The sequence below is a fragment of the Arthrobacter sp. Bi26 genome, assembly GCF_918697925.1.
Taxonomy (GTDB): Bacteria; Actinomycetota; Actinomycetes; order Actinomycetales; family Micrococcaceae; genus Arthrobacter.
In genome coordinates this window covers 1-56,907 of sequence record NZ_CAKKMF010000016.1, presented here as the reverse complement: position 1 = coordinate 56,907, position 56,907 = coordinate 1, and the positions used below count along the sequence as shown (strand labels likewise).

Below are 56,907 nucleotides of genomic sequence, written 5' to 3'. Positions count from 1 at the left end.
CACATGAGGCGGCCGCCGCTGAGCTGGCGGGATCCCGGGATGTGCCCGGCGGCGTGCTCGGTGCGGTTGCGGACATCAAGCACCAGGGCCGCATCGAAATCAGCGAGGTCCGCGGGCTGGATCAGCTTCGGAGTGGTCGTGGGCAGACCGTCGAGGCTGGTGACGTAGCCGGCGATGTTGTCGATGCCGACGCGGATCAGGTGGTCCCTCACCTCCTGCGCGGCGTCCTGGTCCGGGGCCAGGAGTACCAAGGGGTTCTTGTCGGTTTCGGGGTTCACCACCCAGGCGCCATAGCTGGCCACAGACTTGCCGGCGGGAACGTTCAGGGAGCCGCTGACGGTGCCTTCGTGGACTTCGGTGTTGGAGCGGGTGTCGATGAAGGTCACCCTGTCCCCGGCGAGGCCCTTGGCGACGGCGGCGGTGTCCAGTTCCGGCAGGGGAGCGCGTTCGCCCATGACGGGCGGGCCTTCGCGGTTTACGCGCTTCATCCGGCCGAAGTAGGCGTGGGCGTCAGGCTGACCGTCGAGGAGCTCGTCGACGAAGCCCTGCTCGTCATTGGCGGCCAGATAAGGTCCCCACCACGCGTAAAGGCGCTCATAACCGACGGTGGAGGAGGGGATGGCGCCGAGGGCCTTGCCGCAGGCGCTGCCCGCACCATGGGCAGGGTGGACCTGGACGTAGTCCGGCAGGGTCAGGAACTTGTCCCGCAGGCTGGCGAAGAGCTGCCTGGCGCCTTCGAAGCGGGTGTCCACGCCGCCGGCTGCCTCGTCGAGCAGGTCCGGACGTCCAAGGTCACCCGAGAAGACGAAGTCGCCGGAGAGCAGGTAGCCGGGCTGGTCGCTGAACGCACCGTCGGTGACCAGGAAGGACAGATGTTCGGGGGTGTGGCCCGGAGTGTGGAGGGCCTGGATGGTGATGTTGCCCAGCGTGATCTTGTCGCCGTCGTAGAGCCGTCCGCCGTCGAATTCGTACTGCCAGTCCGGGCCGCCTTCACCTGAGACGTAGATCTTGGCGCCGGTGGCGGCGGCCAGTTCGCGGGTGCCGGAGAGGTAGTCGGCGTGGATGTGGGTCTCTGTGACGGCCACGATCTTCATGCCGTTCTTCCGGGCCAGCTCCTGGTACACCGCGATGTCGCGGCGGCCGTCCACAACAACGGCCTCACCCTTTGCCTGGCAGCCGATCAGGTAGCTCGCCTGGGCGAGGTCTTCATCGTAAATGCGTTCGATAAGCATTGGTGCTCTCCTTCGTAAGGGGGGTGGAGGGGAAATGGTGGCAGTGCTCTTGCTTCATGGCTGGATACCACCGGGGTATCCACTACCGCGTGTGCGCCCGCGGCCCACAGCCATGGTTTTCCTTGTCTGTCAGGCGGTGGCGGTGCTTGCCGTGACCCAGGCCGCGACGGCGAAGATGAGAACGGCAAACGACAGGCGGACGTGTTTGTCTTTCAGCCGGCGGGCGAAGCGGGCTGCGAAGAGTGAGCCGAGGACCGCCGGGACTGCGAAGGCCAGAATGGTGGGCCATTCGATGGTGAAGCCGGCGGCGTGGGCGCCGAAGCCTGCGGCGGAATTGATCACGATAATGGCCAGGGACGAGCCCACGGCTTGTTTCGTGCGCAGTCCGAGGAACAGGGTGAGGGCCGGGGTGATGAGGAATCCGCCGCCCACGCCCAGCAGCCCGGTCAGGAAGCCCACCAGGAGCCCGACTCCCACGGCTTTGGGGGCGCAGGTGCGGAAGGCCCTGGTGGGCCCGGTGCTGCACGAGCCCTCGGATTCGGTGGTGCTGGTCAGCATGCGGATTCCGGCGATCACCATGATCGCCGCAAAGGCGAGCATCAGGATGTTCGGGTCCAAAAGGCGGCCCACCGCCGTTCCGCCCCAGGCCGCGGGCATGCCGGCGGCGCCGACGAGCAGCACCACGGGCCAGTTAATGCCCTCGCGCAGCCGCGGGAGCAGGGCCGCCAGTGACGAGACACCGACCACCAGCAGGGACGTGGGAATGGCCTGCGCGGGGCTCAGTCCCACTCCGTACACCAGGGCTGGGACAGCGATGATGGACCCACCGCCGCCCACGACGCCGAGCACGATCCCGACGAGCAGCCCCAGTGCCAGGGCCGGGATCATGCCGCGGGGGTCAGCCGCGCCGCGGCCAGGGGCAGCTGCAGGATCGCGGTTTCGCGGGTGGGCTCCTTGGCGGCCTTGTTCCACGGCATTGCCGACAGAGCCTGGCCCATGGCGCAGGTATTGGTGGCGGCCGAGAAGGTCAGGCCCGCGCCGATTGTGCCGGCGAGCATGCGGATCTTGGGCGAGATGAATTTTCCTCCGGCCAGTCCCAGGACCACGAGCGAGCCCGCGGCGAGGCGGACCTGGCGTTCCAGATCCCAGCGGTTCTTCCCGCGGACGACGTCGCCGCCGGCCGCGGCGAATGCCGGCACCCCTCCGCTGAGGACGTACGCCGTGTCGATTCCGGCTCCGCCGAGGCGCTGGCGCGCCTGCTCGGCGCGCGCGCCGGACTGGCAAACCAGGACCACCCTGCTGCCCAGCCGGGCGGCGAGTTCCTGGGTGTGCTCGGACAGCAGGGGCAGGGGGACGTTGTAGGAGCCGCGGATGTGAACGGACTCGAACTCTGCGGCGGAGCGTACATCGATGACGAGGAGGTCGTGGTGCTCGGCGATCCAGCTGCTCAGGATTTCCGGAGCCAGCGCCGTTACCGCCGGTGTTGCTGCGGGCGAAGGGGGTGTCATGGGTGTCCTTTCGAGACAAGCGGGAAAGCAGGGTGAATACCCCACCGAGTATTGCAGATACCCCCAGGGGTATGCAAAACACCCCCGGGGGTATAGGATTGGGTGCATCACCCTGTGGCTTGGAGACTCCCGTGCAACTCGATTCAACCGAACTGACCCCCGTAGTGAACCGGCTCAAGCGCGCCCAGGGCCAGCTCGCGGCCGTGACCCGCATGCTGGAGGAGGGCCGCGACTGCAAGGACATCGTCACCCAGCTCGCGGCCGTCTCGAAGGCACTCGACCGGGCGGGCTTCGCAATCATCGCCAGCGGCCTGGAGCAGTGCATCGTCAGGAAAGACGGAAGCATGGACACGAAGGACCTGGAAAAGCTCTTCCTCTCGCTCGCATAGGTCGCGTCGGGTCCCTGAACGCGACCCGGCGCGGGGGAGCCGTGGGCTATGACCTCACTCCGCCAATGATCGGGTCACCGGACCGCGACTCGCGAGACTGCACATGACCATCCGGGCACAGGTTGGCTCCTGGCGTGGCATGGCCAGCATCCTGTGGTGTCAGGACGCAGGGCGCCCCGGCCACTTTTTGCCTGCCCATGGGTTGTAGTCAGCGATGAGCTCCTGCTGTGGCGGCCGCTCATTTTCGGGGACATGCTGCAGGTTCACCCGCACCCGGTACCAGAGGGAACTCGATCCGCGCATTCCGTCGACGAGTATGTCGGCGGGATGCAGGGCCGGGACGAGGTCCGCATGCCGGGTTTTCCATTCGTCGAGCGCCGCGAGCGCCTCGGGCTTGGTCTTGGTGCGTGCCACCTCGATAAGCGGCATCAGCGACTGCCGGCGGCCCACGCCGTCGCCGGCGCGCGGCGGTTTTTCTGCGGGGCCGAGCTCGGCAGCCAAAGTGATGAGTTTGTCGAGTGTCCCGGCCGCGTCGTCGATGCCGGAGTGGGGGTCGCCCATCACTGCGAAGCGCTCAAGCACCGTGGGCACCGTGAATTGTTCCGGCCGGGTGGAGGTCACCTCGTCCCACGTGAGCGGAGTCGAGACTCGGGCGTCGGGCAGGGGCCGGATCGAGTACGCCGATGCCACGGTGCGGTCCTTGGCGTTCTGATTGAAGTCGACGAACACACTCTCGCCGCGCTCCTCCTTCCACCACCGCGCGGTGGCGAGGCCCGGAGCTCGGTTCTCGACCTCGCGGGCGAGGGTCTCGGCGGCGAGCCGCACGTCGCGGTACGACCACTGGGGCGCGATGCGCACGAGGATGTGGAGTCCCCGCGAACCGCTCGTCTTCGGCCACCCCACCAGTCCGACGTCGTCGAGAACCTCCCGTGCGACATACGCGACATCAACGATCTGCTGCCAGTCGACCCCCGGCATCGGGTCGAGGTCGACCCGGAGTTCGTCGGGGTGCTCGAGGTCCTCGGCACGCACGGGGTGCGGGTTGAGGTCCAGGCATCCAAGATTCACCACCCACGCCAAGCCCGCAGCATCCCGGATGACGGCCTCTTCGGCTGACCTCCCGGACGCGTAGTGCAGCGTCGTCGTGTAGATGAAGTCGGGGTGCTTTTCAGGCACGCGCTTCTGGAAGAACGGCTCAGCGCCGATCCCCCTCGGGAAGCGTTTGAGCACCATGGGTCGTCCGCCGGCGCCCCGCAGCGCACCATCCGCGACGGCGAGGTAGTAGCGAACCAAGTCGAGCTTGGTCAGCCCGGGCTCGGGGAACACCATCTTGTCCGGACTCGAGATGCGAACCTCGTTACCGGCAATGTTGAGGATCTCGGCGGGGGTCTTCGACGAGTTCATTCCGCCACGCTAGCAATGATCAGATGTCCCAGCCAGATCCTGGAGCAATGGCCCTCTGAACACATCCTGAACAGTTCCAGGGCACTCGGGCGTCCGGGGGGCGCGTACCCCGGGAATGCCAGGGAGGCAGGGAGCAGTCAGCTCCTACGGGGTGAGCTGCACGCTGCCTTGGGGTGGTGGCCGCGGGCGTTAGGCGCGGGAGGCGTGTGAGGTGCTGTTGCGAACGACGAGGCGCGGGGTCAGCACGTCGGTACGTGGCGGGAGGGAGCGGTCGGCGATGCGGGCGAGGAGAAACTCCGCGGCGCGGATGCCTACGTCGCGGCTGACGGGGTCGACTGTGGTGAGGGAGAGGTGCCGTATCCCGGCGAGATAGGTGTTGTCGTATCCAACGAGTGAAAGTTGTGAAGGAACGCTGATGCCGTGATCGTCGGCGGCCGAGAGCGCACCGACGGCAAGGATGTCGTTGGCGGCGAAGACCGCCGTGGGCGTCCGGCCGCCGTCGATAAGGCGGCGCATTGCCACAAAGCCGGAGTGTTCGCTCATGTCCGTGGGCTCCACCCGGATGTTGTCCTGCAGGCCGTGGCGGGTCATCGTGTCCCGGTAGGAGTCGGCCCGCACCCTAGCGGATCCGGTGGGGGCGGTGAGGAAGGCAATGTCTTTGTGGCCGAGGCCAATGAGGTGTTCGACGGCCATGCGGGCGCCGGCGGCGTCGTCGTTGGTGACACGGTCCGCTGCCGGCAGGTCGAAGGCGCGGGTGCCGGCGACGACGGCTGGGGTATGCAGTGTGGCACGGGTGAGATCTTCATCGGCGTTGAGATCCCCGGCGATGACGAGTCCGTCGACGCGCATTTCCATGAACGCGGACACCGGGCTTTCCCCAGGGCGGGCCAGATATTGGGAGTCGCCGAGGACCATCCTCAGCTTTTGCTCCCGGAAGATGCTCTGCATGCCGTCGAGCAGCTCCACGAACCACGGATTGGCAAGGTCATCCAGCAGCACTCCGACTGTTCGCGTGCGTCCGCTGGCAAGTGAGCGGGCCGCGTTGCTTGGCCGGTAGTCGAGTGCAGCCATGGCGATGGCGACGGCTTCTCTTTTTTGTTGACTTACCTTTGGCGAACCCTGGAGCACCAGGGACACCAGTGCCCGCGATACGCCGGCTTCCCGCGCCACATCCTCAATGGTGGCGCGCCTGGCCGCTCCATGTTGATTTAATGCATTCCCCGACAAGTGGCCTCCTGCCAGCTAGCGTATCGCGGGAAGGGCAACGGCTCCCGGCCGCCGCCCCCATGGGTGCGGGAACCGGCACCGCTGCTGCTGGGCCGCCGCGGCCGAGGACCGCGGCGGCCATGTGCCAGCCGGACCGGTGGGCTTACAGCGCTACGGCCTTCTCGCCGGGCGCCGCGGGGGGCGCGATGATCGGTATGCCTCCGGTGCGGAAGTGCACCTCCAACTCTTCCAGCGATTGTCCCTTTGTCTCCGGGACAAATTTCGCCACAAAGATCAGGGACAGGATGTTCACCAGCACGAACACGGTGAACGTGCCGGTTGAGCCCAGGGCGACGACCAGGATCGGGAACAGGAAAGAGATCGCCGCGTTCACGGTCCAGAGTGCGAACACCGCAATGCCCATGGCGAAGCCGCGGATTGCCAGCGGGAAAATTTCGGAAAGCAATAGCCACACGCAGGTTCCGATGAAGCACTGCACGAAGGCCACGAACAGCATCATCGCCACCAGGATGGTGTAACTGACAAGGTCCGACTGGGGGAGCGTGAAAACGACGGCGAGCAGTGCCTGCGAAGCCACGACGCCGGAGAAGCCAATAACCAGCATGCGGCGACGCCCGATGAAGCCCAGCAGCCAGATGCCCAGGACGGTCATCAGCACCGACGTCACACCGACCGCGATGGTAGCTACGAGCGATGCGCTCACGCCGAGACCGCTGCGCTCGAGGATGGTGGGTGCGTAGTAGTTCACGGTATTGATGCCCGTTGCCTGCTGGGCCACGGCGAGCCCGATGCCAACCCAGAGGAGCCGACGCATCCAGGGATTGTTCTTCAGATCGCGCCAGGCACTGGAGCGCTCATTGCGGGCCATATTCGCGGACTCGACGATTTCCTTGTACTCGAAATCGGCTTCCTCCGGGCTGCGGCTGAGGTCGAGGATGCGCCGGCTGTCGTCGAACCTGTCACGGATAGCGAACCAGCGCGGCGATTCGGGCAGGACGAGCATTCCGATCAGGAGTGCAATGGCGGGGATGGAGGCAACGCCAAGCATGATGCGCCAGACCTCCGTGTCGTGGATGACGGCGTCGAGGAGGGCGTTGATGGCAAAAGCGAGCATCTGGCCGGTCACGATCATCAATTCATTGATCGTGACCATGCGTCCGCGCAGATGCGCCGGCGCCATTTCTGCAAGGTAGAGGGGGCACGTTACGGCGGCGGCACCGACTCCTAGGCCGAGGACGACGCGGGCCACCACCATGAATCCCACAGTCGGCGCGATGGCGCAGCCTATCGCTCCGAGAAGGAAAAGCAGCGCGCAGACAAGCAGCGTGCCGCGCCGTCCGAGCTTATCGGCGAGCCGGCCACCGCTTAGCGCTCCGACCGCGGCACCGGGAAACAGCAGTGCGCTGACGACAGTGGCCTCTTCTACGGGGCTCATGCTCAGGGAGTCCTGCATGTAGAGCAGCGCACCGGATATGACACCGGTGTCGTAGCCGAACAGGAGTCCGCCAAGTGTGGAGATGACAGTGAGACGCGCGAGATATCCGCGATGTTTTGAGCCCGATGCGGGCGAGCTTGCTGTGTGCAACGACATTGTTGACTTCCTCGATTCGGCCGACCTGAATGGCGGACTTTGAATTTGGAGAGCGTTCCCGGAGTGTGCTGGATCACGTGAACTCAACGTTAGAGCGCTCTAACGCAACCGTCAATAGTTTGTGCTGACATTCGATCAAAGTAGGAATAGGCGCGCCGCGATGGACGTCCCTGGTGCACGTGCAGGGCGAAGTGGCACGGCGCCGCGTGGGGAAGCGATGCCTGCGATGCAGCAGTTTCCTGGAACTTCGGGCGCCGCGGGGCTTGTCTGACGTGAATCGGACTTGTTATTATGTCAGGACAAAGTAGGCGAAGGAGACTACGCCTTTCGTGAAAATCGATATCGACACTAAGGCGGATCTAACATGACCGGTAACCGCTCGCTGCCAGCGTCCCGGGTTCCGGACCCCCGCGACGCGCCTCCGCTGCGCTGGGGGATCATGGGGCCGGGCTGGATTGCGGAACGCTTCACGGAATCCGTCCAGGCGCACACCTCGCAGGTGATTGCCGCGATCGGATCCCGCTCGCTGGACCGCTCCGAAATATTTGCCGGACGGCACAGCATCCCTGCAGCCTTTGGCAGCTATGAGGAGCTGGCGGCCGCCGACGTCGACATCATCTATGTGGCCACGCCGCACAATTTCCACTACCAGGCTGCCCTCGTCGCGCTCGACGCCGGCAAGCATGTCCTGATCGAGAAGCCGATCGGCATCAACCGCGAACAGGCGGCAGGCATCGCCAGCCGGGCAGCCGCGGCCGGCCTCTTCGCCGCCGAAGCCATGTGGACATTCTTCCTGCCCAAGTTCGACGTCATCCGGCAAGTGCTCGACACCGGAATTCTCGGGGACCTCACGACGGTCTTCGCTGAATACGGTGAGTATTTCGACCGCAGCCACCGGATTTTCGACCCGGCCCTGGCCGGCGGGCCTCTGCTGGATCTGGGAACCTATCCGCTTTCGCTCATCACGTCCATCCTCGGCGAACCGGACCGTCTCCTGGCGCTCGGTGAACCGCACGAATCCGGAGTCAATGCCCAGCTTTCAGCGGTGATGTCCTTTGCCGGCGGACGCCAGGCCGTGATGAACACGCAGCTGCACAATTTCACGCCGACGTCGGCCACCATCGTGGGCACGGAGGCTTCACTGACCATTGACGGTCCCTTCAACATGCCAGGCAACTTCAGCGTCCGCTTTCCGGACGGAACCCGGCTGGCTTATGAGGAGCCGGCCGGAGCGCACTTTGAGGGCCTGCACTACGAGGCCGCCGCCGTCGCCCGTGCCATTGTGGCAGGGCAGCTGGAAGTCCCGCAGCGGCCGCTGGCCGAATCCATCCGAACCATGGCAGTCGCCGATGCCATCAGGAACCAGCTCGGAATCGTTTTCCCCGGCGAACGGCCACGGGATCCATGAACCCGCGTGCAAGAGGCTGTTTCGAGGCTAACGCAGACGGCGAGGGGCTCCCGTGGAGGCTTCTGCAGCAGTCGTAAGATTCCCTGGCCAGGTAACTCAAGCCGGACCGGCCCAACTCCGATACCCCGGCAAGCTTCACTTCCGCGCCGCCGCCTCCCTCGTCGACGGCATGCTTCGCTGTTGACTATTGACGAGCGGCGATGCCGTCGATGTCGATCAGGAGATGCGAGGGACCGCGGAGGAACGGGCTCGGCCGGTATGGGGGAGGATAGGAGACCAGCCGCGGGTTCTCGAGCCGGGTGGCGAAAGCGGTGAGGGCGATCTGGGCTTCGAGCCGGGCCAGGGGTGCGCCGAAGCAGAGGTGGATGCCGCCGCCGAAGCCGAGGTGTTGGTTGTTGCGCCGGTCCGGGATGAAGAGGTCGGGGTCGGTGACATGGGCGGGGTCACGGTTCCCTGAGGCCAGGACCAATGTGAGGCTGGCGCCGGCGGGGATGGTGGTGCCGGCGATGTCGATGTCGTCAAGGGCTGTGCGGAAGGGGACGAAATGGACGGGCGGCTCGTAGCGGAGCAATTCCTCGACCATCGGGATGGCAAGGTCAGGATCGTTGCGTAGCCGTTGGAGTTCGGCCGGGTGGCGGAGCAACGTCAGTGCGCCGTTGGCGATGAGGTTCACGGTGGTTTCATGTCCGGCGATGAGCAGAAGAAGCCCGGTGCTCACCAGTTGTTCGTCCGGCATGCGGCCTTCCGGGCCGTCATCGGCGGCCATCGCCGAGAGCAGGTCCGGGCCCGGTGTCCGCCGGTGGGCTTCGACCAGTTCCTCCATGAATGCGCGCAGTTCTTTGCCAGCCTCGGCCCTCTTTTCTTGCTGTGTTTCGGGATCGAGTCCGGGATCCGTGGATTGCAGGGCTACGTCCACCCAGACCCGGAAGCGCTGTTCGTCGCCCGGTGGCACCCCAAGCAATTCGCAGATCACCGTGACGGGCAGCGGATACGCCAGATCATCGACGACGTCGATCCGGGAGTGGGCCGTCATGTTGTCGGCCAAGGCGGTGACAATTTCCGCCATCCTCGCCTCCATCCCGGCGACCCTGCCCGGCGTCGTAGGCGGTCCGAAGTGGCGCATGGTGATCCGTCGAAACTTGTCGTGATCAGGAGGATCCATGCTGAGGAAAGTCGGAGACATGCCCGGACCTTCCCCGTCGTCCCCGGCAGTGGCGCCCGCAGCAGCGGCAGCCGGGTTGCGGTTGATGTCGGAACTGACCCTCGGGTCGTGCAGCAGGGCGGCGATCTCCGCGTAGGTGCTTACGAGGTAGCTTCCGTCCGGAAGCCGCGTCACGGGGGTCCTGCGGAGCTCGTCGTAAAACGGGTAGGGGTTAGCCCGGTTGGAGAAGTCGAGGATTCGCTCCCAGATGCTGGCCTGGGTCATGGTGAAGGCTCCTTCGATCGGGGGGCGGTGCCTGTGGGTCTCCGTGAAGGCGTTTCACCGGCCGCGGTGTTGGTCAGTCTGGCGCGGCGTTCATTGGGATCGTGGCCGGTCACAACGACCGTCGCGTCCTGGGTGGGGCTGACCGCGGGCTTGAACCCGGCCGGCAAGGGCCGGGCTTGGTCTGACTCATCGATGTGGTGGAACGCCGGCGGGAAGGGTGCGGCCTGCTCGATCAGCGGCTCGTAGAAGTCGAGCCACTTGTTCTGGTTGAAGGCGACCGCCGCCACGATGCGGCCCTTGTAGCCATAGACGGCCAGGAATCGCCGCGTGTCCACCGATCCTTGGACGATGGCTACCTCATCGGCGACCGAGGGTACCCCGACGCTCTTTATTTCGGTGCCGAACTGGACTGACCAGAATTTCGGCACCTCCAAGTGGGGCCACCGTTCGGTCTCGCCGCTGACCATGTTGTGTGCCGCGACCTCGGCCTGGGAGATGGCGTTCCCCCAGTGCTCGACGGCAAGGTATTGATAGCCGTACATCGGCTGCGGGGCGCGCGCTATGTCGCCGGCGACAAACACGTCATCGGTGACCAACCCGTTTGCGTCGAACGCTCGGCAGCCGGCGTCGCAGGCGACGCCCCATACGCCGCACGCCAGGCCGGAATCTGCGAGCCATTCGACATTGCGGACGGAGCCCAGCGCGGCGACCGCCACATCCACCTCAAGCGTTGTGCCGTCGGACAGAATGGCCCGGCGCAGCTGTCCGCTGGCATCACCCTCAAGGGCCAGGACGCGGACGCCGCACCGCAGGTCCACGCCATTCTCGAGCTGCAGTTCCCCGGCGACTGCGCCGATCACCGCGCCAAGGGCAGCGACGAGCGGAGCCGGGCCAGCTTCTGCCACCGTGACCGTCAGGCCGAGTTCCCGGCACACGGACGCGACCTCGCAACCGATGAACCCGGCGCCGATGACCAGCACCCGACGCGGACGCCCCGCGAGGTGCTGTCGCAGGGTTGCGGCGTCCTCCCGGGTGCGCAATGTCATCACTCCTGCGAGGGCCGCCTCGACAGGGTTAGGCCATGGGCGTGCCCGCAGGCCGGTGGCGATCAACAGCTTGTCGAATCCGATTCGATCGCCGTCGGCAAGGTGGAGCTGCTTCGCAGCCAGATCCAGCCCGGTCGCCGCCATGCCCAGCCGCCAAGTGGCGCGGATGTCCCGGCGGCGTGGCAGGGAAGTGTCTTCCAAGGGTGCCGACCCGGCCAAGACCTGTTTGGACAGCGGGGGCCGGTCGTAGGGCTCGTGCGGCTCTTCGCCGACCAGAGTCAGCGATCCGGTGAACCCTTCCTCGCGCAACCGCTCCGCCGCGCGCAGCCCCGCCATCGATGCCCCCACGATGACGATCCGTCCAGTCCTCTTAAAAGTTCTCCCGCTGTCTTCGACCGGAGTAGCCGTCGCCGGTCGTGGGGCCGGGTGCAGCGACGTGTCCTGCCCGTCCGGCTGTTCAAGCCGGATGGCCTGAACCGGACACGCAGCGGCGGCCCGCCGAAGCCTCGTGAGATGCGCCCCGTCAGGGTGCGGGTTGTAGGTCAGTGCCTCGTCCCCCTGAATCGTGAAGACGTCCGGGGCGAGGAAGGCGCACTGGGCGTAGCCCTGGCATTTAGTGAGATCGACGAGGATCCTCATGCCGCACTTCTCCCTTTTAGCGCGCTTGCGTCGGCCGTCCGCCAACCAGTCGGCGCCTCTTCCGATCCAACCGGGCGGCCCCGGGCCTGTCAAAACTTCCGCTCCCCAAAGCTGGGCAGCGGAACGGAGCCTGCACTCGATTCGATTTCAAGAGTGTAGGCCCCGTGGGCACGCGGCGGAAGAGGCCTGCGACCGGACAGGGCGGGGCAGGGTCTGCGGCTGAATCCGGTCGCGAACGTTCCGACGTCAAGGCGATCGTTGACCAGTCGGCAGATCGTCAGGTGCCCGGGCAGCCCGGTTTCGCGCTCAAGGTAGCGGGGCGACTATTCCTGCGCCGTGATTCTGGACTCGTTGGCTGCTGACGAGGAATAGCCGGCGCTGCAGAGGTCTTGTCTAGATTGGGGCGTCGATGAACGGCTGCCTCGTGAAAGGACCTCCTTGCCCACTCCCTTTATCCCGTTCACCATGCGCGCTACCGTCCGCGAAGACCACAGGCGTTCCTTCCGCACGGATATAGAACGTCTTACAGGCGGCCACCGCGGGTGGGCGCCGCTGGACGTCGTCAAGTCCACCGACACCCAGGCGGTGCTGTGCGGAGCGATCGCGCAAAGCGTGCACACCGCCACCGACGCGAGCCTTGCCCGCTACCTCCAGGACCGCTTTGTCGCCGATAACGACATCTATCTGGATCTCACTGTCAGCATCGGGCGCTAACAGACGCCCAGGCAAGCCCCGGACCATGCTGGTCCGGGCTTTTCCATGCGACCAGCGGCCGCCCTTTATCGGTCGATCAACCGGCCAGGGACTATATCTTCTGGTCGAGGACGTCGATGGATTTCATCAGAAGGCCCGAGCCGCGGGCGGAACCTCCGTGATCGAGCCCGAAGACACGCAACCGGGCACGTGGCCGTGCGCGGCACACGGGGGGAGCGATGGCGATACGCTGGCACTGCGGCGACTGCGGCCGCGGCACGGGCAACACCGCCTTGGTGCGCGAGTCCGCATATCGATCGCTCTCCCACATCTGCAGGGTCGCATCTGGGGCGGGGCGGGCCAGCGAGTCGCCGGGCTGCAGGACGCGGCATGTCGGTCCCGCGACCCGGGAATAGGGGAGCCGTGGTGTGCGTTAAAGTCTGGTCAGAGAAGAACACCCGAAAAGAGAAGACTCAAGTGGCAACCGATTACGACGAAGTCCGGTCCGACGTCAAGGAATCACAGGACCGGTCCCTGGAGGCGTTGCAGTCCGCTAACGCACCGGATGCCCGCAGCGTCGTCCGTGAGCTGGACGAGTCCGACGCGCTGGATGAGGCCATGACCCCTGGCGGGGAGTTTGTCGCCGAGGAACTGACCGTTCAGGTCATTCCCCAGGCCGAGGACGAGTTCACCTGCTACTCCTGTTTCCTGGTCCGGCACCGGTCCCAGCTGGCGCGCGAAAAAGACGGCCACTCGTACTGCCTCGAGTGCGAAAGCTAGGACGCCCTCGCTCCAGATGACGGGACGCAACAGCGGCCTCAACAGCGTGACTTGATCCGCCCTACCGCAGTATTCGAAACGGAGAAGAGCGGAGCAGCAAGCGTGCGCGGAACGCGGCTGTCATTGCTGACTGGTTGGAACCAATGCGCCAAAAGCGTTGGCCGCATGAGGTTGGCGGTCATGAATATATTGATTAGGGACAGCGAAGTCACGGGGGTGACAGGATGGGCATGCCAGGGCTTTGTCATTTTCAGCAGACCATTGCACTGGTTGATTCAAAGCCTGCGGCACAGCTGACTTTAGGACGAGCCCCATAAGCTGGTCCGCAGGCATAATCCACGACAGAACGCTTTCTTCCAACGCCGGGGAGCTCAGCATGGACACCGAATTCGCTGATGTCATAGATCATGACGTCACCACCATCACCTGCGTATGCGGCAATACCGTCAGCAACGAGGGATTGATTCAGGCCAACTCACAAGGCATCCCCGTTCACATCGGCGGAAACGCGCCAGCGCCCGCAGGACTGGCTACGTGGCCTGACGACGAGGATCTCTACACCCTGTGTCCCTCATGCGGCCGCGTTTACCATGACGTGGTCATCGAAGAGACAGGGACCGCGCCCGTTGCTTTCCGAGTCGATATCACTGCTGGACCGATTGCAGAGGCGATCCGTGTCCACTGGGACCTCAACACGTAGTCCTGTGACCCTGTCCCACGTATGCCGGGGACCGGTGCGGGGGAACCCCCTCCACAGGGGAAGTTTGTGTACCTTGACGGCCGGCCTCGAGCTTGGCATCGTGGAAGTCGGATCGGGGAGGCGAGCACCATGCAAGAGAAGAGTTGGTCGGTGAACATCGTTATCGACGAACATGAAAACCAAACGCGGGCCACGGCACGATTGAGGGCCGAGAACCGGGCAGAACTGGAAGGTGTCGGGTTGGCCAGGCTGAATCCGATAGACTCCGATGTCCCGGAGATCGGGGACGAGTTGGCGACCGCACGCGCCCTGGCCGACTTGGCGCATCAGCTGATCGAAGTCACCGCGGCCGATATCGAGAAAATTACCAAAGAACCTCCGCATCTCCGCGCTTAGCCCTGCTTTGCTGAGCGCTGGTCCTGCTGGCCAGCTGGAATCCCCGTGATGAACTCGGCGACGCACCCGGCGATCCTGCTGACGACTGGGACATCGACCCCGCGATCGTGAACCGGCGCGGCGGCACAATCGCGTCGGCCTCGTTGGCGGTTCTCTCCTGTCAGGATCCCGGGCGAGTGGAGGTGGCCAAGCGACATTGCTGACGGCGTCGCCCGTATCCTTGATAGATGAGTGACATCGCGCATTCAACCGCCACATTTGATGGCCGCTTCGCCCGGGAGTTCAAGGAGATGGCCATTCCTTGGCGCGCGGAGGAAGCTCCCGACCCGCACCTTCTGGTGCTCAACGAGCGCCTCGCCACCGAGCTAGGTCTCGATCCGGCTTTTCTCCGGAGCCCTGAGGGTCTGCTTCTGCTGATCGGCAACGCCATCCCTGCGGAGGCCCGCCCGGTGGCGCAGGCCTACGCCGGCCACCAGTTTGGCTGGTACGCACCCCGTCTGGGCGACGGGCGCGCACTCCTGCTCGGCGAAATCGGCCACGCGGACGGGCAGCTCCGCGACATCCACCTCAAGGGATCAGGGCGCACGCCGTTTGCGCGAAACGGCGACGGCCAGGCAGTGGTCGGCCCTATGCTGCGCGAATATATCGTGAGTGAGTCGATGCACGCGCTGAATATCCCCACCACACGATCCCTCGCCGTCGTCGCGACGGGGCGTCCGGTGCAGCGCGAGACGCTCCTGCCAGGCGCCGTTCTTACCCGGGTTGCCAGCAGCCACCTGCGCGTGGGCAGCTTCCAGTACGCCCGGTCCACGGGCGACATCGGCCTTCTTCGCCGCCTCGCGGAATACGCAATTTCCCGTCACCACCGGGCCGCCGCGGAGGCCGAGAACCGTTATCTCGCACTATTCCAGGCGGTCATATCAGCCCAGGCTTCACTGGTGGCCCGGTGGATGCTCGTAGGGTTCGTTCACGGGGTCATGAATACCGACAACATGACGATTTCGGGTGAAACCCTCGACTACGGGCCGTGTGCCTTCATGGAAGGCTTTGACCCTGCCGCCGTCTACAGTTCGATCGACGAGACCGGACGCTACGCCTACCGCAATCAGCCGGTGGTGGCGGAGTGGAACCTTGCCCGGCTCGCGGAGTCCCTCCTGCCTCTGCTTCACGATGACCAGGAGCAGGCGGTGGACCTCGCGGTGGAAGCGCTCAGTGAGTTCCGCCTGCAGTACAGTGCGGCCTGGTCGGCAGGCATGAAGGCCAAGCTTGGGTTCCGTGAAGGGCCCGACGACGAAGTGACGTCGCCTCTTGTGGACGAACTTGTGGCCCTGATTCAGGAGTCACGGGCGGACTACACATCGTTCTTCCGGCACCTCGGCAAAGCCGCCCGCGGCCAGGCTGAACCTGCGCGGGGCCAGGTTCTGGACCCGGCAGGGTTCGATGCCTGGGTAAGGCGCTGGCGCGCCTTGGCGCCAGATGCTGACGCCATGGACGGAGTCAACCCCGTCTACATCCCGCGGAACCATCTGGTGGAGGAAGCCCTGACCGCCGCTACCGGCGGGAACACGGGTCCGCTGGAACGGTTGATGGACGCGGTAGCCTTACCCTTCGACGAGCGGCCCGGTCTCGAGCATTACGCCGCTGCCGCCCCGGAAAGCTTTGGCCCTTACCGGACCTTCTGCGGAACCTGAATGCTGAGGCAGGCAAATTACTCCAGTCCTCCCTTCCGGCAGACCCCATGGATGACCAGAGCTCAGGAGGCCCTGTGGCCCTACTCCAAGGGGACGCCAATAAATAGCATGGCGTCATGGAACAGCTGCAGGACACGGGTGCTGAAGAACCGCCGTTGTCTGCCACCACCGTTTTCGCCAGTCTCGCGGAGTTGAGGGACGCCCCTGGCTATAGCCCGGCAGCAATAGCCGAACGGCTAGTAAACTCGCTGGGCATGGATGCTGCGGCACCCCTGCTGGGCGTCGATGTGGAACTTCTGGATCGCTGGACATCGGGCCAGGATGCGCCGAATGCGGTTGGCCGGCTCCAGCTTGCGGACCTGGACGCCCTCATAGGGCACCTCCACTGTGCTTTCACGCCGGCCCAGGCCATGCTCTGGATGTGCAGCCCCAACGTGCAGCTTGGCTCCAGACCAATCGATGTTTACCGCACGCAGGGATCGGCGCCGGTGATCGGCGCCATCCGGGCCCATGTGCAGGAGGCCTTCGGCTGATCCGCTCACCAGATGGCGGGTGGGTACCCGGCCGGATCGTGGCTCGCTAGGCTTTGTCCATGGACGGGAGCGAGACATGACCCAACGGACCTACCCGCAGGGCGTTCCGTGTTGGATCGACACCGGGCAGCCTGACGTCGAGGCGGCCGCCGTGTTCTACGCCGGAATTTTTGGCTGGACGTTCGAGGACGCCATGCCGGCGGGAGCGCCGGGCCGTTACTTGATAGCAAAGCTCGACGGCCAGGACGTCGCTGGGGTGGCCAGCACTCAAGGTGCCGCGGCGTGGAGTACCTACGTATCCGTCGAGGACGCGGATGTCGCAGTGCAGCGACTGGTCGCTGCCGGCGCTGCGGTGCGAACGGCGCCTGCTGATGCGGGAGAGGGCGGCCGCAGTGCGGCGCTGACCGATCCGGAGGGCGCCGAGTTCCGCATCTGGCAGGCCAGGCGACGCTTCGGGGCACAAGTGGTCAATCAGCCAGGGGCCTGGAATTTCAGCGATCTCCACACGCCAACCCCCGGCGCGGCCATAAAGTTTTACGAGGACGCGTTCGGCTGGCAGGTCGACGACCTCGGCTTTGCGATGATGATCCGCAGGCCCGGTTATGGTGATCACCTTGAGGCGACAGTCGATCCGGGCATCAGGGCCAGACAGTCAGGGCTGGCCGCCCCGCCTGGCTTCGAGGATGCGATCGCCTGGATCGCGACCACCGCCCCCGCGGAACCGTCGCGCTGGCACGTCTCCTTCACCGTTGCCGACCGGGACCAGACGGTGGTTGATGCGGAGCGACTCGGCGCCCAAGTCCTTAGCCAAAACGACACCGAGTGGACGCGCACGGCACTGATCCGGGACCCCCAGGGAGCGGAGTTTACCGCCAGCCAGTTCACGCCCCCGTCGGGATGAGCGATCCTTGACGGCCGGCCGACTACTTCACGTCGTGGAGTGCTCCCGCACGCGCGCGAGCCATTCGACCACTAGGGCCTGCGTGAGGGCGGGCTGCTCGTGGAACAGAGCGTGGCCGGCGCGATCGAGTACAGCAAAGGTGGCGCGGGGGTAGTGCTCGGTCAGCTCCCACGGACCCGTGTGCCCGGCAGTTGCATCCTGTCGCCCTGCAAGTATTAAGACAGGATGAGGATAAGTAGTCGCCGCGTCCGGGCGATCCTGTAGCTCCCAGTTCGAAAAGATTCGCATCAGGCCCGATTCGTCAACGAGTGACGCTGCGGGAGCCACTAACTCCTGGAACCGGCTCAGCGTTTCAGACGTCTGCACCACGAAGTAGTTACGGTAAGAGGCCTCGAGCTCCGGGCCCAGTTCGCCGGTCGGGTCGGCCGCCGAAACAAGAACCTCGTGCTCAGGCACGTTGCCCGTATGCGCGCCCACCGGGCAGATTAACGCCAGTCCCACAACCTGCTCGGGTCGCCGATCGGCAATCGCACGGGCTAAGTACCCACCGTACGACTGGCCCATCACAAGCAACGGTTCGTCACCAATGGTGCTATCGATCAGGCCGAGCAGAATGTCCAGGACGTCATCGTTGCTCGTGATCGTCTCGGGCGCCGGGGTTCGGCCCATCCCCGGCAGGTCCGGATACAGCCGCCGAAAGCCGGGAACGTTGCAGAATATCGGTTCAAGAGCGCCGGCGATCTCGCGATGATCCACCCCCGCGCCGTGCAGGGCGAGAACCGGCGTGCCCCTGCCGTACTCGGCATATTGCACAGGCACTCCGCCGACCGTAGCTTCCATCCAGATAGTGTAGATCGCGCCGGCCCGCTAACCAGAGGGGTTTGAGAACATGGCGGGTACCGGTACAGAAGCGTCGGCGTCGAATGCCCAGGGACTGGCTACCCGCGCGTCGAATTTTTGCATGTTCGGGCCTTGCCCGGCTGACGGTCCTAGTCCGCTGCGAGGTCCGGCGGCACTTCGTTCACCATGAACTTCACGAACTCCGGCACCGCCGTGTGGGACACCGGTTCCAGCCATGCCAGTGACACGGTGACCGGTGGCGCGTCGACAAGCGGCCGGTACACCACCCCAGGGTGCTGGTAGGTTTCCGCAGTCGAGATGCCGCTGATGCCAATGCCACGGCCGGAGGAAATCGCGAGCAGCCAGTCGTCAGTATTGTCCGTGGCCACCGTGTGCTTCGGACGTATCCCCACCGGCCACAGGTCCAGCCTTGTGAGCCCGGTGAGCGTATTGACGACCACAACCTCGTGGGACAGGTCAGCCAGGCGCACCTCGTCGCGGCCGGCCAGTTCGTGGTCGGCAGGCAGGACAGCGAAGCGGGGCTCCTCGGCCAGTTCGCATTGCCGCATGCCGGCCGGGCCCCCGGCCACGGGTGTATCCCCCCGTATCAGGGCGACGTCGGCACGCCCGGAGGCCAGACCGCCGAACCGGTCATCCACGCGGTGCAATTCCACCGGCGTTCCAGGGTGCAGTTCGCGCCAGCGGCGTAGCAGGGGTCCAGTCCGGCGGCCGAGCGCGGACCACGGATACCCCAGCAGCATCGGCCGGACAGGTGTCCCTGCGGGGTCCAGTGCCGCGTCGAGGGCGGCGATCGCGGCGGCGGCGCGCGGACGCAGGGCCTCGCCGGCAGGGGTGATGGCGACGTGTTGGGTCGAGCGGTCAAACAGAGTGGCGCCAAGGTGTGCTTCCAGTTGCCGCAGCGTCCGGGACAGCGCTGGCTGGCTGACCCGCAACACGGCCGCAGCGGAACTGAATCCGCCCTCTTCGGCGATTGCCAGGAATGCCCTCAAGTGCCGCGCCTCAACGCTCATGCGTCTAGGTTATAACAGCAACTCAAATGGCATTTCCCGCCGCCTGCTGACTTTCCTAACGTTGGAACCATGCAAATGACGACTTCCCGGGCCTTGCCCGGCACGCCGGCCCCCGGTTACGCCCCGGCGACCGTGCTGGTGATGGCCGCGGTGCTATGCCAGCAGCTCGGTGCAGCGGTGGCTGTGCTCGTCTTTCCCGCAGCCGGGCCGTTAGGCATCGTGACGCTGCGCCTGGCGTTCTCGGCCATCATCCTTCTTGCTGTTGCCCGGCCTAGGCTGCACGGGCACAGTGGAAGGGCCTGGCGGGCTGCAATCGGGCTCGGAGTGACCATGGCAGCGATGAACTCACTGTTCTACGAAGCCATCGCACGGCTGCCCCTGGGCACGGCAGTCACCATCGAAGTGCTGGGCCCGCTGGTCCTATCCGTCGTGGCCAGCCGACGCGCCAAATCCATGCTGTGGGCGGCGCTGGCCTTCATCGGGGTCGCCCTGCTGGGACAGGAAGGGCTGGCCGATCTCGACGTCGCCGGTGTCTGCTTCGCCCTCGGTGCGGCGGCGTGCTGGGCCTTATTCATCCTGTGCAACGCCAGAACCGGAGCAACGTTCCCACGGCTCGGCGGCCTGGCCCTCGGAATGGCCGTCGGGGCGATCGTCTCGCTGCCTGGCGCGATGCTAACGGCGGGGACTGCCCTGTTGGAGCCGGCGATCCTTGGCCTTGGCCTCGGCGTCGCGCTGCTCTCGACGGCTGTCCCATACTCCTTCGAGCTCATGGCCCTGCGCCGAATCCCGGCCGCCACGTTCTCGGTGCTGACCTGCACGGCACCGGCCGTGGCGGCGCTGGCAGGCTTTGTGGTTCTCGGGCAGCAGTTCGGATATATCGACGTCATAGCGGTTGCCCTTGTAGTGGCTGCCAGCATAGGCGCCGTCCGGTCAGCAGGGCCGATCAAAGCTCCTGGGCCCGCCGAGACATGTTCACCGCAGCAGCATTCCGGCAAGGCGCCGGTTCGAAGGGACCGCGCGGACCAGAGAAAGGCCACACGGAAGGATCCCTAGACGGCGTCGGGCCGCTGGTCTCCCTTGTGGCTGCGCAGATTCTCCTGCACCTTGCCAAACAAGTCCTTGATGGTCGACTCCGTATTGGTGAGCATGTCCGGCTGGACGTAGACCTGTTGGGCGGGAGGCAGACTGAAGTGGGAAGGCAGGCCACCCGTGCCGTCCACTCCTGCAAGCGCGATGGTCACGCCGCCCTCCTTGCGCGCAATGGCGCCGATCCGGCCGAAGACCACGGTGAATTCGTCCGGCTGGAAGCTCACGGTCAGTCCGATATGTGTCCGGTTAAGGTCGCTTGCTGCGACGGCCTTCTCGTTACCGGTGCCCGCATAGCTCATGTCCATCTCCTGCGACAGTTGGTGGCGTTGTACGCGAGCAGTCTACGTCTGTGTCCGGAAGCCGGGTAGGGACCCGCCGGCTGCCCGATGCCGGGCGGGACCGTTCCTGGTGGAGAATGCGTTCATGACCAATGACGATCTTCGGCCCGTCTACTTCCTTTCGGACAGTACCGGCATCACCGCGGAAACGCTCGGCAACACCTTGTTGACGCAGTTCCCCGCTAATAACTTTGACCGCATTACGGTCCCCTTCATCACGACGGTCGAACAGGCCAAGACCGTGGTAGGTACCATCGACACGCTGGCCGCAACCGGCCCGCGGCCGATCGTCTTTTCCACGGCTGTCAGCAGCGACATCCGCCATGTCCTGGCGACGTGCCAGGGGATTATCGTGGATCTCATCGGGACCCATGTCGGACAGCTGGAGCAGGCCCTCGGCTCACTGGCCAGCGGGGAACCCGGCAGGGCCCACGGCCTCGGCAATGCCGAGCGGTATCAATCCCGGATGGCCGCCGTCGAGTACGCCATGGAGCACGACGACGGCCAGAGCCTGCGCGCGCTGGAAAAGGCCCAAGTCATCTTGGTGGCACCCTCCCGCTGCGGCAAAACACCCACCACCATGTACCTGGCGCTGCAACACGGAATCTTCGCCGCGAACTTCCCGCTGGTGGACGAGGACTTTGAGCGGGAGGGGCTCCCCAAGCCGCTGAGGCCTTTCGTTGAGAAATGTTTCGGTCTCTCCTCCAACCCCCTGCGCCTGAGCCAAATCCGCACCGAACGGCGCCGCGGCTCACCCTACGCGTCGCTGCGGCAGTGCGGCTTTGAGCTTCGCAGCGCCGAGCAGCTGTACGTCTCCCATAGGATTCCGTACCTGAATTCAGCCACGGTGTCCGTGGAGGAAATGGCCGCGACCATCTTGCAGCGGATGAATCTCAAGCATTAGGGAAAAGTTTCACAAACCCAGTGTGGCGCACGTCATATGGAAAGAGCGCTGGATACCTGTCAGTGTGGACAGGACTTGCGCCCAGCAACCGGCCATCGCCGCGAGCGGGGCGGCGCACTTGCGTGCCATCATCTGCAAAGGAGCAGTAACTATGACGACAGACATCCTGTGGTTCTCAGAACTCGGACTCAAGGACCTGGACCGGGTGGGCGGAAAGAACGCTTCCCTTGGTGAGATGGTGCAAAATCTGACCTCTGCCGGCGTCCAGGTTCCCGACGGCTTCGCCACCACCGCGGATGCCTACCGCAACTTCCTGGCAGATTCCGGCCTGGACCAGAAGATCGCCGACCGGCTGGTCGGCCTGGACACCGATGATGTCACCGCCCTGGCCGCGGCAGGGCAGGAAATTCGGGCCCTCATGCGCGAGACGCCCTTCCTGCCGGACTTTGAAGCGCAGATCCGGGACTCCTACCGGAAGCTGGTGGACAAGCACGGCGGTTCTGAGGACCTCTCCTGGGCCGTCCGTTCCAGCGCTACCGCGGAAGACCTTCCCGATGCCTCCTTTGCCGGGCAGCAGGAAACCTTCCTGAACGTCCGCGGCATCGAGAACATCCTGCTCGCCATCAAGGACGTGTTCGCGTCCCTCTACAACGACCGGGCCATCGCTTACCGCGTGCACCACAAGTTCGAGCACGCCGAGGTGGCGCTGTCGGCCGGCATCCAGCGCATGGTGCGATCGGACGTCGGGGCCTCCGGCGTCATGTTCACCATGGACACGGAGTCCGGGTTCCAGGATGCCGTGTTCGTCACGTCCTCCTACGGCCTGGGCGAGGCGGTCGTCCAGGGCGCCGTGAACCCGGACGAGTTTTACGTCTACAAGCCCGCGCTGCAGGCCGGCCGGCCCGCCATTCTCAAGCGCGGTCTGGGCGAGAAGGCCCTCCAGATGACCTACACGAGCAGCCGCGAGATCGGCCGCACCATTGACTTTGTGCCGGTTGAGGCCTCGTTGCGGAACCGCTTCAGCCTCAGCGACGACGACGTCGAGCAGCTCGCCCGGCACGCCGTCGCCATCGAGAACCACTATGGCCGCCCGATGGACATCGAATGGGGCAAGGACGGGATCGACGGCGGCCTGTACATTCTGCAGGCGCGCCCTGAGACCGTGCAGTCGCGCCGGGCCCCCGGCAGCCTGAGCCGCTTCCGCCTCAACGGAACCGGCCGGGTGCTGGTCGAGGGACGCGCCATCGGCCAGCGCATCGGCGCCGGCAGCGTCCGCATCCTCACGGCCATCGACCAGATGGCCGCCTTCAAGACCGGCGATGTCCTCGTCGCCGACATGACCGACCCGGACTGGGAACCGATCATGAAGCGTGCCTCCGCCATCGTGACCAACCGCGGCGGACGCACCTGCCACGCGGCCATCATTGCCCGGGAACTGGGGATTCCGGCCGTCGTCGGCACCGGGGACGCCACGGACGCCCTCTCCGACGGCCTCGACGTGACCGTCTCCTGCGCCGACGGCGAGACCGGCACCATCTACGAAGGGCTCCTGGACTTCAGCGTCGAGGAAACCGAGATCACCCAGCTGCCCGAGGCCCCCGTCAAGGTCATGATGAATGTCGGGACACCGGAGCAGGCGTTCACCTTCGCGCAGCTGCCCAACCACGGAGTGGGCCTGGCCCGGCTGGAATTCATCATCAACCGCCAGATCGGCATCCACCCCAAGGCACTGCTGAACCTGGACGAGCAGCCGGCAGACGTCGCCGCGGACATCCGTGAGCGGATTGCCGCGTACGACAGCCCGCGCGATTACTACATCAAGCGACTGGCCGAAGGCGTGGCCACCATCGCGGCGGCCTTCGCGCCGGAACCCGTGATTGTGCGCATGTCCGACTTCAAGTCCAACGAGTACGCCAACCTGATTGGCGGACCCGCCTACGAGCCGCACGAAGAGAACCCGATGCTCGGCTTCCGCGGGGCCTCACGGTACCTGGAGCCGTCCTTCCGGGACTGCTTCGACCTTGAGTGCGAAGCCCTGTCCTTCGTCCGCAACGAAATGGGGCTGACCAACGTCAAGCTGATGATCCCGTTCGTGCGGACCCTGGACGAGGCCCGCGGCGTCATCGAACTGTTGGCGGAAAACGGCCTCAATCGCGGCGAGAACGGGCTCGAGGTGATCATGATGTGTGAGATTCCGTCCAACGCGCTGCTCGCCGATGAGTTCCTGGACTACTTCGACGGATTCTCCATCGGCTCCAATGACATGACCCAGCTGGCCCTCGGCCTGGACCGGGATTCCGCGATTGTCTCCGGCGGCTTCGACGAACGCGACCCCGCCGTCAAGAAGCTCCTGAGTATGGCCATCAAGGCCTGCAGGGCGCGAGGCAAATATGTGGGCATCTGCGGCCAAGGTCCCAGCGACCACGAGGACTTCGCCGAGTGGCTGGTCGAGGAAGGCATCGATTCCGTCTCCTTGAACCCCGACACCGTGGTGGATACCTGGCTCCGGCTCGCCGGTGCGGCCGTCGGGGCAGGGGTCGGCGCCGAGGCGAACTGACAGCACGGCGCCGAGGAAAGGACAGCAGGACACCCGACGGGCAGCACGGTCTCGAATTCCGGACCGTGCTGCTGGGGCCGCATCGGCCGCTGGGCGGGGGAGCGCACACGTGGCATTAGGCCGCCTGGCTCCATTGGCCACAGTCAATGAAGTTTCGCGGCCTGTGTCGATTAACCCTCCCGTTGTTCGACCTGTGGGTGGGAAGGTCGGAGGGCGACCTTCCAAAACCTAGGAGATTGAAATGGCAAAGTACATGTTGATCATGCGCGGAACCGACGAGTCGTACGCCAATCTTGAGAAAGCCGACTTCAACGAAATCCTCGAGACCATGGGCAAATTCAACGACGAATTGATCCGCGCCGGAGTCCTGCTGGCAGCCGAGGGCCTGGATGATCCGAAAGAGGGCGTCGTGGTGGACTTTACCGGCGAAACCCCGGTGGTCACTGACGGACCCTACGGCGAAACCAAGGAACTGTTCGGCGGCTACTACATCCTCGATGTCGCATCCAAGCAGGAAGCCATCGAGTGGGCCAAACGGGCTCCCCTCACGGCGGGAACCAAGACCGAGATCCGCCGTGTGCCCGCCATCGACGAGTTCCCGCAGGACAACGAATGGATCCAGAAGGAACGCGCGTGGCGTGAGCAGACCGGCCAGCTCTGAACCGGCAGTGAGCAGCAACGAGGCAAGGGCCGCCGTCGAAGCGGTGTGGCGCATGGAGTCCGCCCGCGTCGTCGGCGCCCTTGCCCGCTATACGGGCGATTTCCTGTTGGCCGAGGACCTGGCACAGGAGGCGCTGGCCGAGGCCCTCGTGTCCTGGTCGGTGAACGGGATCCCCGCGGAGCCGGTGGGCTGGCTGCTGACCACCGGCCGGCGCCGAGCGGTGGACACCTTCCGGCGCCGTGCCGCCCGGGACGAAAAGTACGCCCTGCTGGCCCGCGACCTCTCCGAGGAGCTTCCGGGAGCCGATTCCCTGTTCGACCCCGACGCGATCGACGACGACGTGCTGGCGCTGATGTTTATCTCCTGCCATCCGGTGTTGTCCAGGGAAGCGCGGATCGCCTTGACGCTGCGCGTGGTGGGCGGCATGGGCACCGACGAGATCGCGAAGGCGTTTCTGGTTCCGGTGCCGACCATCCAGGCACGGATCACCCGGGCCAAGAAGACCCTGGCGGCCGCCCACATTCCGTTCGCCGTGCCAGAAACGCGCGACGTGCCAGAACGGCTGGGGTCGGTACTCCAAGTCGTGTACCTGATCTTCACGGAGGGTTCCTTCGCGTCCGGCGGTGACTCCTGGATGCGCACGGACCTGGCCGGCGAAGCGCGCCGCCTGGCCCGCGTGCTCACGCGGCTCACGCCGGAACCCGAAGTGTTCGGCCTGCTGGCCCTGATGGAACTGACAGCCGCGCGCTTCCCCGCGAGGCTCGATACGTCCGGCCGGCCGGTCCTCCTGGAGGACCAGGACCGACGGTTGTGGGACCAGTCGGCGATCCGGCGCGGCCGCGCCGCGCTGGCGAAGGCTGTGGCTGCCGGCCGCGGGCTCGGCGCATACGGGCTGCAGGCTTCGATCGCCGAATGCCACGCGGTGGCCCCGTCCGTTGCGGAAACGGACTGGCAGCGGATCGTCATCCTGTACGAGGCCCTGGGAAGGCTGGCGCCGTCGCCGGTCGTCGAACTGAACCGCGCCGTGGCCGTGGCCATGGCATCGGGCCCGGCGGCCGGGCTGGAACTGGTCGACGCGATCGCATCCCGGGGCGAACTCAACGGCTCGCACCTGCTGCCTGGGGTCAGGGGCGAGTTGCTGACACGGCTCGGCCGGCTTGGGGAGGCGGAGTCCGCCCTGCAGCAGGCGGTCGCACTGTGCACGAACGCGGCCGAACGCGCTGCGCTGGAACGAAAGATCGACGAGCTTGCCCGCCCGTAGTCCCGATGTGGGCATCTATTGACACCCCGATGTCGTGACTGCCATATTTCAAGTACGCGCTATGTGAATCGCGTTGTGTAATACGCAATTCACGAAGGCGTATGCGGGACGTGCCGTCACCCTCGAAGCCTAAAGCTTCGAGCGACGGGCAGAGGATTCCGAACCGCAACGAGTCGGCCAGACTGGCAACGCGTGTCCGTCGCCAAAGAGTCCCCCCGGGGACTCAGGAAAGGAACACAGGAACTATGGTTCACAAAGTAAGAGCGGTCATCGCCAAGGAAAAGAATGCCCCTGTTTCGGTCGAGAACATTCTCGTGCCGGATCCCGGACCCGGTGAGGCGCTCGTGGACATTCTGACCTGCGGCGTCTGCCACACTGACCTCCACTATAAGCAGGGCGGAATCACCGATGATTTCCCCATCCTGCTGGGCCATGAGGCCACCGGCGTGGTCAGCGCCGTCGGCCCAGACGTCACCGAAGTCGCCCCCGGGGACCGCGTGATCCTGAACTGGCGCGCCGTGTGCGGCGAATGCCGCGCCTGCGCCAAGGGGCAGCCGCAATACTGCTTCAACACCCACAATGCAACGCAGAAAATGACCCTTGAGGACGGCACGGAACTCTCGCCCGCGCTCGGCATCGGGGCCTTCGCCGAGAAGACGCTCGTCGCCGCCGGGCAGTGCACAAAGGTTGACGAGGACGCCGATCCCGCCGCCGTCGGGCTGCTCGGCTGCGGTGTGATGGCAGGCATCGGCGCCGCCATCAACACCGGTGAGGTCAAGCGCGGCGAATCCGTCGCCGTCATCGGCTGCGGCGGCGTGGGCATCGCCGCGATCGCCGGCGCGAAGCTGGCCGGCGCCACGACGATCATCGCGGTGGATATCGACGCCAACAAGGTGGAAATGGCCAAGTCCCTCGGTGCCACTCACGGCGTGGACTCCAGCAAGGAAGACCCGATCGAAGCCATCCGGGCGCTGACCGGCGGCAACGGTGCCGACGTCGTGATCGAGGCGGTGGGACGCCCCGAAACGTACAAGCAGGCGTTCTACGCCAGGGACCTCGCCGGTCGCGTGGTGCTGGTGGGCGTGCCGACGCCGGAGATGAAGCTTGAGCTGCCGCTGCTGGATGTCTTTGGCCGCGGCGGGTCCCTGAAGTCCTCCTGGTACGGCGACTGCCTGCCGTCCCGCGACTTCCCAATGCTCGTGGCGCAATACAAACTGGGCAATCTGGACCTGGACGCCTTCGTCACCGAGCGCATCACCATCGACCAGGTAGAAGAGGCCTTTGGCAAAATGCACGAGGGCAAGGTGCTGCGTTCCGTGGTTGAAATAGGCCCGGCCGTTGCCGGCGCGGACGGGGCGGCGTCCGCATGAGCGTCGTCATCGAGAACCTGGTCACCTCGGGCACGTTTTCGCTCGACGGCGGCACCTGGGACGTGGACAACAACGTCTGGATCGTGGGAAACGACGACGAATGCGTGATCATCGACTCCCCGCACGACGCGGAACCGATCATCCGCCAGGTCCGCGGCCGGAAGGTCCTGGCCATCCTGCTCACGCACGCGCACAACGACCACATCGGCGCGGCCCGGGCTGTGGCGGAGGCCGTGAAGGCACCGATCTACCTGCACCCCGACGACCTGGTGCTCTGGGAACAGGTCTATCCCGGCGTCAACCCGGACCGGTACCTCGCCGACGGCGACGTGTTCCAGGTGGGCGGGGCTACCCTGCGCGCCATCCACACCCCCGGCCACTCGCCGGGATCCACGTGCTTCCACCTCGAGGACGAAGGGACGGTCTTCACCGGCGACACCCTGTTCAACGGCGGCCCGGGCGCCACCGGCAGGTCCTACAGCGACTACCCGACCATCCTCACTTCCATCCGCGAACGGCTGCTGACGCTGCCTGCAACGACCGTGGTGCGCACCGGCCACGGGGACAGCACCACCATCGGGGCGGAGCGGGACACGCTGGCCAAGGTCAGCCAATGAAGGGCGTTCCCAAGCTCGGCCGGCAGCCCGCTCCCGTCGCGGACATCAACGAGGACGAGCTCGAAGTCCACGCACCGAAGAAGCAAGCCGCTGGCGTCAAGGCGGTGATGGTGGCGCTGGAGCGCGCCGTGGCCCAGGCCGGGGTATCCCGGACGGCCCAGTCGCTGCTGCGGCTGAACCAGCGCGGCGGGTTCGACTGCCCGGGCTGCGCGTGGCCGGAATCGGACAGGAAGCGCAAGACAGCCGAGTTCTGCGAGAACGGCGCCAAGGCGGTGGCCGAGGAAAACACCCTGCGTACCGTCGGGGCGGAGTTCTGGGCCCGGCATTCCATCGCCGAGCTGGCGGGGAAGACCGAATACTGGCTGGGTAACCAGGGCCGGCTCAGCGAGCCCGTGGTGATCCGCGAAGGGGAGACGCACTACTCGCCGATCTCCTGGGCCGACGCGTTCGACCTCATCGGCGAGCACATCCGGGCCAGCACGCCGGACCGCTGCGTCTTCTACACCTCGGGCCGCACGGCCAATGAGACCGCGTTCATGTACCAGCTGTTCGCGCGGGCCCTGGGCACCAACAACCTGCCGGACTGCTCCAACATGTGCCACGAATCTTCCGGCTCCGCGCTGAACCCCACCATCGGCATCGGCAAGGGCACCGTGTCCCTGGACGATATCCACGACTCGGAGCTCATCTTCGTCGTCGGGCAGAACCCCGGCACCAACCATCCCCGGATGCTGTCGGCGCTGAAGGAATGCAAGGACAACGGCGGGAAGGTGGTGGCGGTGAACCCGCTGCCCGAGGCCGGACTGTTCAACTTCAAGGATCCGCAGACCTTCTCCGGGGTGCTCGGAAACGGCACACCTCTGGCCGACGAGTACCTGCAGATCAAGGTCGGCGGGGACCTGGCCTTGTTCCAGGCCCTGGGCCACCTGCTGCTGGCGGAGGAAGAGCGGAACCCCGGCACCGTGGTGGACGCCGCGTTTATCGAGGCGCAGACGGACGGCTTCGACGCCTACCGAACCGCCCGCCGGGAGCTGGACTGGGCGGAGACCGAGCAGGCCACCGGCCTGGCCCGGGCCCAGATCGAGGACGTCGCCGGAATGCTCATCCGGTCCAAGGCCACAATCTTCTGCTGGGCCCTGGGCGTTACGCAGCAGCCGCACTCGGTGGACACCATCAAGGAAATGGTCAACGTCCTGCTCCTGCAGGGCAACTTCGGCAAACCCGGGGCCGGCGCCTGCCCGGTCCGCGGGCACTCCAACGTCCAGGGCGACAGGACCATGGGCATCTGGGAGAAGCCCAAGGAATGGCTGCTCGAAGCCCTGGACAAGGAATTCGGGATCACCTCACCGCGCGGCCACGGATTCGACGCCGTGGAGGCCATGGAGGCCTTCGAACGCAACGACGTGGATGTCTTTGTGTCCATGGGCGGCAACTTCTCCCTCGCGTGTTCGGACACGGAGACCTTGGAAGCCGGGATGCAGCGGATCGGGTTGACGGTGCACGTGTCCACCAAGCCGAACCGTTCGCACGTGGTGCACGGGCGCACCTCGCTCATCCTGCCCACCCTGGGCCGGACGGACAAGGACGACAAGCACGCCAACGGCGCCCAGTTCCTGTCCGTGGAGGACTCCATGTCCGTGGTCCACTCCACGCAGGGCCGGCTCCAGCCGGTATCCGAGCACCTGCTCGCCGAGCCGGTGATCATCGCCCGAATGGCCGACGCCACGTTCGGCGAGGACCATCCGGTCAACTGGAAGGCCATGGCCGGGGACTACGACGTGGTCCGGGACCACATCTCCCGCGTCATCCCGGGCTTCCAGGACTTCAACGCCCGGGTCCGGACCAGGAACGGCTTCGTGCTGCCCAACCCGCCGCGGGATACCCGGTCCTTCAAGACGGACATCGGCCGCGGCCGGTTCACGGTCAGCCCGCTGGAGTACCTGACTGCGCCGGACGGCCACCTGGTCCTCCAGACCATCCGCAGCCACGACCAGTACAACACCACGTTCTACGGCGTGGATGACCGCTACCGCGGGATCTCGGAGGGACGCCGGGTGATCCTGGTGCATCCGGAGGACCTGGCCGAACTCGGCTTCCGCGACCGGGACCTGGTGGACGTGGTGAGCACGTTCCGCGGACACGACCGGCAGGCGGACAAGTTCCGGCTGGTGGCCTACCCGACGGCCAAGGGCTGCGCCGCGGCCTATTTCCCGGAAGCCAACGCCCTGGTCCACAAGGAGAACGTGGCCAGGGAATCGAACACCCCCGGCTTCAAGGCGATGTTCGTCCGGTTCGTGCCGCATCCTGCGGAAGCTGAGGCCGCCGGCGTGCTCGGGGCGGCCACGGTGGGCTAGGCACTACCAGAGCGGCCCCGCTTCCCGGTTGGAATCCAGTCCGGGAGGCGGGGCCATTCTGTTGCGCTTCTTTTGCTCCAGGTGGCAGATGACGGCAGTGTCCGACGCCGGGACTGCCGTCAAGTGCCATCTGGCGGCGGGAAGCGGGGCCTTTGCCTGTTCGCGCGAACGGCCCGCCGGCCTGGGGGTTGCCGGTCTTCTAGCCGGCAACCCCCGGTTCGCGTCAGCCGCGGAGCCGCTCCATGCCGGGATCGAAGAGCGGCTCGGCCGTGACGGTCGCCGCGATGCGCTTGCCGAAGTACTCAACTTCCACGGAATCACCGATCCCCACGGCGGCAGGCAGCCAGGCGTAGGCGATCGGCTTGCGCACCGAGTAGCCGTACGCCGCGCTCGTGACGTATCCGGCGGCTTCACCGTTGACGTACACCGGTTCCTTGCCCAGCACCACCGACGTGCCGTCGTCCACGGTCAGGCACCGAAGCGCCCTGGTGGCCGGCTGTTCCTTGCGGGCGGCCAGCGCCTCGCATCCCACGAAGCCTTCCTTGTCCTTGGCGATAGAGAAGCCCAGGCCGGCCTCGTGAGGGTGGTGCTGGGAGGTCATGTCCGTGCCCCACAGTCGGTAGCCTTTCTCGAGCCGCATGCTGTTGAACGCGCCGCGCCCGGCCGCGATGATGCCGTGCTCCTTTCCGGCCTCGAAGAGGAGATCCCAGAGCTTCAGCCCGTAGTCCGCCGTGGTGTAGAGCTCCCAGCCGAGCTCGCCGACATAGGAGAGCCGCATGGCCGTGACCGGGAGGCCGCCCACCGAAATCTCCTTGGTCCGGAAGTATTTCAGGCCGTCGTTGCTGAGGTCGTCCCCGCTGACCTTGCCGATCACCTCACGGGCCAGCGGGCCCCACAGCCCGATGCAGCACGTGCTGCCCGTGATGTCGGATACGTGCACCCACCGGGCCGGATCCGCTGACGATTGCTTCCTGGCTTCGACGCGCAGGTAGTCGAAGTCCACATTGCTGTTCGCGCCCAGCTGGAATTTTTCCTCCGCGAGGCGGGCAACGGTCACGTCGCTGCGGATGCCGCCGTCGTCCGCCAGCAGGAGGCAGTACGTCACGGCACCCGGCTTTTTGGCGATGTTGCCAGTGCTGAGCCGCTGCAGCAGGCCCATGGCCCCGGGGCCGGTGACCTCGAGCCGCTTCAGCGGCGTCATGTCATAGAGGCCGACGGCGGTGCGCGTCTTCCACGCTTCAGCCGCCGAGATGGGGGAGTGGAACATGGCGGACCACTCGTCCCGCTCCGGTGCCTGCCATTGCGGCGGCAGCTCATCGAGCAGGCCGCGGTTGGCCTCGAACCAGTGCGGGCGTTCCCAACCGGCGGACTCCAGGAAGAACGCTCCCAGCTCCTTCTGCCGGACGTTGAAAGGGCTGACGCGCAGGTCACGGGGGGATTCCTTGGGCTGCAGCGGATGCAGGATGTCGTAGATCTCCACGAAGTTTTGCTGGGACGTTTCGCTGACGTACTGGTCGCTGGTCTGGACCTTTTCGAAGCGCGTGAGCTCGCAGCCGTGCAGGTCGGTGCGGGACTGTCCCTCGATGAGCAACTCGGCCATTGCCCTGGCGACACCGGCCGAATGCGTGACCCAGACGGCCTCTGCCACGAAGAAGCCCTCGACGTCGGGGGACTCGCCCATGAGTGGCCCGCCGTCGGGAGTGAAGGAGAAGATGCCGTTGAAGCCGTCGTCGATCTGCACCCCGCGGAGGGCGGGAAGGAGGTCCTTGCTGTCCTCCCACGCCGGCAGGAAGTCCTCCATGGTGAAGTCCAGGCGGGAGGGCATGCGGTGATCGGACATCTCCTCCGCGCCGACGCGGGGCAGCTGTTCCATGTCCACGGGCATGGGGCGGTGCGCGTAGCTGCCGATGCCGATCCGGTCGCCGTGCTCGCGGTAGTACAGGTCCTTGTCCTGGTAGCGCAGGATGGGCAGGCGGGCGCCGTTGGGCAGTTCGTTCCGGCCCTCCAGCTCCGGAAGTGACGTGGTCTTCACATACTGGTGCGCCAGCGGCAGCAGCGGCACCTTCAGGCCCACCATCTTGCCGAGTTCGCGGCCCCAGAATCCGGCGCAGGACACGACGATGTCCGCCGGGATGACGCCGTCGGCCGTTTCGACGCCCGTGACCTTGCCTGCGGTCTGTTCGATGCCCGTCACGGTGGTGGAGCCGAGGTACGTCACGCCGGCTTCGCGGGTGCGGCTGATCAGCAGCTGGACGGCGCGGGCCGCGGAGGCCAGGCCGTCCGTGGGGACGTAGAGGCCGCCGAGGACCTTGTTGCCGCCGGAAAAGCTGCCGGTGTTCAACAGCGGGTAGTGCTTCTCGCACTCGTCGGGGTCGATGATCCGGCCTTCGATGCCCCAGGAAGTGGCGTACCCCAACTTGCGCTTGAGGTCCTGCAGCCGCGCCTCGGTGGTGGCCAGCTCGAGCCCGCCCAACTGGTTGAAGCAGGACTCTCCGCCGGCGCTGAGGGAGAGCAGCTTGTCCACCGTGTAGCTGGCGAACTCCGTCATGGTCTTGGAGGGGTTGGTCTGGAAGACCAGGCCCGGGGCGTGCGAGGTGGAACCGCCGGCCAGTTCCAGCGGCCCCTGTTCGACCACCGTGATGTTGTTCCAGCCTCGGCTGGCGAGTTCATCCGCAAGGTTGGTGCCGACGATGCCGGCGCCGATGATGACGACGCGTGGTGATGCGCTCATAGTGTTTCTCCTGGTTCGCGTTAGCGGAATACGACGGTGCGGGTGTTGTTGAGCAGGACACGGTGCTGGCAATGCCACTTGACCGCCCGGGACAGAGCCTGTGATTCAGCGTCCCGGCCCACCGTCACCAAGGCATCGGGGTCCAGGCTGTGGTCCACGCGGAAGACCTCCTGCTCGATGATCGGGCCTTCATCGAGGTCTGGCGTCACGTAGTGCGCGGTGGCCCCGACCAGCTTCACACCGCGGTCATAGGCCTGGTGGTACGGCTTGGCGCCCTTGAATCCGGGCAGGAAAGAATGGTGGATGTTGATGGCCCGGCCGCGCAGGCTAGTGCACAGATCGTTCGACAGCACCTGCATGTAACGTGCCAGGACCACCAGGTCGGCGCCGTACTCGGAGACGAGTTCCAGCAGCCGCGCCTCGGCTTCCGGTTTGGTTCCGGGCGTCACCGGAACGTGGATGAAGGGCAGCCCCGCGTTTTCGGCCATTGACCGCAGGTCCTCGTGGTTGGAAACCACGACGGCGATCTCCGCACCCAGGCTGCCCGCCCGCCAGCGGAAGATCAGGTCGTTCAGGCAGTGGCCGAACTTGGAGACCATGACCAGCAGCCGCTTGGGCCGGCCGTCGTGGAAACTGAAATCCATGCCAAACTCGTCGGCCGTCGCCCCGAAATCGGCCGTGAGGAGTTCCACGTCCTTGTTGTCGGGCTTGTAGTCGAGACCGTCGAAACCGGGCTCACGACGGACCCGATCACCGTTGCCGGAACCCCCTCCAGTGAAGGCCGTGCGCAGGAAGAGGTTCCCGCTGACATGGTCATCGAACTGCTGATGCTCCACGATGTCGAAGCCGCGGTCGGCCAGGAAACCGGTGACTGCCCGGACGATGCCGGGTCTCTCCGGGCAGGCCAGGGTGAGGACGAAATCGGCCGTGCGGGTCCCGCGTGCTGAGCGGGCGGCAGCGGTCTCGGCCGTCACGGGGGGAATGGCGCCGGCTTGGCGGCTTTCAAGAATTGTGGTCACGATTGACTCCTAGTTGGTGTCGACTAGTTGGTGGCGCCGGCGGATTCGCTGCGCTGGGCCTCGTTGACTTGGGCCTCGTTGACTTTGGCCTCGCCGGGGCAGCGCGTGTCCTCGGCACACCGTCCGTCGCATTCATGCTTGGTCACCAGATCGAACTGCACGCCTCCGTGCTGTTCCACGCCGGTACGGATGGCGCGTTCGACGACGGTTGTGGCGAGCCGCTGTCGCAAGGCCAGCGGATCGCGGCGCAGGTCACGGGCCAGGGCGATGCATAGCAGCAGCATGACCACCACGAAGGGCAGGGCGGCTACGATCGTGATGCGCTGCAGGCCGGACAACGCTTCGGACGGTTCATCTCCGCCGGCAAGGAGCATCACGGCGGCCACCCCACCGGTCAGCAGGCCCCAGAAGATCACCAGCCCGCGGCGGGGTTCGCTGGATCCGTTGGAGCTCAGGGAAGCCATGATGATGGAGGCTGAGTCCGCTCCGGTGATGAAGAAGATCGCCACCAGGACCATGGCCAGGACGATGACTGCAGCGGTGGCCCAGTCGGGCATGTTCAGGTTCTTGATCAAGTCAAAGAGGGCGCCGTCGAAGGATATGGAGGGTGCGCCGTCGACCATTTTGACGAGGCCGTCGGCGGGGTTCTCCGTCTTGTCGGCTTGCTGCTGGATGCCAAAGGCAGTGCCGCCGAAGATGCCGAACCAGATCACGCTGACAATGCTGGGAACCAGCAGTACTCCGGTGACAAATTGCCGGATGGTGCGGCCCCGGCTGATGCGGGCGATGAACATGCCAACGAACGGTGTCCATGACAGCCACCAGGCCCAGTAGAAGATGGTCCAGCTGGACATCCAGCTCCGCAGTGCCTCGTCTCCCACAGCCTCGGTCCGGGAGGACATTTCCGCCAGGTCCCTGGCGTAGTCTCCCACCGCGGCGGGGATCAGGTTCAGGATGAAGAGGGTGGGGCCGGCAACAAAGACGATGAGGGCCAGGACGACGGCCAGGACCATGTTGATGTTGGACAGCCACTGGATGCCGCGGCTGATGCCGGATACCGCAGAGGCCACGAAGCAGGACGTCAGGATGGCGACGATCACCACGAGCACAGGGGTACCGATTTCCCCGACCCAGCCGTTGGACGTCAGGCCGCTGCCGATCTGGAGAGCGCCAAGGCCCAACGAGGCAGCGGTGCCGAACAGCGTGGCGAAGATGGCCAGGATGTTGATGAACTTGCCGACAGGGCCTTCAACCATCCTGATGCCAAAGAGCGAGGTGAAGGCCGCGGAGATGAGCTGCTTGCGGCCCAGGCGGTAGGTGCCGTAGGCCATGGCGATGCCCACCACGGCGTACATGGCCCACGGGTGCAGGGTCCAGTGGAAGATGGAGGTGGCCATGGCGGTCTGGATGGCTGCGGGGGTCCGTCCATCCACGGTTCCGGGCGGCGGCGAAACGTAGTGGTAGAGGGGTTCGGCCACGCCGTAGAACATGAGCCCGATGCCCATGCCGGCGGCAAACATCATGGCTACCCAGGAGATGGTGCGGAATTCGGGTTTTTCGCCGTCTTTGCCCAGCGGAATGTTGCCGAACTTGCCGAGGGCCAGCCACAGGACAAAGACCACGAAGAGCGAGGCCAGGACCATGAAGAGCCAGCCTGTGTACTCCATGACCCAGTCAAGAACGCCTTGCGATGTGGCAGAGAGGCTGTCCCTTCCGAGGAAGCCCCACAGCACGAAGGCGACGGCGCACGCTCCCGTGATTCCGAAAGTGACCTTGTCGAGGGTGAGCTTGCGGTTCCGGCGTTCCGTCACCGCCCGCTCGGTCTTGGTATGACGCAGCTCCTGCAGGAGCTGCTCACAGTCCTCCGTGTCCAGGGTTGCGGGAGGGAGGAGGGCGGGGGCGTTGGTGCCGGTGTCCGCGTCGATGTCGATGTCGCTGTCTATGCCGATGTCACTGTTCAATGCCATGAGGAAGTCCTTTGTTCGGATTCATGGGCTGGTGCTAGACGTGGCCGTCCACGGTCAGGCCAGGAGGGAGGTTGGGTACCTCGTCGGATTCGGTGATCATGATGTCGCCGTCGATCACGCTGACTTCGTGCCGGCGGACGGGCAGTTTGGCGGGCGGGGCGTCCACCCCGCCTGTGCGCAAATTGAACCTGGAGGCGTGCAGCGGGCATTCGACCCAGCAGTCCTCCACCCAGCCGTCGGCCAGGGAGGCGTCCTGGTGGGTGCACGTGTCATCAAGGGCAAAAAGTTCGCCGTCTTCCGTGTGGAACACCGCGATGGGCGGCGACGTGTTTAGGCGGAGCGCTTCCCCGGGTGCCAGTTCGCTGAGCGGGCATGCCTTGTGCATGGATGGACCTCTTTTCCGGTAGGGGGATCCTGGGCAACCGCCGGAGCGTTGTTCCGCAGGGATCAACAGCGATCGCAATAAGCAACAGAGTGCGGTAGGTCACAGGGGTTGTCAAGACTTTTCCTCTCTATTGCGGACCCTTGTCTTCTCGGCAGGAGGACCCTTGACAGTGCCCGTGGCATAGATCACTCTGTTGCATATAGCGATTGTTGTTGCGTAAGAAGCAATTGAAAGGGGGCGTCGAAGTGCAGACGCTTGCGATTGTGGGAGCCTCCCTGGCAGGCCTTTCGGCCGCACGGGCAGCCCGCGCCCAAGGCTTCACCGGACGGCTGGTCATCATCGGCGATGAGCCGCACCGTCCGTATGACCGGCCGCCGCTGTCCAAGGACTTCCTGCTCGGTGCCATCACTGCCGCGGACCTCTTCCTGGAATCCGACGCCGACGAGCTTCAGGCTGAATGGCTGCTCGGTGCCGAGGCCGTGTCCCTGGATTCCTCCTCTCGGACCATCGTCCTTAAGGACGGCCGCACCGTTGAGGCCGACGGCATCGTCATTGCCACCGGCGCGAGGGCCAGGCAGCTGCCCACCCTGGCCGGACTGAGCAATGTGTTCACGCTACGCACGCTCGCGGACGCGCAGAGCCTCGCCCCCGAGCTCGTGCCCGGCAGCAGGATGGCCGTGATCGGCGCCGGCTTCATCGGCGCGGAAGTTGCATCGGCCGCCGCATCGCGTGGCATGGAAGTCACCATGATCGACACCAAGCCGGTTCCGTTCGCGGCCCAACTCGGCACAGAGATGGGCGGCGCCGTGGCCGGGCTGCACGCCGCCAACGGCGTGGAACTCATTTCCTCCGCCGTTATAGAGGACTTCTATAGCGGCGAAAGCAACGTCACCGGACTCCGGCTGGCCGGCGGACGCTATGTGGCCGCCGACGTCGTCGTGGTGGGCATCGGCGCCGAACCGAACACCAGCTGGCTGGACGGTTCGGGAATTGCGCTCGACGGCGGCGTTCTGTGTGACGCCATGGGCCGCACCAATATTCCGGGAATCGTGGCCGTAGGGGACTGCGCCGCCTGGTTCGACCAAATAGCGGGCACGCACCGCCGGGTGGAGCACTGGACTGGCGCCCTGGAGCGTGCGGCCCTGGCCGTTGAGGCGCTGCTGGACGCTGATGCCGCTCCGAAGCCGGCCAAGCCACACTATTTCTGGTCCGACCAGTATGGCGTCAAGTTGCAGTTCGCAGGCCACTGCGCCGGCTACGACCGGCTGGAGGTCGAAGTCGGCGACGTCCTGACGCACAGCTGTCTTGCCGTGTATTACCGCGGTGATGTCCCGGTGGCGGTCCTCGGGATGAACCAGCCGCGGCTGTTCACCAAGTGGCGGCGCCTGCTCGCTGCACCCGACCGGCCGCTCGGCCCGCCCAGCGGGCAAGCTGCCTGTGCGGACGCCTCCGCGCTGATGGGGGCCGCCGTCGTGTCCTGAATACCGTGTTCCTGAGACCTGTCCCTACAATTTCCGCTGCGTTGTTTCGTTGATCTTTTGTTCGTTAGGAGGACATATTGTCTGTTGAGGTAAGTGCCCCGAGTCTGATTCCCACGCTGCCCGGTTACACCTACGTGGATGAGGCCGTGTTCCGGGCCGAGCAGGAGCGGATCTTTGAGCAGATGTGGTTCTGCGCCGTGCGGTCCGCCGACCTGGACAAGGCAGGCGCCTGGCGGACAGTCCAGATCGGGCGGGAGAGCGTGCTGATCAGCCGCACCCGCAAGGGCGGAATCCGTGCCTTCTACAACATCTGCCGGCACCGGGGCGTCAAGCTGTGCATGGAAGAGCAAGGCGAAGCCGCACGCTCGTTCCAGTGCCCATACCACGCCTGGACCTATGACTTCGAGGGCAAGCTCATCGCGGCCCCCAACCTGACCAAGATGCCGGACATCGACCGGGACGAGTACGGCCTGGTGAAGGTCCATATCCGTGAATACCTGGGTTACGTATGGGTGTGCCTGGCCGATGAGCCGCCGTCATTCGAAGAAGAGGTTATGGGTGCCATCGAGGAACGGCTCGGTGACCTCAAGGCGATCGAAGGCTACGACGTGGCCAACCTCAGCCTGGGCCGCCGCATCCGCTATGACGTGAAGGCGAACTGGAAGCTCATCATCGAGAACTTCATGGAGTGCTACCACTGCGCCACTATCCACCCGGAGCTGACGGAGGTCCTGCCGGAATTCGCTGACGGCCTGGCTGCGCAGTACTTCGTGGGCCACGGGGCCGAATTCGGCGAGGATGTCAAGGGCTTCACGGTGGACGGTTCGGAAGGGCTGGACCTGATTCCCGGGGTGAGCGAGGACCAGGACCGCCGGTACTACGCCATCACCATCAAGCCCACAGTGTTCGTGAACCTGGTCCCGGACCACGTGATCATCCACCGCATGTTCCCCATGGCCGCGGACCACACGATCGTGGAGTGCGACTGGCTGTACGTGCCCAGCGTTGTGGAGAGCGGCAAGGACGTCAGCGCTTCTGTGGAGCTGTTCCACCGCGTCAACCAGCAGGATTTCGACGCCTGCGAGCGGTGCCAGCCGGCCATGGGCTCGAAAGTCTACGCCAAGGGCGGGGTGCTGGTCCCGAGCGAGCACCACATCGGCGCCTTCCATGACTGGGTGCAGGAGAAGGTGGGGGACATCGTGCCCCGTTCCTGAAGCTTCACCGGGTTGCGGCGCTTCGCCGTCGCTTAGCGCGGAAGTCCCTCCCCGACACTGGCAAGCTCGCGTCGGGGCCCTCGGGACGCCGCTTCGGCCGAAAGGCGTCACGAAGGTCGCTGGGCGACCTTCGTGGCGCGTTCGACCGCGATGCGCTCCTACGCGAAGGACCGCAACCCGGCTTGGGGCTCGATCACCGATGCCCGGTGTAGCCCATCTTCGCGCTGATCTGCAGCCCCGCCTGTTTCAGCGCTTCGAGGAGTCCCGGCGCCGTCTCCGGATCAAAACGGAAGGCCGGCCCGGAAATGCTGACTGCGCCGATCACGGCCCCCACATGGTTGTACACCGGCACAGACATCGAGTTGAGCCCGATTTCGAACTCCTCCCGGACCACTCCGTAGCCGTCTCGGGCCACGTCCAGGAGCTGGGTTTCGAGCTTGTTCCTGTTGGTGATGGTCCGCGGCGTCCGGGCCGGAAGCCCGGTCTCCTTCAGGACGCGGTCCCGCTCGTCCGCGGACAGTGCTGCCAGCAGGACCTTTCCGCTGGAGGTCGCGTGGAGCGGCGTCAGGCTGCCCACCCAGTCGTAGGTGGCTAGTGTTGACGGGCCCATGGCCTGGTCCACGTTGACGGCGTAGTTGGAGCGCAAGACGGCGAGGTTCACGGTCTCCTTGAATTCCTCAGCCAGGCTTTCCAGTATGGGACGCGCCTCGCGGACCAGGCTGAGCCGCCCGGGAATCGAGCTTGCCAGCCTCAGGATGCCGAAGCCCAGCTGGTACTTTCCGCGCTCAGTGTTCTGGTGGACCATTTCCCTGCTCACCAGCGAACCCAGCAGCCGGGAGACTGTGGACTTGTGGATGCCCATCTCGTCGGCGATTTCGCTCACGCCCGCATGGCCGTCCCGCGCCAGGATTTCCAGGACCATAAGGGCCCGGTCCACCGACTGGACGCCGCCGTGCTGGCCTGACTCCCCATCGATGTCGGATTCGGGGTCATTTTTCGAAGCCATGATCCATACTCTCAAGTAGTTTCTGCGGCTTGCTTACCCGCCACAAGGCCGCCTGTAGCGTCCTCTCGGTTAGTTCCACAGTTTCGATCCTATGCCGTGAGGTGTGACGGGGCCGACATTGCGTTAAGTGGATTGACGCGTCCTGCAATCAAGGCAGTTCCAGGCGCATGAGCACGCGGGGAAACCCATTAATCACGGAGTCGGTGTCGGCAGCCTTCGTGAACCCGGCCCGTTCGAAGAGCTTCCGGGTGCCAACGTAGGCCATGGTCAGGTCGACGTGGCTGCCCTGGTTGTCGACGGGGTAGCCGTCGATGGCAGGCGCACCGTGGCTGCGGGCAAAGTCGACCGCACCGTGTAGCAGCTGATGGGCGATTCCCTCGCCGCGGTGCCCGGGCCGCACCCGGATGCACCACACCGACCACACGTCGAGGTCGTCCACGTGGGGAATTTTGCGGTTGCGGGCAAAGTTGGTGTCGGAGCGTGGATGGACGCCGGCCCAGCCCACCACGTCGTCGCCGTCGTACGCGAGTACCCCGGGCGGCGGATCCTGTCCCACGAGTTGCTTCATGAGCGCGCCGCGCTCCGTGCCATGCAACTGCACGTTCTGCTTGGAAGGGATGCGGTAGCTCAGGCACCAGCACACGGTCGCATCGGGCCGCTTGGGTCCAACCACTGTTCGTACGTCCTCGAACTGCGTCGCCGGACGAATCTCGATTGCCAATATCGTGGATGCCTCCCGGTCCCGGGCCTAACGCAGGCCGTCGCTGTGGGCCATCGCGATGGCTTCGGTGCGGGAGGTGGCGCCATGCATCCCCTGCAACAGGTCCTCGCGCAGGCGTTGGAAGGCGGTGGCGGTGGATGCGTCGGTAAGGATTACCACCTGCCCAGTTTATGCATTCTCAGGAGTAGGGTTTGCCTTGGCAGACGAGGGGGTCCAAATGAGCTATAAATATCGAACCGTCCGGGTTCGCGGCACCGACTTGATTGGAACCATTGCGCGAAAGCACGGGAGCGCGCCCGAGATCTACGAGACCTCGAAGGACGCGAACACTTCAGTAGTTCCAGTGTTTTTCCAGGCGACGGGCGAGCTCCGTTTCTTCGACAGGTCAGTGCTGGAGGACGTCGTGACGCCGGCCAGTTAGCCGCGGTGGCGCATCGTTGGAACTGACCGAGAGGGTCGAAACCCGGGTCATTCGGTGCCGGTTTCCGGGGGAGCGATGCCCCGGTATCTTGTGGCTCGTCGCACCCCTCCGTTCGAAGCGCAGGGCGGCCCAGAATGGCCTTTTGCATAGGCCGCCGCCCAGCGTTGACACTGCTCAGGGCCGCGAGGAGACTTTCTTTTGGGGGTGCCACTTCGAAAGGAGCCCCAAATGCCGTGGCATGTCGAGGGTACATATTTTGAGAATTGCAATTGCGATATGGTCTGCCCGTGTTCGACTTCAGGGCTGACCGCACCGGCGGATAACGAACGCTGCAACGTGGCTTTGGCCTTCCACGTGGAAACTGGCGAAGTAAACGGTGTCGACGTCGGCGGTCTGACAGTCTGCGTCGTAGCCGATACTCCGGCCGTAATGAGTGACGGGGGCTGGAAAGTCGGAGTTCTGATGGATGCCGCTGCCTCAGCTGAGCAGGCCGAGGCGCTCGGTGGAGTCTTCGGTGGTCAGCTCGGCGGACCCATGGAGGGCCTCGCCCCTTTGATCGGTGAAATGGCGGGAATGGAGTCCCTGGAAATGGCCTACGCCGACGACGGGCGTATCCACCAGGTCCGTATTGGCAGCGCCGTCGACATGGCGGTCGAGGACTTCGTGTCTCCCCTGGATCCCACAGGACGAGGAGTGAAAGTCAGCGGGATCGGATTCCCGGCCGACACTCTGGCAGCCGGCACATCCAGCACCGCCCGCGTCGACGTGTTCGGGATGACTTGGGATAATGCCGGGAAGAACTCTTTCTCGGCTCCCTTCGCCTGGTCCGCTTAGGTGGCGGGCAGAAGTGGCCTGACAGTTAGCCACCATGCCGGTGAGTTGGCGTTGATCGGGTGCGCTGCACTGGCGTGGTACCTCACTTTCTTAGGCCTCGCCGACATGTCCACAGGCCCGGGAACCATGGGACTGAGGCTCTGGGGTTTCCTGGGCGTGTGGACGCTGATGATGGCAGCCATGATGTTGCCGGCGCTGGCGCCTCTCACTTCGGCGTATCTCAGGTCCATCCGTGCCGTACGCAGCAGCAGGGTCAGGGCCATCCGGACAACTGCCTTGGTCGGCGGTTACCTTCTGACATGGATCGGATTCGGAGTCGTTGCCTACGCGGCCGCGGCGTTGTCTGCGCTGCTGGCTGAGGATGCGCCGGATCTAGCACCTTGGGTGGGGGCTGGAGTGCTGGTGGCGGCGGGCGTGTACCAGCTGACCCCGCTGAAGGATTTCTGTCTCCGGCACTGCCGGTCGCCCATAGCATTCCTGTTGCACGTATCCGGATACAAGGGCCGCCTGCGGGATGTCCGCGTGGGCGTGTACCACGGCGTGTACTGCGTCGGATGTTGTTGGGGGCTAATGGTCGTGCTGATCGCTGTCGGCGTGATGAACCTGGCATGGATGGTGGCGATCACGGTAGTTATCTTCCTGGAGAAGACGTGGAAATACGGACCCGCCTTCAGCCGGATCACTGGAGTCTCGCTGATCGTCTTCGCGCTCTTCGTCCCGGCGCACCCTGAGCTGCTGCCCGGGCTCCACATGACTGCGCCTATGTGAGTGGGAGGCGGCGGGGGAGCGCGTCAGGTGATCTGAGTGGTGGGCCCCTTTCGAAGGGAGGACACCGTCGACGTCGGCCTCGCCCCCGCACCATCAGCGAATCTCAGCTATGCACCCTGGGCGGGGCCGCGCGAAAACAGCGTGCTGACGAGCCGGACCCCAAAGCCTTCATCCAGCGGCGAACCACTTAGGAAGAATCGATAGTAGATCGGCCCCAGCAGGAGATCGGTGAGCATCTCGGCGTCGACGTCCGGCCTCAGGTCTCCCCGGGAGATGCCCCGCTCCACCAGACGGCGCACATCCGCCACCCGGCGGTTCACCACCCGCTCCCGGTAAGCAAGGGCGAGCTCAGGGTCCGCAGCGATCTCCGATACGAGGCCCTGCATGATGCGGCCTATCAGGGTGGAGTTAAGAAGCTCGATGGTGCGGTCAACTACCTCCGCCAGTTCGGCGTAGGTATCCCCAACATCCGGCGTGGTCCCCAGGTATTCGACCGAGTCAAGCAGGACGGCCAGGGCGAGGTCGGTTTTTGACCGATACCGGCGGTAGATGGTCGTCTTGGCCACGCCGGAACGGTTCGCCACGCCCTCGACAGTCAGGCCGTTGACTCCGACCTCCGCGAGCATCTCCCGCGTGGCGTCAAGAATCAACTTCTCCGTCCGTGCGCGCCGACCCGTGTCTGCGGGTCGGGCGGCCTCGACGATTCCGCCTTCGCCCGCCCCTGTGGGATTAGCCACATCCACGCCCCTTCCAGTTGTGCGCCTGAAGCGCTAAAGTTAGTACTAACGCTACGCAACGTAGCGTTTCAAAATTGGTTGAAGCGGGCCGGCACCCGACACGCCCACAACCACCCTACGCAATTTAGGAGCGCCGACATGGCCACAGATCGATACCAGCGCGGACTCGACCGCATGATGGAGCTCGTCTCCTCCGAGCACACCAACACCTTCGACCACGTCAAGCTCGTGGAGTCTTACAAGAGCTTGGACGAGGACCTGTCTGACTACATCGTCTCCTTCGCCTTCGGAGACATCTACTCCCGGACCGGCCTGACCCAGCAGGAGCAGACCATGGTGACCATCTCCACGCTGGTCGCCCTGGGCACCGAGCCCCAGTTGAAGCTGCACATCAACACCGGCTTCAACGTGGGCCTGACAAAAGAGAAGATCGTTGGTGCCCTGATCCACTGCATCCCCTACATCGGGTTCCCGCGCGTGCTCAACGCCCTGACCCTCGTCAAGGAAGTCATGGCAGAGCGCGGCCTGACCCCGGAGACCCCCACGGACTGAGGCGATTCCCCCGCTCTGACGTCCTCATGACACCCGCCGATCCAGCTGGCAACCTGGATAACCCGTCAGTCCGGCCCGGCATCCCCCCGCACAACCTCAACTCCCACACATAAGGAACGCTCATGCATCTGGTAATTGGACTCGGACCCATCGGTGGAAACATCGGCGCACACCTCGCCGAACTGGGACAGAAGGTCTACGGCTACGACTTCAACCAGGACCGCATCCGCGAGTGGTCGGAGGAGAACAAATCGCCGGCCGGCAGTGACCTGGCGGCTGTGGACTGGCCCTCCGTGGACAGTGTCCACATTGCGGTGCGGTTGGCGGACCAGGTCTCGTCCGTGTTCGAGGCCCTCCAGGCCCACACCGAACGGCCACTGACCGTCTTCGTCCACACAACGCTCGCGCCGGCGGACGCCCGGAGGATCTTCTCCTCGGCCCCCGGCTCCTGGCGCGCGTTCGAGGCCCCGGTCTCAGGCGGCCCCCAGGGGGCACGCCACGGCACGATGACCATCTTCCTCGCCGGACCCGCCCCCACTGAGGCCGAGGACAAACTGCTGGCCGACATCTCCGGCCGTGTCTTCCGGATGCAGTCCTACGGCCAGCCCGCACTGGTGAAACTCCTCAACAACGCCCTGGCCACCTACAACCTGGCCGCCACCGCACGGATGCTCAACCTCGCAGCCGAGCACGGAGTACCCGCCTCGGACCTCTTCGAGGTGATAGGCGTGTCGACCGGACAGAGCTGGATGAGCGATAACCTCGTCGACGTCCAGTACGACCTGCTGCTCAAGGATGTGGGGCTGCTCCGCGGTGAACTCGGCTCACTGCCCACCGGAGACCTCAACGACGACGTCGAACAGGCAATCCTCCAGGCGCGTTCACTGCTGGGAACCGATTCCGCAGACGGGTGAGCCGGATGATGGCCAGCGGGGACACGCCCGCCTGGGAGCGGGATCAGGAGGCTGTGGCGGAGTCCAATTGACGCACGTGGTCCGCCGCTCGTGGGCCACCGAGCAGTTCCGTCGGGGTCTTGGACGTCTCGCGCAGTCCGATCACCGCGATCGCGGCGATGCCGGCGGCTACTGCGCCAAAAATTGCCACCGGAAGCCAGCCCGACGGGCCAGGCTTAAGGAGAATTGCAGCGACCATCGGAGCGAAGCCGGCCAGGAGGTTGCCGAGCTGGTTGCTGACGGCCATGCCAGTGAACCGAACGGGTGCCGGGAATTGCTCGGCGAAGAACGACGTCCACACGCCGTTATAGCAGCTAAAGAACAGTGACATGTTGAGGAACGCGAAAATCGCGATCAGCAAGATATCCGTCGTCGAGATCGCCCAAAGATACCCGAAGATCGTGAGCGAACAGCCCGCAGAGGCGATCAGCATGGTTCGCTTCCGGCCGATGACGTCGGAGAGGTAGCCGGCCGCCGGGATGGTGACAATCGACAGGGCAATTGCTCCGGAGATGATGGCGAGCATCGCGCTCCGGTCCACCCCGACTGAGGTTGCGTACGAAAGGCTGAACACAGCGAACAAAGTCTGCATCGCTGCCATCAGTGACGCTCCGGCGACACGGATCACGTCGCGCCAGTGATGCTTGAACACGTCGTTCAGCGGCAGCTTGCGAACAGCGCTTTCTTCCTTCGCCTCGGCGAACACCGGCGTTTCGTCCAGGTGGCTCCGCACGTAGTAGGTAATAACGACGACGACGGCGCTGAGCCAGAACGGAATCCTCCAGCCCCAGGTGTAGAGCTGTTCGGCGGGCAGGAGCGCCACCGGCAGGAATACGATGGTCGCCAGCGAGCAGCCGACTGCGTAGCCAACCATAACGAAACTGGTGAAGAACCCACGGCGCCCGACCGGGGAATGTTCAACGGTCAATGTTGAGGCTCCCGCCGACTCGGCCCCCGCGGAGAAGCCTTGAACCACGCGCAGGACCACCAGCAGTGCCGGGGCCAACAGGCCTACCTGGTCGTACGTCGGGAGACAGCCGATGGCGAAGGATGCGATGCCCATCATGACGACTGTGGCAAGCATGACGCGTTTGCGGCCGATTCGATCGCCGAAGTGTCCCATCACCACCGCACCGACAGGCCGTGCCACGTAGCCCACCGCGAAGGTGGCGAACGATGCGATCAGCGCAACGGTGGGGTCGCCGGATGGAAAGAACAGCACGTTGAAGACGAGGGCGGCCGCGGCGCCGTACACGAAAAAGTCGTAGTACTCGAGGGTGCTGCCGAGGAGCGCGGCTATCGCTGCTCGGCGGGGAGTCATCGCGGGCCGCGATGCTGTTGTGCTTGTCATTTGTTTCTCCTTTGAAACAGAACCGTTGGGGGGAATTGCCGGCCAGTGTGGCCTCGTGCCTTTGGGGGAGCGCACGACGCAGGCGTCGTTTGCGCGGTGTTCGTGCGGCAGCGGGCTCTGGTGTAACCGCCGCGCTGTGCCTTCTTCCACCATAGAAGTGTGGTGTAGCTCACAGGTGTTCCACTTTGAAACACCGGCGGCATCCAGGCCTGCTTACAACCCGTGAGCCCTTAACGACAAAGCACGGCCCTCCAGTGCGGATGGCCGTGCTTTGTTCCAGAGAAAACGAAACAGATCAGGAGAAGGCCGAGACGCCTGTGATTTCCCGCCCCAGGATCAGTGACTGGATGGAGTCGGTACCTTCGTAGGTATGGACCACTTCCATGTCGGTCAGGTGGCGGGCCACATGGTTTTCCAGCAGGATTCCATTCCCGCCGAACAGGTCCCGGGCATCCCGGCAGAGCGTTCGTGCCTTGTCTCCGGTGAACATCTTGGCCAGGGAAGCCTGCTCGTTGCTGAGCCTGCCCTCGTCCTGAAGCGCCGCCGTGCGGAAGCAGATCAGCTGCATGGCTGTGAGGTCCGCGAGCATGTTGGCGAGTTTGTTCTGCACCAGCTGGTAGCTGGCAATCGGGTGACCGAACTGGACGCGTTCCCGGGCGTATTTGACTGCCATCTCGTAGGCGGCAGTGGCATGGCCGAGCGATTCCCAGGCCACGGTGCTGCGGGTGGTGTTGAGCACCGCTCCGACGTCGCGGAAGGACTTCGACTTGGCCAGCAGGTTTTCCGCAGGGATCCGCAGGCCCTCGATCTCGATCTGTGCCTGCTGGATGGCCCGCTTCGCCATCTTTCCCGTGATGGCCTCGGCGTGGTAGCCGGCGGGGTAGGTGCCGTCGTCGTTCTTTTCCAGGACGAACGCCTTCACCTTCTGGTCCGCGGTGTCCCGGGCCCAGATGATGACGAGGTCCGCAACATGGCCCAGCCCGATCCAGCGTTTGGATCCGTTGATGACGTAATGGTCGCCGTCCAGCCGCGCTGAGGTTTCCAGCGCCACAGAGTCCGAGCCGTGCGCCGGTTCCGTCAGCGCGAATGCGCCCAGCTTTTGCAGTTTGGCCATGGGCGGCAGCCAGCGCTGTTTCTGCTCGTCGCTGCCGAGCAGGTTGATGCTGCCCATCGCCAGGCCTGAATGGACCGCGTTGAAGGTGTTGATGCTCCCGTCCCCGCGGGAGAGTTCCATCGCGACGAGGCCGGTCTGCAGCCGGGTGAGGCCCGGGCAGCCGTAGCCCTGGATGGCGGTGCCGATGATGCCCAGCTCCGCGAACTTTGGTACCAGCTGATACGGGAAGTCCGCTTTCTCCCAGTATTCGTTGATGATGGGGGTGACGTCCTGCTCGACAAAGGAACGGACCCGGGCGATCAGGGCACGGTCTGTGTCGTTGAGGTAGTCGTCCAAGACATAGAAATCGGAATTGACGGACAGGTCCGTTGCGGTGGTCATCAGTGCTCCTGTGGGGATCGTGTGGGAGTGCCGGCAATGGCGCCGGCCAAAACGTGTTCGTCCGCGCCGAGCCAGGTCCGCACCAGCTCCGCGCCGCTGTCCAGGTCGGGCGGTGTGAGGTCGTAGCTCACCGGGGTCTTGGACAGCCGGATGGGGTTGCGCACGCCGGGCTGCGCATTCTCTCCGTGGCCCACCGTCACAACGGGCTCAAGGCCGATCCGCTCGGCGAACTCGATCCCGGCCTTCAGATCCTGGATCGGTGCGCAGGGCAGTTTCGCTTCGGTGAGGATGTCGAACCACTCGGAGGCGGTCCGGGTGGAGAGGCACTCCACCAGGAGTGGCCGCAGTTCCGTTCGGTTGGCGCTGCGCAGCGGCGCCTTCTCGAAACGCGGATCCACGGCCAGCTCCGGCCGGCCGATGGTGGCACAGAAGGTGCGGTACTGGGAGTCGTTGCCGATCGCAATGACAAGCTTCCCGTCGCCGGTGTCGAAAGGTTCGTACGGGTAGATGCTTGGGTGTTCGTTGCCCAGCCTGGCCGGAGCGGTTCCACCCAGCACCACTGCCGCTGTCTGGTTCACCATGCCGGAGAGCGCGGAGGACATCAGGTTCATTTCCACCAGCTGGCCTTCCCCGATGCGGTCCCGGTGCCGCAGGGCAGCGAGGATGCCGATGCAGGCATGAAGGCCGGTGATGACGTCGAACACCGCAACTCCGGATCGGAAGGGCTCGGTGTCCGGCGCCCCGGTGAGGTCCATCAGTCCGGACAGCGCCTGGATCAGCAGGTCGTAGCCGGGGAGCTGTGCGCCGCCGGCGGTCCCGAAGCCCGTGATCGAGGCGTAGACAACGTCCTTATTGGTCGCGGCGACGGTGTCGTAGTCCAGCCCGTAGCGCACCAGGTCACCTGGCTTGAAGTTTTCGACCACGACGTCGGCCCGTTCCGCGATGCGCTGGGCCGTCCTGCGGTCGTCCGGATCGCGAAGGTCGAGCTTGATCGAGGTCTTGTTGCGGTTGATCGAGAGGAAGTACGTCGAGTCATTTCCGCGGGTGGGCGGGCGCCATGCCCGGGTCTCGTCACCGGCCGGGCTCTCAATCTTGATGACGGTGGCGCCGAGATCGGCCAGCAGCATGGTGCAGTACGGCCCGGCCAGCACCCTGCCGAAATCTGCGATCAGGATGCCGCTGAGCGGACCATCTGAACTGCGGCCGAATGCCGACGTCTCAGAGGTGGCGGAGTGTTGGCTGTCCATCAATGGGCTCCTCGCATAGTGTTCTCTCCATCCACCATGACGGACGGCATTGCTATCCGTCCAATACTTATTAATGGCCCTTTTGTTGCGTCAGGTGCAATAATCACTTGCATGGAAATCCAACAGATCCGCGCCTTCCTGGCGGTGGCAGAAGAGCTGCACTTCGGCCGTGCCGCAGAAAAACTGCACATGGCGCAACCTCCGGTCAGCCGCAGTATCCAGCAGCTGGAACGTGAGCTGGGAACCCGCCTGTTCGACCGAAGCACCCGCAGCGTCAAGCTCACGGGCGCCGGAGAAGCGTTCATCGGACCGGCAACGGAGATCATCGATGCCACGCGCCGGGCGAGCATCGCGGTCCGTGCCGCGGACAAGGGAGAAGTCGGGCGCGTCCGGGTTGCCTATGCCGGCGCCTCTACCCACACCCTCGTGGGCCGGCTCGCCCGGGAGGTCCGGCGCGACCACCCGGGTATCCAGATCGAGCTCTTCAGCCAGAATTTTGCGCAGCCCGCCATGGACCGTGTCCTCAGTGGCGACATGGACATCGCCCTCGGACGCTGGGACTACATTGCTGCCGGTATCGAAACGCGGCTGCTTGCGGCGGAGGACCTCGTCGTCGCCGTACCGGCAAGCCACCGCCTGGCCGATGCCGCCGAGGCCCGGATGGCTGACTTCCAAGGCGACACCTTTGTTTCGCTGCCGCCGCATGCAGGGGCCGTGTTGAACGACCGGCTCCGCCGGCTTACGCACGCCGCCGGGTTCGAGCTCGACATCGTTCAGATAGTCCCGGATTCCTGGACGGCACTCTCACTGGTAGCGGCGGAGGTGGGCTGCACGCTCACGCTGTCCTCCGTGGCTGAATCGGTGACGGATTCCCATGTGCGTTTCGTGAAGCTTGTGGACAAGACGATTCCGGTGGAGCTGCGTATGGCCTGGCGCCGGGATAACTCCAGCCCTGCCTTGCGGGCGGTCCTGGAGTTGGCTGAGAGGATCCTGCCCCGCGCCGGATGACACGTCAGGTCGCCATGGACTCGGGTGTCTCGATCCCCAGAACGCGGAGTTTCCGGTAAAGCGTGGTTCGGCCCATGCCTAAGGATTCCGCGGCGACCGAGCGGTTCCCCCCGCTGTGTTCGAGTGCGGCTACGATCGCGTCGCGCTCAAGGGATTCGAGTTTGGAGAGCTTGCGCCTGCCCGTGTTCCTGAGATGTTCAGGGAGGTCATTGGCTTGCAGTACGCGTCCGGGATGTGCTCGCGACAGCGACTCGAGGGTGGCTCGCAGTTCGGCAACATTCCCAGGCCACCGCCAGCGCATGAGTCCCTGCAGTGCCACTGCGGAGAGTGTGGACCTGTCTGCAGGTGCGGCCGCGTCCAGGAAATGTGCTGCCAGCACGGGGATGCGTTCCTTGGTCGCGGATAGGGACGGCACATCCACACGCGCAGCGATTTGGGACACCACGTCCGAGACGAAGTCCGGGCACGCCTCGGGATTCATAGTAAGAACCAGGCGGGCCGGAGAAGGAGCGGCAGTGGCTGTCGGCGGCCCATCCGGCCGCTGGCGCACCGCCGCATCCAGGGCCTTGAGCCTGTTCAGCTCGCTCCGGGGAAGATCCTCAAGGTGCCGCAGGACAACGCTTCGGCCTACTGCGATGGCCTCGCGGCAGTCAGAGAACCAGGTGGCGTCCTTTTCCCCGGGAAGCAGGCAGGCATCGAGGATGAGCGGGTTCGGACCGGAGTCCTGCCCATTGAGCCAGGCGAGTGTGTGGTGGAGCTTGCCGGAGCCGCCCTGCCCGCAGACGGCAATCGCCCCGGGCCCCTGACCTGCCCGGTCAAAGGCATTGCGCATGACGTGTGGAAACGCTGCTCCCACGCCCGAGGAATTGCCGCCGGACCCTTCTGGCTCGGCCTTCCGCGGATTACTGGCGGCGTCCGGAATGCGGGAGAGCTCCAGGGCGAAGGCCGAACTCCCGCCGGAATCGTCAATTCGCTGGACCGTGGCATCCACGTTCAGGGACGGAATTTCGATGGTTTGTTTGGCGCCGGTCCACTCAAGGCCACGCAATTGTTCCCACAAGGTGGTGTGCAGTTCGCTGCTCATAACGGCCAGGCCGGAGACGTTGGTCATGACTGCCTGGGCGTCGAGCATGATGACCGGGGCCGTGGAGGAGCTCAGACGCAGTTGCGACATCCCCAGGGCGAGTCCCGTTGCGCTGCCGAGATCGAGCAATCGACGTTCGATCTGGCTGCCGGCCTCCCGGGCCATGGCCAGCATGAGCGGGTTGTCCAAACCGGTATCGCAGGCGAAGGAAATGGACCCGATCACCCGGCGTGTGACGGGGTGCAGGATCGGTGCCCCGGAACACGAGAGGGGTGCCAGTGCCTCGTTGAAATGCTCGGCTCCGCGGACAAACACGGCTTGGCGCCCTTCGATGGGGGTACCCAGCCCATTCGTGCCGACAGAGCGTTCCGAGAAACTGAATCCTTCGGCGGCAAATGCCTCGTCGAACCGGTTGCCGTGCGCCCTGTCACCGAGCCTGCGGGCAATTATCTGACCGGACTGGTCACTGAGGAATAGGGAAATGCCCATACCGTTGAGGCTTTCCAGCCAGTGGTCCATCACGCTCTTGGCCGCCCGGATAAGGATTCCGTCCGGATCGAAATCGTTGACGAACAGGAATGCCTCAGGCCTTGCCGAAGCCTCCACACCGATAGAGCGGCGCCAGCTGTTTTCAATATCAGGGGAGACGATTTCCGTCAGCTGGATCCCATCCCGGAGGCCACGGCGGATGAGATGTTCCCGGGCAACGCGCAGGGCATCATCGGGCACCTTCCGGGGATTTTGCATGGCTGGTCAGCCCCGGGCTCCGACTGCCGCACGCAGCACAACGCGTCCGGGGACGCCACCGTGCGTCAGCTTGTCCAGGCTCTCGCCAACAGATTCGGCGGAGAGCTCGGCATCGATGATCGGGATGTGGGGAATGGCGTCCTGCTTGGCCAGGGCGATGAGCTGGTTCAGCTCCTCCGGGGTCCCCACGAAGCTGCCCTGGATCGTGAGCATCTTGAGGGCCATGAGCGCGGTGGGTACCGTCAGTTCGCCGCCGAAGAGCCCGACCTGGATCAGCCGGCCGCCCTTGCGCAGGGAGTCGAAGGCTACCGGCGCCGTCTGGCTGTTGTTCACGAAGTCAATCACCGCTGCCACGGGGCCGTCGGTGGCCGCGACGATCTTCGCGCTGAGGCCTTGATCTGTGGATTGGACCGTGATCGTGGCACCAACCTGCCGCGCCAGCTCGAGATTCCGTTCGGAAAGGTCGACGGCGCAAATGGCCTTGTGCCCCAGCGCGCTGAGGGTCGCGATGGCAGTGAGCCCCACTCCGCCGGCGCCGATCACCACGACGGGTTCGTCGGGTCCAAGCGGAAGGACCTTGTTCACGGCGCTGAAGGCCGTCAGCCCGGAGCAGGCCAGCGTGGCCGCCCAGCTGAGGTCCAGGCCCTCGATATCCACCAGGTACTTTTCGTCGCGGACCAGGATCTTCTCGGCGTAGCCTCCGTGCTCCGCTACTCCGAGGTTGCGACCGTTGGCGCAGACGTTGTCGCGGCCGGCAAGGCAATCCCGGCAATGGCCGCAGCCGATCCACGGATAGACCAGCCTGATGTCCCCGGCTTTGGACCCGTGCACGCTGTCCCCGACCTGCTCGACGACGCCGACGACTTCGTGCCCCATGACCAGCGGGTAGGTGACACCGCGGTCAACCAGCTTCAAGGCCCCCCGGCTGCCTAGATCGTAGGAGCCCTCGCGAAGGTGGGTGTCCGTGTGGCACACGCCGGAACGGATGACCCTCAAGAGGACTTCGGTTCCTGTCGGCACGGGGTCCGGCAGTTCGATGTCCTGGATCTCGGGGCTGTCTTGGAAAACGGCAAAAGCGTGCATGGTGACCTCGCATCGTTGCGCAGACTGTATTGATTCAAGAATGACACCGGTTCTGATAAGTATCCAATACTAAATCGCGGCCCCTTTTATGCGCAGGCGGCAATAGTCCATTGGCAGGTCGCACGCACTACTCGACGGCGCCGAAGAGGCCAAAGTCGTTGTCACCGACGTCAGGGAAGCCGCCGGGAAGGCAGTGGCCGAGGAGATCAGCGGACGCCGGAGGTTCCGCTCACTTCATCACGCATGACGTCACCCGGTCAGCCGACTGGCAGCAGCCATCTACGGGCTCATTGGGGCACCCGGTACAGCGGCTTCCCAGGCTTCCAAGGGCGCGGTGCGCCTGCTCTCCACGGCTGCAACCGTTGACCCGGCCCGGTGTTTCAAAGTGGAACACTGAGCCGGCACAGATGTGATCCACGCTATATCTAGCGGCAAATCGCACCAGGATTCCGATCCACTTCACCTCCGGGCCACTCCCGGGATGTTTTCCATACGAAGGAGTATGAGATGTCAATCTCAACCGACGCAGACGTCACTGAAACAGTTCAGGCGACCGACCCCCTCCGTGACCTGTACGCCGACTGGTCCGAAATCATGGCCACCACCCCGGACCTGACCATGCGGCTTTTCCGCAGCATGTTCGACGAGTGGCACCAGCCCACCCGGGAACCCGAAGCGGTCACGTACAAGGAAGACGTCGTCGGCGGCGTCCCGGGCATCTGGGCATTCCCGGAAGGCGCGGACCGAACGAAGGTGCTGCTTTACACCCACGGCGGCGGCTTCGCGGTCGGGTCCGCCGCAAGCCACCGCAAGCTGGCCGGCCACGTTGCCAAGGCAGTCGGCGTCGTCACGTTTGTCCCTGACTACCGCCGTGCACCCGAGCACCCGCACCCGGCCCAGGTTGAAGACGGCGTGGCCGTGTTCAAGGCCCTCGTCGAGAGCGGAATCCACCCGCACGACATCACCACGGTCGGTGACTCTGCCGGAGGCAACCTGGCGATCGCCATAGCGTTGGCGCTCAAGGAGCAGGGCGAACCGCTTCCCGGCCAGGTCATCGCTTTCTCACCATGGCTGGACATGGAGAACAAGGGCGAAACGTTGGTCACCAACGACGCCACGGACGCACTGATTAGTGCTCCGCTGCTCGAGGGCATGATTGCCGGTGTCCTGGGAGCTTCCGTGAGCCCGCAGAACCCTCTGGCCAACCCTCTCTATGCCGACTTCACCGGGTTCCCCCGCCTGTACCTGACCGCAGGCTCGGCCGAATCCCTCCTCGACAACGCCACCCGGCTGAACGCACTTGCCGAAGCGGCCGGCGTCGACGTGACCCTCTCCATCGGCGAAGGCCAGCAGCACGTCTACCCGTTCCTGGCCGGTAACTCCGGAGTCGCCGACGCCGAACTCGCCCGCATCGCCGGCTGGTACAAGTACTGAACCGTACTGAGCCCGGCCACTTCACAACACAAGACCTGAAACACAAAGGAGTATTTCATCATGGCTGAAGAGCAGGGGCGCACCGCCCCCAGCACTGAACTCGACGCCGTCGTCGTTGGCGCAGGCTTTGGCGGCATCTATATGCTGCACAAGTTGCGCAACGAACTGGGCCTCAGCGTCCGCGCCTTCGACCGCGCCGGTGGCGTGGGCGGCACCTGGTACTGGAACCGGTACCCGGGTGCCCTGTCGGACACCGAGAGCTTCGTGTACCGCTACTCGTTCGACGACGAACTGCTGAACGAATGGAACTGGAGCCACAAGTATGTGACCCAGCCGGAAATCCTCAAGTATCTGGAACACGTCGTGGACCGGTACGAACTGCGCAAGGACATCCAGCTCAATACCGGAATCACTTCCGCCCGGTACGACGAATCGACTAACCGATGGGTGATCGGCACCGACACCGGCGAAACCATCACCGCGAAGTACATTGTCAACGGCCTCGGCCTGCTCTCGGCCACCAATGTTCCCAAGATCCCGGGCATCGACTCGTTTGAGGGCAAGATCTACCACTCAGGTGCGTGGCCCGAAGGAGTGGACCTTACAGGCAAGCGGGTCGGAGTAATGGGCACCGGATCCACCGGCCTGCAAATCATCACCGCGATCGCGCCCAAGGTGGGACACCTCACTGTCTTCCAGCGCTCCCCGCAGTACAGCGTTCCGGTCGGCAACACCCTTGTCACGCAGGAGTACGTCGATTCCGTCAAGAAGGACTACGGAAAAATCTGGGAGCAGGTCCGAGGCTCCGGCGTCGCCTTCGGATTCGAGGAAAGCACCGTGCCGGCCATGAGCGTCTCCGAAACAGACCGCCGGGCCGTCTTCCAGAAAGCCTGGGAAGAAGGCGGCGGGTTCCGCTTCATGTTCAACACGTTCGGCGACATCGCCACGGACCGGGAAGCCAACGAAGCCGCCGCATCATTTGTCCGCGGCAAGATCGCCGAGATCGTCAAGGACCCGGAGACGGCCCGCAAGCTTACTCCCACCGATCTTTACGCCAAGCGCCCCCTCTGCGACAGCGGCTACTACGCCACGTTCAACCGGGACAACGTCGAGTTGGTATCGGTGAAGGAGACGCCGATCGTCGAGCTGACCCCCAAGGGCATCAGGACCTCGGACGGGGTGGAGCACGAGCTCGATGTACTGATCTTTGCCACCGGCTTCGACGCCGTCGACGGAAACTACACGCGGATGGACATCCGTGGCCGCAATGGTGAGACCATCCAGGAGCACTGGAAGGACGGTCCCACCAGCTACCTCGGTGTCACCACCGCAGGATTCCCGAACATGTTTATGATCCTGGGCCCCAACGGCCCCTTCACCAACCTGCCGCCGAGCATCGAGGCCCAGGTTGAGTGGATCTCCCAGCTGATCAACGACGCCGAAACCGGCCAGGTGGCGTCCGTGGAGCCGACGGCCGAGGCCGAAGAAGCCTGGACCGTCACCTGCCAGCAGATTGCCGACATGACGCTCTTCCCGAAGGCCGACTCCTGGATCTTCGGTGCCAACATCCCGGGCAAGAAGAAGACGGTCATGTTCTACCTTGGCGGCCTTGGCAACTACCGGAACAAGCTTGCCGAAGTCCGCGACGCGGGCTACGAAGGCTTCGAACTGAAGGTGCTCGTTCCGTCGGAGTAACCACAATCAGACGCTAGCGACGGCGGCTGCCACACCTTGGGGGAGTGGTGGCCGCCGTTCTGCGTTGGGCGGTACCTCCGATAGGCATTTCCCGGATCTGCCGGATCATGACGGGGAGCTCAGCGACCCGGCCTCAGCCTCTAGACCGTAAACCAGTCTCGGTGCCTTGGCCGGGGCCGGCGTCGCGCTGCATTGCAGACAGTGTCATCTTTATTGTCGGTGCGTCCTGAGATGCTGTGGGTATGGACAGCAGGACAGCTTACAGCAGGACAGCATGGAGTGCGGAGAGCAGGGCGGCCGTGGAGGCCGTCGCCGCGTCCGCTGCCGCGCTTGCTGGCCTGATCGGGGCCGGCGCGGACCGCTCCGATCCGCCCGGCGCCGACCCCGT

Annotated in this window: 51 protein-coding genes (1 of these 51 only partly in view); 27 read left to right on the top strand and 24 right to left on the bottom strand. The window is 65.0% G+C overall.

All coding sequences use genetic code 11. The annotated features are described in order from the left end of the window. From LQV16_RS06400 to LQV16_RS06390, 3 genes are all read right to left on the bottom strand, one after another. Positions 1-1,232, bottom strand: the 5' portion of a protein-coding gene (locus LQV16_RS06400) for an MBL fold metallo-hydrolase (RefSeq protein ID WP_229993073.1). Its footprint begins 178 nt before the window's first position; the window shows 1,232 of its 1,410 coding nt (coding positions 1-1,232); its start codon is at positions 1,230-1,232; the stop codon falls past the left edge of the window. A 129-nt stretch (positions 1,233-1,361) separates the two neighbouring features. Continuing rightward, the gene (locus LQV16_RS06395; RefSeq protein ID WP_229993072.1) at positions 1,362-2,120 is read right to left on the bottom strand and encodes a sulfite exporter TauE/SafE family protein; all 759 of its coding nucleotides are present in this window, start codon (positions 2,118-2,120) and stop codon (positions 1,362-1,364) included. Next, complete coding sequence (locus LQV16_RS06390) at positions 2,117-2,740, bottom strand: rhodanese-like domain-containing protein (RefSeq protein WP_229993071.1); 624 nt, start codon at positions 2,738-2,740, stop codon at positions 2,117-2,119. The genes LQV16_RS06395 and LQV16_RS06390 overlap by 4 nt, the downstream gene beginning before the upstream one ends. 131 nt (positions 2,741-2,871) lie before the next feature. Here LQV16_RS06390 and LQV16_RS06385 point away from each other — a divergent pair, with 131 nt between their 5' ends. Beyond that, positions 2,872-3,129, top strand: a complete 258-nt coding sequence (locus LQV16_RS06385) for a metal-sensitive transcriptional regulator (protein ID WP_229993070.1) — start codon at positions 2,872-2,874, stop codon at positions 3,127-3,129. Positions 3,130-3,288: 159 nt separating this feature from the next. On the opposite strand, the gene ligD is transcribed toward LQV16_RS06385, so the two are convergent. From ligD to LQV16_RS06370, 3 genes are all read right to left on the bottom strand, one after another. Then, positions 3,289-4,533: a non-homologous end-joining DNA ligase gene (gene ligD / locus LQV16_RS06380; protein ID WP_229993069.1), complete on the bottom strand. Its 1,245-nt coding sequence runs from the start codon at positions 4,531-4,533 to the stop codon at positions 3,289-3,291. A gap of 189 nt (positions 4,534-4,722) precedes the next feature. Then, a complete protein-coding gene (locus LQV16_RS06375; protein ID WP_290369341.1) occupies positions 4,723-5,703 on the bottom strand; it encodes a LacI family DNA-binding transcriptional regulator in 981 nt (326 codons plus the stop codon). A gap of 199 nt (positions 5,704-5,902) precedes the next feature. Further along, the gene (locus LQV16_RS06370; protein WP_229993067.1) at positions 5,903-7,351 is read right to left on the bottom strand and encodes a sugar porter family MFS transporter; all 1,449 of its coding nucleotides are present in this window, start codon (positions 7,349-7,351) and stop codon (positions 5,903-5,905) included. A 364-nt stretch (positions 7,352-7,715) separates the two neighbouring features. On the opposite strand from LQV16_RS06370, the gene LQV16_RS06365 reads away from it, so the two are divergent. Then, positions 7,716-8,759 (top strand): Gfo/Idh/MocA family oxidoreductase, encoded by a 1,044-nt coding sequence (locus LQV16_RS06365; protein ID WP_229993066.1) that lies wholly within the window; start codon positions 7,716-7,718, stop codon positions 8,757-8,759. Between the two features lie 184 nt (positions 8,760-8,943). Here LQV16_RS06365 and LQV16_RS06360 read toward each other — a convergent pair whose 3' ends face one another. Next, positions 8,944-10,185 (bottom strand): cytochrome P450, encoded by a 1,242-nt coding sequence (locus tag LQV16_RS06360; RefSeq protein WP_229993065.1) that lies wholly within the window; start codon positions 10,183-10,185, stop codon positions 8,944-8,946. After that, positions 10,182-11,870, bottom strand: a complete 1,689-nt coding sequence (locus LQV16_RS06355) for an FAD-dependent oxidoreductase (protein WP_229993064.1) — start codon at positions 11,868-11,870, stop codon at positions 10,182-10,184. The genes LQV16_RS06360 and LQV16_RS06355 overlap by 4 nt, the downstream gene beginning before the upstream one ends. Positions 11,871-12,308: 438 nt before the next feature. Between LQV16_RS06355 and LQV16_RS06350 the strand changes: the two genes are divergently transcribed. From LQV16_RS06350 to LQV16_RS06320, 7 genes are all read left to right on the top strand, one after another. Continuing rightward, positions 12,309-12,584 (top strand): hypothetical protein, encoded by a 276-nt coding sequence (locus LQV16_RS06350; protein WP_229993063.1) that lies wholly within the window; start codon positions 12,309-12,311, stop codon positions 12,582-12,584. Between the two features lie 456 nt (positions 12,585-13,040). Further along, the gene (locus tag LQV16_RS06345; protein WP_229993062.1) at positions 13,041-13,343 is read left to right on the top strand and encodes a DUF4193 domain-containing protein; all 303 of its coding nucleotides are present in this window, start codon (positions 13,041-13,043) and stop codon (positions 13,341-13,343) included. Positions 13,344-13,719: 376 nt separating this feature from the next. Beyond that, a complete protein-coding gene (locus LQV16_RS06340; RefSeq protein WP_229993061.1) occupies positions 13,720-14,043 on the top strand; it encodes a hypothetical protein in 324 nt (107 codons plus the stop codon). A 150-nt stretch (positions 14,044-14,193) separates the two neighbouring features. Continuing rightward, on the top strand, positions 14,194-14,439 hold the full coding sequence (locus LQV16_RS06335; protein WP_229993060.1) for a DUF1876 domain-containing protein: 246 nt from the start codon (positions 14,194-14,196) through the stop codon (positions 14,437-14,439). A gap of 227 nt (positions 14,440-14,666) precedes the next feature. Beyond that, complete coding sequence (locus LQV16_RS06330; RefSeq protein ID WP_229993059.1) at positions 14,667-16,130, top strand: protein adenylyltransferase SelO; 1,464 nt, start codon at positions 14,667-14,669, stop codon at positions 16,128-16,130. A gap of 116 nt (positions 16,131-16,246) precedes the next feature. Then, positions 16,247-16,663, top strand: coding sequence for a hypothetical protein (locus LQV16_RS06325; RefSeq protein ID WP_229993058.1), 417 nt, complete (start codon positions 16,247-16,249; stop codon positions 16,661-16,663). Between the two features lie 76 nt (positions 16,664-16,739). Then, complete coding sequence (locus LQV16_RS06320; protein ID WP_229993057.1) at positions 16,740-17,564, top strand: VOC family protein; 825 nt, start codon at positions 16,740-16,742, stop codon at positions 17,562-17,564. A 27-nt stretch (positions 17,565-17,591) separates the two neighbouring features. Here LQV16_RS06320 and LQV16_RS06315 read toward each other — a convergent pair whose 3' ends face one another. Together LQV16_RS06315 and LQV16_RS06310 are read right to left on the bottom strand one after the other, a co-directional pair. Then, positions 17,592-18,404, bottom strand: a complete 813-nt coding sequence (locus tag LQV16_RS06315; protein ID WP_229993056.1) for an alpha/beta hydrolase — start codon at positions 18,402-18,404, stop codon at positions 17,592-17,594. 149 nt (positions 18,405-18,553) lie between these two features. Continuing rightward, entirely contained in the window at positions 18,554-19,435 is an 882-nt protein-coding gene (locus LQV16_RS06310) for a LysR family transcriptional regulator (protein ID WP_229993055.1), read from the bottom strand. 69 nt (positions 19,436-19,504) lie between these two features. Here LQV16_RS06310 and LQV16_RS06305 point away from each other — a divergent pair, with 69 nt between their 5' ends. Continuing rightward, positions 19,505-20,488 carry an EamA family transporter gene (locus LQV16_RS06305; RefSeq protein WP_356815702.1) on the top strand — a complete coding sequence of 328 codons (984 nt, stop codon included), beginning with the start codon at positions 19,505-19,507 and terminating at the stop codon, positions 20,486-20,488. On the opposite strand, the gene LQV16_RS06300 is transcribed toward LQV16_RS06305, so the two are convergent. After that, the gene (locus LQV16_RS06300; protein ID WP_229993054.1) at positions 20,485-20,823 is read right to left on the bottom strand and encodes a hypothetical protein; all 339 of its coding nucleotides are present in this window, start codon (positions 20,821-20,823) and stop codon (positions 20,485-20,487) included. The two genes, LQV16_RS06305 and LQV16_RS06300, sit on opposite strands and share 4 nt — an antisense overlap. Before the next feature lie 124 nt (positions 20,824-20,947). Between LQV16_RS06300 and LQV16_RS06295 the strand changes: the two genes are divergently transcribed. From LQV16_RS06295 to LQV16_RS06265, 7 genes are all read left to right on the top strand, one after another. After that, the gene (locus tag LQV16_RS06295; RefSeq protein ID WP_229993053.1) at positions 20,948-21,766 is read left to right on the top strand and encodes a pyruvate, water dikinase regulatory protein; all 819 of its coding nucleotides are present in this window, start codon (positions 20,948-20,950) and stop codon (positions 21,764-21,766) included. Positions 21,767-21,917: 151 nt separating this feature from the next. After that, the gene (gene ppsA / locus LQV16_RS06290; protein ID WP_229993052.1) at positions 21,918-24,323 is read left to right on the top strand and encodes a phosphoenolpyruvate synthase; all 2,406 of its coding nucleotides are present in this window, start codon (positions 21,918-21,920) and stop codon (positions 24,321-24,323) included. 241 nt (positions 24,324-24,564) lie between these two features. Further along, positions 24,565-24,984, top strand: a complete 420-nt coding sequence (locus LQV16_RS06285) for a YciI family protein (RefSeq protein ID WP_229993051.1) — start codon at positions 24,565-24,567, stop codon at positions 24,982-24,984. Positions 24,985-24,991: 7 nt separating this feature from the next. Beyond that, positions 24,992-26,245 carry an RNA polymerase sigma factor gene (locus tag LQV16_RS06280; protein ID WP_229993083.1) on the top strand — a complete coding sequence of 418 codons (1,254 nt, stop codon included), beginning with the start codon at positions 24,992-24,994 and terminating at the stop codon, positions 26,243-26,245. A 245-nt stretch (positions 26,246-26,490) separates the two neighbouring features. After that, positions 26,491-27,615: an S-(hydroxymethyl)mycothiol dehydrogenase gene (locus LQV16_RS06275; protein WP_229993050.1), complete on the top strand. Its 1,125-nt coding sequence runs from the start codon at positions 26,491-26,493 to the stop codon at positions 27,613-27,615. After that, a complete protein-coding gene (locus LQV16_RS06270) occupies positions 27,612-28,232 on the top strand; it encodes an MBL fold metallo-hydrolase (RefSeq protein WP_229993049.1) in 621 nt (206 codons plus the stop codon). Before LQV16_RS06275 ends, LQV16_RS06270 begins: the two co-directional genes overlap by 4 nt. Beyond that, positions 28,229-30,586 carry an FdhF/YdeP family oxidoreductase gene (locus LQV16_RS06265; RefSeq protein WP_229993048.1) on the top strand — a complete coding sequence of 786 codons (2,358 nt, stop codon included), beginning with the start codon at positions 28,229-28,231 and terminating at the stop codon, positions 30,584-30,586. The genes LQV16_RS06270 and LQV16_RS06265 overlap by 4 nt, the downstream gene beginning before the upstream one ends. A 223-nt stretch (positions 30,587-30,809) precedes the next feature. On the opposite strand, the gene LQV16_RS06260 is transcribed toward LQV16_RS06265, so the two are convergent. The 4 genes from LQV16_RS06260 to LQV16_RS06245 form a co-directional block, all read right to left on the bottom strand. Then, entirely contained in the window at positions 30,810-33,317 is a 2,508-nt protein-coding gene (locus LQV16_RS06260) for an FAD-dependent oxidoreductase (protein WP_229993047.1), read from the bottom strand. A gap of 20 nt (positions 33,318-33,337) precedes the next feature. Continuing rightward, positions 33,338-34,291, bottom strand: coding sequence for a formyltetrahydrofolate deformylase (purU, locus tag LQV16_RS06255; protein ID WP_229993082.1), 954 nt, complete (start codon positions 34,289-34,291; stop codon positions 33,338-33,340). 68 nt (positions 34,292-34,359) lie between these two features. Next, positions 34,360-36,303, bottom strand: a complete 1,944-nt coding sequence (locus tag LQV16_RS06250) for a BCCT family transporter (protein ID WP_229993046.1) — start codon at positions 36,301-36,303, stop codon at positions 34,360-34,362. 34 nt (positions 36,304-36,337) lie between these two features. Then, positions 36,338-36,688: a bifunctional 3-phenylpropionate/cinnamic acid dioxygenase ferredoxin subunit gene (locus LQV16_RS06245; protein WP_229993045.1), complete on the bottom strand. Its 351-nt coding sequence runs from the start codon at positions 36,686-36,688 to the stop codon at positions 36,338-36,340. Between the two features lie 245 nt (positions 36,689-36,933). Here LQV16_RS06245 and LQV16_RS06240 point away from each other — a divergent pair, with 245 nt between their 5' ends. After that, the gene (locus LQV16_RS06240) at positions 36,934-38,169 is read left to right on the top strand and encodes an FAD-dependent oxidoreductase (RefSeq protein WP_229993044.1); all 1,236 of its coding nucleotides are present in this window, start codon (positions 36,934-36,936) and stop codon (positions 38,167-38,169) included. Positions 38,170-38,246: 77 nt separating this feature from the next. Next, positions 38,247-39,383, top strand: a complete 1,137-nt coding sequence (locus LQV16_RS06235; protein WP_229993043.1) for an aromatic ring-hydroxylating dioxygenase subunit alpha — start codon at positions 38,247-38,249, stop codon at positions 39,381-39,383. A 193-nt stretch (positions 39,384-39,576) separates the two neighbouring features. Here the strand turns inward: LQV16_RS06235 and LQV16_RS06230 are convergent, their stop codons facing one another. The 3 genes from LQV16_RS06230 to LQV16_RS23555 all read right to left on the bottom strand — a co-directional run bounded on the left by LQV16_RS06230 (position 39,577) and on the right by LQV16_RS23555 (position 41,269). Then, positions 39,577-40,389, bottom strand: coding sequence for an IclR family transcriptional regulator (locus tag LQV16_RS06230; RefSeq protein ID WP_229993042.1), 813 nt, complete (start codon positions 40,387-40,389; stop codon positions 39,577-39,579). Positions 40,390-40,537: 148 nt separating this feature from the next. Beyond that, positions 40,538-41,110 (bottom strand): GNAT family N-acetyltransferase, encoded by a 573-nt coding sequence (locus LQV16_RS06225; protein ID WP_229993041.1) that lies wholly within the window; start codon positions 41,108-41,110, stop codon positions 40,538-40,540. 27 nt (positions 41,111-41,137) lie between these two features. Further along, a complete protein-coding gene (locus LQV16_RS23555; protein WP_290369340.1) occupies positions 41,138-41,269 on the bottom strand; it encodes a hypothetical protein in 132 nt (43 codons plus the stop codon). A gap of 58 nt (positions 41,270-41,327) precedes the next feature. Here LQV16_RS23555 and LQV16_RS06220 point away from each other — a divergent pair, with 58 nt between their 5' ends. The 3 genes from LQV16_RS06220 to LQV16_RS06210 all read left to right on the top strand — a co-directional run bounded on the left by LQV16_RS06220 (position 41,328) and on the right by LQV16_RS06210 (position 43,133). After that, on the top strand, positions 41,328-41,531 hold the full coding sequence (locus LQV16_RS06220; protein ID WP_229993040.1) for a hypothetical protein: 204 nt from the start codon (positions 41,328-41,330) through the stop codon (positions 41,529-41,531). A 228-nt stretch (positions 41,532-41,759) separates the two neighbouring features. After that, on the top strand, positions 41,760-42,365 hold the full coding sequence (locus LQV16_RS06215) for a DUF1326 domain-containing protein (protein WP_229993039.1): 606 nt from the start codon (positions 41,760-41,762) through the stop codon (positions 42,363-42,365). Between the two features lie 105 nt (positions 42,366-42,470). Next, a complete protein-coding gene (locus LQV16_RS06210; RefSeq protein ID WP_229993038.1) occupies positions 42,471-43,133 on the top strand; it encodes a DUF2182 domain-containing protein in 663 nt (220 codons plus the stop codon). A 107-nt stretch (positions 43,134-43,240) separates the two neighbouring features. Here the strand turns inward: LQV16_RS06210 and LQV16_RS06205 are convergent, their stop codons facing one another. After that, positions 43,241-43,870 (bottom strand): TetR/AcrR family transcriptional regulator, encoded by a 630-nt coding sequence (locus LQV16_RS06205; protein WP_229993037.1) that lies wholly within the window; start codon positions 43,868-43,870, stop codon positions 43,241-43,243. Positions 43,871-44,008: 138 nt separating this feature from the next. Here LQV16_RS06205 and LQV16_RS06200 point away from each other — a divergent pair, with 138 nt between their 5' ends. Then, positions 44,009-44,422, top strand: coding sequence for a carboxymuconolactone decarboxylase family protein (locus tag LQV16_RS06200; RefSeq protein ID WP_229993036.1), 414 nt, complete (start codon positions 44,009-44,011; stop codon positions 44,420-44,422). Between the two features lie 122 nt (positions 44,423-44,544). Beyond that, positions 44,545-45,336 (top strand): NAD(P)-binding domain-containing protein, encoded by a 792-nt coding sequence (locus tag LQV16_RS06195; protein WP_229993035.1) that lies wholly within the window; start codon positions 44,545-44,547, stop codon positions 45,334-45,336. 43 nt (positions 45,337-45,379) lie between these two features. On the opposite strand, the gene LQV16_RS06190 is transcribed toward LQV16_RS06195, so the two are convergent. From LQV16_RS06190 to LQV16_RS06180, 3 genes are all read right to left on the bottom strand, one after another. Next, on the bottom strand, positions 45,380-46,726 hold the full coding sequence (locus tag LQV16_RS06190) for an MFS transporter (protein WP_229993034.1): 1,347 nt from the start codon (positions 46,724-46,726) through the stop codon (positions 45,380-45,382). Between the two features lie 295 nt (positions 46,727-47,021). After that, entirely contained in the window at positions 47,022-48,221 is a 1,200-nt protein-coding gene (locus LQV16_RS06185) for an acyl-CoA dehydrogenase family protein (protein ID WP_229993033.1), read from the bottom strand. Further along, positions 48,221-49,468, bottom strand: a complete 1,248-nt coding sequence (locus LQV16_RS06180) for a CoA transferase (protein ID WP_229993032.1) — start codon at positions 49,466-49,468, stop codon at positions 48,221-48,223. Before LQV16_RS06180 ends, LQV16_RS06185 begins: the two co-directional genes overlap by 1 nt. A gap of 111 nt (positions 49,469-49,579) precedes the next feature. Here LQV16_RS06180 and LQV16_RS06175 point away from each other — a divergent pair, with 111 nt between their 5' ends. Beyond that, complete coding sequence (locus LQV16_RS06175) at positions 49,580-50,476, top strand: LysR family transcriptional regulator (RefSeq protein ID WP_229993031.1); 897 nt, start codon at positions 49,580-49,582, stop codon at positions 50,474-50,476. Between the two features lie 4 nt (positions 50,477-50,480). Here LQV16_RS06175 and LQV16_RS06170 read toward each other — a convergent pair whose 3' ends face one another. Then, positions 50,481-52,307 carry a helix-turn-helix domain-containing protein gene (locus LQV16_RS06170; protein WP_229993030.1) on the bottom strand — a complete coding sequence of 609 codons (1,827 nt, stop codon included), beginning with the start codon at positions 52,305-52,307 and terminating at the stop codon, positions 50,481-50,483. 6 nt (positions 52,308-52,313) lie between these two features. After that, complete coding sequence (locus tag LQV16_RS06165; RefSeq protein ID WP_229993029.1) at positions 52,314-53,390, bottom strand: alcohol dehydrogenase; 1,077 nt, start codon at positions 53,388-53,390, stop codon at positions 52,314-52,316. Positions 53,391-53,897: 507 nt separating this feature from the next. Between LQV16_RS06165 and LQV16_RS06160 the strand changes: the two genes are divergently transcribed. After that, positions 53,898-54,824, top strand: coding sequence for an alpha/beta hydrolase (locus LQV16_RS06160; RefSeq protein ID WP_229993028.1), 927 nt, complete (start codon positions 53,898-53,900; stop codon positions 54,822-54,824). A gap of 60 nt (positions 54,825-54,884) precedes the next feature. After that, positions 54,885-56,519 (top strand): NAD(P)/FAD-dependent oxidoreductase, encoded by a 1,635-nt coding sequence (locus LQV16_RS06155; RefSeq protein WP_229993027.1) that lies wholly within the window; start codon positions 54,885-54,887, stop codon positions 56,517-56,519. Positions 56,520-56,907 lie beyond the last annotated feature (388 nt).

What these genes read in the sequence shown, in the direction of transcription:
- LQV16_RS06395 (WP_229993072.1), bottom strand. Translation starts at nt 2,120, where the DNA reads ATGATCCCGGCCCTGGCACTGGGGCTGCTCGTCGGGATCGTGCTCGGC.
- LQV16_RS06390 (WP_229993071.1), bottom strand. Translation starts at nt 2,740, where the DNA reads ATGACACCCCCTTCGCCCGCAGCAACACCGGCGGTAACGGCGCTGGCT.
- ligD (WP_229993069.1), bottom strand. Translation starts at nt 4,533, where the DNA reads ATGAACTCGTCGAAGACCCCCGCCGAGATCCTCAACATTGCCGGTAAC.
- LQV16_RS06370 (WP_229993067.1), bottom strand. Translation starts at nt 7,351, where the DNA reads ATGTCGTTGCACACAGCAAGCTCGCCCGCATCGGGCTCAAAACATCGC.
- LQV16_RS06365 (WP_229993066.1), top strand. Translation starts at nt 7,716, where the DNA reads ATGACCGGTAACCGCTCGCTGCCAGCGTCCCGGGTTCCGGACCCCCGC.
- LQV16_RS06360 (WP_229993065.1), bottom strand. Translation starts at nt 10,185, where the DNA reads ATGACCCAGGCCAGCATCTGGGAGCGAATCCTCGACTTCTCCAACCGG.
- LQV16_RS06355 (WP_229993064.1), bottom strand. Translation starts at nt 11,870, where the DNA reads ATGAGGATCCTCGTCGATCTCACTAAATGCCAGGGCTACGCCCAGTGC.
- LQV16_RS06340 (WP_229993061.1), top strand. Translation starts at nt 13,720, where the DNA reads ATGGACACCGAATTCGCTGATGTCATAGATCATGACGTCACCACCATC.
- LQV16_RS06330 (WP_229993059.1), top strand. Translation starts at nt 14,667, where the DNA reads ATGAGTGACATCGCGCATTCAACCGCCACATTTGATGGCCGCTTCGCC.
- LQV16_RS06325 (WP_229993058.1), top strand. Translation starts at nt 16,247, where the DNA reads ATGGAACAGCTGCAGGACACGGGTGCTGAAGAACCGCCGTTGTCTGCC.
- LQV16_RS06320 (WP_229993057.1), top strand. Translation starts at nt 16,740, where the DNA reads ATGACCCAACGGACCTACCCGCAGGGCGTTCCGTGTTGGATCGACACC.
- LQV16_RS06315 (WP_229993056.1), bottom strand. Translation starts at nt 18,404, where the DNA reads ATGGAAGCTACGGTCGGCGGAGTGCCTGTGCAATATGCCGAGTACGGC.
- LQV16_RS06310 (WP_229993055.1), bottom strand. Translation starts at nt 19,435, where the DNA reads ATGAGCGTTGAGGCGCGGCACTTGAGGGCATTCCTGGCAATCGCCGAA.
- LQV16_RS06305 (WP_356815702.1), top strand. Translation starts at nt 19,505, where the DNA reads ATGCAAATGACGACTTCCCGGGCCTTGCCCGGCACGCCGGCCCCCGGT.
- LQV16_RS06300 (WP_229993054.1), bottom strand. Translation starts at nt 20,823, where the DNA reads ATGAGCTATGCGGGCACCGGTAACGAGAAGGCCGTCGCAGCAAGCGAC.
- LQV16_RS06295 (WP_229993053.1), top strand. Translation starts at nt 20,948, where the DNA reads ATGACCAATGACGATCTTCGGCCCGTCTACTTCCTTTCGGACAGTACC.
- ppsA (WP_229993052.1), top strand. Translation starts at nt 21,918, where the DNA reads ATGACGACAGACATCCTGTGGTTCTCAGAACTCGGACTCAAGGACCTG.
- LQV16_RS06285 (WP_229993051.1), top strand. Translation starts at nt 24,565, where the DNA reads ATGGCAAAGTACATGTTGATCATGCGCGGAACCGACGAGTCGTACGCC.
- LQV16_RS06275 (WP_229993050.1), top strand. Translation starts at nt 26,491, where the DNA reads ATGGTTCACAAAGTAAGAGCGGTCATCGCCAAGGAAAAGAATGCCCCT.
- LQV16_RS06270 (WP_229993049.1), top strand. Translation starts at nt 27,612, where the DNA reads ATGAGCGTCGTCATCGAGAACCTGGTCACCTCGGGCACGTTTTCGCTC.
- LQV16_RS06265 (WP_229993048.1), top strand. Translation starts at nt 28,229, where the DNA reads ATGAAGGGCGTTCCCAAGCTCGGCCGGCAGCCCGCTCCCGTCGCGGAC.
- LQV16_RS06260 (WP_229993047.1), bottom strand. Translation starts at nt 33,317, where the DNA reads ATGAGCGCATCACCACGCGTCGTCATCATCGGCGCCGGCATCGTCGGC.
- LQV16_RS06250 (WP_229993046.1), bottom strand. Translation starts at nt 36,303, where the DNA reads ATGGCATTGAACAGTGACATCGGCATAGACAGCGACATCGACATCGAC.
- LQV16_RS06245 (WP_229993045.1), bottom strand. Translation starts at nt 36,688, where the DNA reads ATGCACAAGGCATGCCCGCTCAGCGAACTGGCACCCGGGGAAGCGCTC.
- LQV16_RS06230 (WP_229993042.1), bottom strand. Translation starts at nt 40,389, where the DNA reads ATGGCTTCGAAAAATGACCCCGAATCCGACATCGATGGGGAGTCAGGC.
- LQV16_RS06220 (WP_229993040.1), top strand. Translation starts at nt 41,328, where the DNA reads ATGAGCTATAAATATCGAACCGTCCGGGTTCGCGGCACCGACTTGATT.
- LQV16_RS06215 (WP_229993039.1), top strand. Translation starts at nt 41,760, where the DNA reads ATGCCGTGGCATGTCGAGGGTACATATTTTGAGAATTGCAATTGCGAT.
- LQV16_RS06210 (WP_229993038.1), top strand. Translation starts at nt 42,471, where the DNA reads ATGTCCACAGGCCCGGGAACCATGGGACTGAGGCTCTGGGGTTTCCTG.
- LQV16_RS06200 (WP_229993036.1), top strand. Translation starts at nt 44,009, where the DNA reads ATGGCCACAGATCGATACCAGCGCGGACTCGACCGCATGATGGAGCTC.
- LQV16_RS06195 (WP_229993035.1), top strand. Translation starts at nt 44,545, where the DNA reads ATGCATCTGGTAATTGGACTCGGACCCATCGGTGGAAACATCGGCGCA.
- LQV16_RS06190 (WP_229993034.1), bottom strand. Translation starts at nt 46,726, where the DNA reads ATGACAAGCACAACAGCATCGCGGCCCGCGATGACTCCCCGCCGAGCA.
- LQV16_RS06185 (WP_229993033.1), bottom strand. Translation starts at nt 48,221, where the DNA reads ATGACCACCGCAACGGACCTGTCCGTCAATTCCGATTTCTATGTCTTG.
- LQV16_RS06180 (WP_229993032.1), bottom strand. Translation starts at nt 49,468, where the DNA reads ATGGACAGCCAACACTCCGCCACCTCTGAGACGTCGGCATTCGGCCGC.
- LQV16_RS06175 (WP_229993031.1), top strand. Translation starts at nt 49,580, where the DNA reads ATGGAAATCCAACAGATCCGCGCCTTCCTGGCGGTGGCAGAAGAGCTG.
- LQV16_RS06170 (WP_229993030.1), bottom strand. Translation starts at nt 52,307, where the DNA reads ATGCAAAATCCCCGGAAGGTGCCCGATGATGCCCTGCGCGTTGCCCGG.
- LQV16_RS06165 (WP_229993029.1), bottom strand. Translation starts at nt 53,390, where the DNA reads ATGCACGCTTTTGCCGTTTTCCAAGACAGCCCCGAGATCCAGGACATC.
- LQV16_RS06160 (WP_229993028.1), top strand. Translation starts at nt 53,898, where the DNA reads ATGTCAATCTCAACCGACGCAGACGTCACTGAAACAGTTCAGGCGACC.
- LQV16_RS06155 (WP_229993027.1), top strand. Translation starts at nt 54,885, where the DNA reads ATGGCTGAAGAGCAGGGGCGCACCGCCCCCAGCACTGAACTCGACGCC.